The following is a 57,671-nucleotide window of genomic DNA, read 5'->3' as shown; positions in this document are numbered from 1 at the left end:
TGCATTTATCTTGGATGAACGAAATACATAATCTGGAATCAATAAGATAATATACTGCTTTATTTGCCACAACGAAATGATTTCACAAGTTCGTTTTGAGTGAAGCGGTGAGCGGCTACCAAGTTGCCTTTCTTGTTTTTGCCCCATGCGGAAACCAGCACGCGGTTGCAATTGGTAGTGATACTGACTTCGAATTGGACTAAGTTGGCCACATTCAGCTCTACAAATCCTGATGACCCAGCAGCAAGCTTAAGGGTTCTTGTAGCTTTAAGAATCTTCTTACCGTTAAGGGCAAATAGTCGAATCTTTACCGTTGCAGACTTCTTGCCGTTATTGAGTGCCTTTACGAATATGGTTCTGGACGCCCCAGGCACCCCCGCTTGGCCTATTGCATTTTCGACGGGACCTGTTGAATAGTTAATACGAACGCTCATTATGAATCAACTCCTTCGTTTGATAGTTTTATAATATGAAACTTCAAGGAACTGGCTTGTACATAATCCCAGCTACGTAAGCACATTTAATATAAAAAAGGACATGTATTCTACGAGTGTAGAATACATGTCCTTACTACTTCTTCTTCTTCCCTCCACCAATCAATGCGAACCCTCCCGTACGTTCGCAATACAACGGCTGCCGTAATGGTTAGCCGTTTTCTTTTGCCTCAGGATTACTAATTTCACTTTGATTAATAATGGTGATCTTCAAAAAGTCTAATTCTCATTATTTTTTCATGTGAAGCATGTACAATAACATGCATGGTGATGATAAAAGGATTAATAGATGAAAATTCTTCTAGTGTAGTCCCGGCCACTCCACCTGCTCTTACTGTCACAACAGAGTAGGAGAGATAGCTCTCCGAGCAAACTCGGTGACTGATTCGAGTATTTGTGAAACAGAATGTTGTTGGCAATTGTGGAGTGTATAAAAATTTTTAAAAGGAGATAGAAAAATGGAAAATATCAAAACAAATGAAACTAAAAGCATGTTAAACAAAGTTCCCGAGATAACCCTTTATTTCTGGATCATAAAAATCTTATGTACCACAGTCGGTGAGACTGCAGCTGATTTCCTGAACGTCAATCTTGGTTTTGGTCTGACTGGTACCTCCATTGTAATGGGAGCCTTGTTACTAGTTGCGATGTTCCTTCAATTTAAGGCGAAGAAATATATACCGGGCATTTATTGGTTGACAGTATTCTTAATAAGCATCTTTGGAACACTTGTTACAGACAATCTGACAGACAACATGGGTATACCTCTTGAAGTGAGCACTATATTTTTCAGTGTAGTCATGGTGTTGACCTTTGCCTTATGGTTTGCCAAGGAGAAAACGCTCTCTATTCATTCAATATTCACTAAACGTAGGGAAGCCTTTTATTGGTTAACAATCCTTTTCACATTTGCACTTGGTACGGCGTCTGGAGACCTGATGGCAGAGAGCCTTGGCCTTGGTTACCTAGCTACAGGTGTCATAGTTTGTGCGGTAATTGCCTCCATGACAGTCGCTTGGCGACTGGGGCTTGATTCTGTATTAGCATTCTGGATTGCCTATATTATGACGCGTCCTTTGGGTGCTTCGTTGGGGGACCTCCTTTCACAACCGCAAAATAACGGCGGGTTGGGATTAGGTGCAACTGTTACAAGCGCAATATTCATTTTAGCGATTCTGCTGATAGTAATTTTCCTTTCTGTCACCAAGCGGGATTTGATCACCCCATCAAGAAAGGCAGTAACTGATACAAAACGAAATTCCGTTTTCTGGCAAACTGCGGTGGTTGTATTTGTACTGGTGCTCGCAGCCGGAACAGGCTATTTTTGGCGTCATGCTACGCTCCAAGATGCCTTACCACAAGGGAACTCGTCTGGCTCCGTCACACAAGCCTTCCCGCAGGGTGATATATCTAATTTCCGCAAAATTTCGGAAGATACACTAAGTCTAGTGCAAGCAGGGAACTTGTCCGCCGCTAAGTCACGCGTTAGTGATTTGGAAACCGCTTGGGATACCGCTCAGGCTCGGCTCAAACCAATAAACAAGACGAAGTGGACAGCGATTGACAATTCCATAGATAAGGTATTGAGACAACTACGCGCTGCACATCAAGACGCTGAAGCATGTAAAACGGCGCTGGAATCCCTGCTAACCGTACTTAGCTAATTTATTCGATGCTAAAAAAGCTGATTTTGTACTAGCTGGGCGGAAATAATATAGAACTTTAAAGCCGGTAACCCAAATAATATAGGGGATACCGGCTTTTTGTATAGCGCCGCAACAAACCTCTTGTACTGAAAATTGTGTTCAGCAGACCGTGCGAGGCCACCTGCACCTCAGACGGCAAGAGTAGGATCGGCCTTCGTGATATCATGCGCTGAGCAGGGCTGTCCTCTCAGGGATTGGGTGGAGAAGTTTCGAGTCACAGGCGCAATACATGGGAAAATTACTTAATGAAATGAAAGTGTTTAATTTGACCTTTTTATTCGCTCATAAAGCATATCTGGCGTAATATCGGAACTGCCAGCATTAATTCTCGGAATCTCCATTTTATTTATATTTCGTTTAGCCAAAGCTGGTTTAGTTGTAAAACCATAATGAATACCCGATTCGAGCATCATTGGGAACAATGACTTTGCATAGAGACCATAAGGATAGCTTATACTGTCCGGTTTCTTCACTCCCGCTTTTTGCAGACGCTTAACGCAGGCTGCAGTATCCTTATAAATTCGTGTTTTATACACGGTTTTCGCTTGTTTTCCATCAGACTTTTTATTTACATACGTTAATGTGCTTTTGTGACCGACTTTCTGATGTAATTGATGGGTGTGGCATTGAATATCGATGTTTGATGACTCGTTCATCATCTTCTTAACCTGACCATAAGTTAAATGCGATAAATACTGCGGCGGTTTCTCGAAATAACTGGTAATCGAAAAATTAACAGCTGGAATAGATAATTCCTTCAAAATAGGATAAGCCGCCTTGTAAAAACTTTCATAACCATCATCAAATGTAATAAGCACTGCATTATTCGGAACATCGCCACCTTCTAAATAGCGGCGAAAATCATCAAGTCGAATGAAATGGAATCCTTTGCTCCTTAAATAAATAAGCTGGTCTCTAAATAGCATCTTGGATATGGTCGAAGAACTGGAGTCATGATCACTAACATGATGGTACATTAGAACGGCTACTTTATTGTTGTACCCATCAGTTGTACGTTTAGCTGAGACAGAGGAGGAGCTTATAATAATAAGAAAAGTCAAACTAATCATGAACATCATTCGTAGAATGAATTTCATTTTGACTATCTGCTCCTTTCTTTATTCAATCAGCTGCTTCTGAAACGTTAGCCAATCGTTCTACCTGGTCATAGTCATAAGTTCCGCAAACTTCAAGCAATCATACCTGGTAAAAGTAACTCTATACTGATGATGAAGCAGTTTAATACCGCTCCAATGTAAACCTGTTTATACACGCACCAAAAAGAAACAGTCACCCGCATCCTGCATAAGCGGTTTACTGTCCCTTTTAACGTTTAGCTTGATTGGCATGTGGCGATAACCCTTTCATAAATGATGGGTCTATCCCAATGGGCTGACTACTTGTTTCTTGGTAAATAAATACTCATTTCCGTACCGACTCCTTCTTCGCTTTGAACCACTATTTTCCCATTATGTTCTTCTACAATGGTTTTGGCGATAGGCAATCCCAGGCCGGTTCCTCCTGTTTTACGTTGTCTGGAATTATCCACTCTATAAAAGCGTTCGAAGATGAGAGCAATCGACTCCTTCGGAATACCGATGCCATAATCCTTTACTCGAATTTCAATTTCCTTATCCGTAAAGTTTATGATTAGCTCAATTTTCTCTTTACTGTATTTCAAAGCATTATCCAATAAAATAAGGATTAACTGCTTAATTTTCAAGTGATCTACTATTATGATCGGATCCTGTCCACTCGTAACAACGATTATGGAGCGTTTATGCAATTTTTTTAACAGCGATGCGGATTCAGTACAACATTCTACTAGATTAAACGACTCAAGCTCCAGCTTAGACCCGTGCTGCGATGAAGCCAAAAACAAAAGCTGCTCTGTCATTTTTCTCATCCTTTTGGATTCTTCATAAATCGATTCAATGGATTCCCGTTGAATACTCTCATCCTTCGTCCCCCAACGACGAAGCATATTAGCATAACCTTCAACAATAGTGAGTGTCGTATTTAATTCATGGGATGCATCCGATACAAATTGCTGCTGTTTAACAAAGCTTTCTTCAAGGCGAATGATCATACGATTAAAGGTTTCTGACATTTGATTGATTTCATTATTGGAATGCCCTGTTAAAGGTATTCTTTTGAAGCTGAGGCTTCTTTCAATTTCCCGTATCGTAATGATGCAATTGGAAATCGGCTTTACAATGGTTTTGGCTAATAACGAGCTTCCTAGGAAGCTTAGAATAACTGCCCCCCCAGTTGTAAGGAGAAGAATCATAATAAGTAAATCCGTACTTGAATCCAGCGTCTCCATATTTTCAATCATCTCAAATGTGCCAACGATCACATTATTCGATACAATGGGTTCACGAACGATGATAATCTTATGTTCAGCTTCTTCCTTGAGCTGGCCTACTTTCTGTTTACTAAATTGAGCAGGCGGAAGTTCCTGCTTCTCTTCATCGTAAACTTCAGCTACAAGTTCGGAGTTCGAATTAATAATTCTTATTGTTGTATCTTCAGGTAAAAACATCTTTAGCTGATGTGACTGTACATTGTTCATAAGAGCAACAGGACCAATCTTTTCGATCATTTGCTCTGCTTTATTATGGAGTGATTCAATTTCATTTTGTGTAGCAATTTTGATAAATAAGAAATAAACGGTCAAATCTACAGCAATCAAAATGCAAATGACCAAGACAGAAGTTAACAGCGTGATTTTTTTTTTAAGCTTCACGTGTTTTCCTCCCGTATACAATAGCCTACTCCGCGAATGGTTTGAATCAGCTTTACGGGGAAGTCATAATCAATTTTCTTGCGAACATATCTTACATACACATCCACAATATTGGATTCACCATCAAAGTCATATCCCCAGACATGTTCAATAATTTGCTCCCGATCCAGAACGTTGTTTTTATTTTCCATTAAAAATAAAAGAAGCTCATACTCCTTTGGTGTAAGCTCAAGTTGATGGCCAGCCCGTATGACAATCCTGGTTTTCTTATTAAGCGTAAGGTCAGCGATTTGAAATTCTTCTTTTCTTTCGGCACTGCTTGAAGAAGCATCTTCCGCTCTACTGCGCATACATGCTCGCATCCTAGCTAATAATTCTTCAATTTCAAACGGCTTCGTAATGTAATCATTGGCACCTAGATCTAATCCGCTTACTTTGTCCGGAGTTGTATTTCTTGCTGTAAGCATAATAACAGGCGTAGTCATATCTGCATTCCTTATTCTTCTTAATACTTCTATACCTGTCATTTCAGGGAGCATGACGTCCATGAGTATTAGATCCCATGACACAGCTAACGATTTATCGAGTGCCTCCCTGCCATTCATAGCGGTTTCAGTTAAATAACCTTCATGTGTAAGCTCTAATTGTAATAATCTTGCTATTTTCTCTTCGTCTTCTACGATCAGCACGCGTTTTCCCACTAATTGGCACTCCTATTCAACAGAACATATAATCCTTCTTATTATGCACGATAAACGCTAGAGATAAAAAACAATTTATGCTTCATTAAAAAATAAGACCTAAGCAGAGCATGCTTAGGTCTTATTCAAGTATTAGTCGTTTTCAGGAAGGATTGATCCCGTAGCCGCGTCAACATTTAACTCCTGTTTCTTGCCGGATTTATCCTTAACTGTAATGTTGTAAACGAGGCTGCCGTTTTCATTTTCTAATTTAGCTTCTAGAACATCACCTGGAAATTGTTTTTTTGCAATCTCAATGCTTTGATCTTTTGTAATTTTAGCTGCTTCAGCTGTCACATCTTCATCATTGTCGTCTTGACCTTCTTGATCGTCGTTTACTTCCGCGTCATTGTCGTCTTGTCCTTCTAGATCATCGTTTACTTCCGCATCATTATCGTCTTGTCCATTTTGATCGTCGTTTACTTCCGCATCATTGTCATTTTGACCATCCGCTGCTTCAATATCGTTATCAGTCTGAGATTGCGTTGCAATAGCAGCTTGTGAATCCGCATTAGCTGATGGAAGTAGAGCAGCACCTGCCACGCCTCCACCGATCAATGCGGCTGTAAGTGCAAATAACATAATCTTTTTATTCATTATTTGTTCCTCCTAAATGATTTGTTTTGCTTACAAGAACCATTGTAAACGAAACATCTGAGAGTTTAGGGAGATTTAGATTAAAAGTTCATGAGAATGCCGGTCACGATAAAATAGAATATCGGGGAACTTCTTTTCTTAGGAAGAATGATTTTCTCTACTGGGATCATGACATTGTGGATTTTGGAAAGACTAAAAAGAAAAACCACAACCTAAAAGGAGAAAGACTCATGTTGCAGCAGAAGCTTTTATGGTTCATTGCCCATTATGGCTATATAGGCATTTTCGGTGCCTTGGTGGTTGGTATAATAGGCTTGCCAGTGCCGGACGAGATCTTAATGACGTTTTCGGGATACTTAATTTCGAAAGGTAAACTTCATTATTTTCCGACAGTTACTGTTTCGGTATTAGGTAGCTTTATCGGCATGTCCATCAGCTATTTTATTGGACATAAATTCGGGTATCTGCTTTTAGAAAAATACGGGCGTAAAATTCATATCACGAAAGAGAAGTTAGATAAAACACAACACTGGTTTAAGCGGTTTGGTAAATTCGCGCTCACTATCGGATATTTCATTCCGGGAGTTCGTCATTTAACGGCTTACAGCGCCGGGATCAGCAAATGGTCTTATCGAAGCTTTAGTCTGTATGCAGCGCCCGGAGCCATGCTCTGGGCTGTTACATTTATCACTTTAGGTACGTACTTAGGAGAGCATTGGCGTGTCGTTACCGAAACCTTACATCGATGCCTTCTGATTCTTGTCGTTATTTTGATTGTTGTTGGACTAGCTCTATGGTATTTAAGAAAGGCTAGAACTAAGAAAATGTTGGTAAAGTGAGCAATCCATAAACTCCATTTATACCAATTATGAAAATGAACCATTATATTGAAACTGGGAAATTTTTTTGTAATTAAAGGAGAATGCAATTCTATAACAAGAGGTGACGAAATGGAATCATTGTCTCAACCATAAAAGAAAAAGCTTTTCGCCATGAATCCAGTCACTGTAGTTCTAGGGCTTGTTAGTTTATTTACCGATCTTTCCAGTAACATGATTGTTCCCATACTGCCGCTGTATCTAACGACTGTACTACATGTGCTGATAGAATTACACAACTAGCCCCATCCATATATCGCTATATGATATGGGGCTGAAGCGAACCAACATCTCTATAAATTATTTACTAGAAGCAGCTAACCACTCTTTAAACTGTTTCTCATATTCTGCAACAACTTTGTCCAAGCCAGCAGATTTCATCTTCTTAATAGCTTCTGGAAATACTTCATCATAGTCCAACAAACCCAGCTTAATTGGCGACATGCTCGTCTTCAGCTCAGTCATGCAATTCGCATATTCAACCGCAACCGAGCTTGCATCAAAGTTAAAGCCTAATGCAATACTGTTAACGGCATCATCAGCAATCTTCGTTCTCATTTCAACAAACATCGGATGTGTGTCTGTATCCCAACGGCTCATTTCCAAATTGCCCAGCATCCAGGAAACTAACTGATAAGTAGGTGAGCCATTATCATCTTTCTTAAGAATTTCCATACTGTTCTTGCCTTTACCTTTCCAATGCTCTCCCTCAATACCGTACAAGACAAGATCATAGTTCTCTTGACTGCTAAATACCCAATTCAAAAATTGTACTGCTGCTTCAGGATGCTCAGAAGTTGCCGAAACACCATTCGAGTTACGGACACCATACGGTCTAAAAAGCTCTTGTTCATTCAGATAGTAAAGCTCCAATTCTGCACCTGGTACATCTTTAGCTAGCTTCTTCGAGCCAGCAATACCTTCGCCTTCACGATACAGCATGCGGCCTTTCGACTCTTCGCGGGAAGCAACGTCAACAGGCTGTGTCAATATATCCGGATTAATGAGGCCACGTGTATAAGCTTCACGGAAATAATTCGCATCCTTCTTGAACTCGTCTGTTTCCAGCCAGGATTTCACATTGCCCTGCTGATCGATATAGATAAGATTCTGGAATACGGTGAACGGATACGTATCATACGTTGTATGCAAGTATCTAGCTGGTTCATCAGGCAGTACCTTAATGTACACATTTTTATTTACATCCGGCCAATTTTTTTGGATCGTTTCCGCTGCATTCATCAACTCTTCTGCCGACGTGGGCGGAGTTAAATTATTTGCATCTAGCAGATCCTTACGGAATGTAACCATCCCTTCCGAATAAGCGGTATCGAGCCAGAAGTTTGGAACAAACATCGTTTCCCCCTTTACCTTCGCAGAATCCCAGATCCATTCCGGCATACTCTTTTTCAGCTCAGGACCATACTCGTCCAAGTATTGATCGATAGGAATGATTCCGCCGTTACTAGCAAGCACATCTGGCGTCTTCATATCATGCATAATATGAATAAGTTCAAATTCTTCACCTGTGGACATCATAAGATTCGTCTTCTGATCCCAAACGTCCCAAGGAATGTATATCGCTTGATAGGTAAGGGCTAGTCCATCCGCTTCTAGCTTCTTATTAATAGCTTCCTCTACCAGTGCCTGATCCTGTGGTGCTACACCAGGCATTACATAACGAACTAGCTTCTTCTCTTGATTGCTTACAGCATTTCCCGTTTGATCGTCGGCTGCTGCATTACTGTTCTCTTTATTGCTTGAGCATCCCGACAACATGGACATCACCATTACCAGACACGCAATTGCAAGGATAAAAGTTTTTCTTTTGTTCATAACATTTCCTCCCCTTTGTGTGATGTAGCTTGTTTCGGATTCATCATAATCGTTCTAGACCAGAATCGTACACTTTGAATATCAGCAATTTCTATAATCTCCTGCATTAATGCAGTACATAAATACGGTTCTACTTCAATTATTACGAATTAGGCTATTAAAGACAGGCTAGACCAATCTATTTAGAAAGACTCCAATAATCGCTGATTAGACATTTTGTTGGCGGCTAAGTAAGATTTCACTGCGATACTGTGCTGGTGAAATTCCGTATTTCTTCTTAAACAACGTATAGAAATAAGTGGTATTCAATATTCCGACCTGCTCACTAATGTACTGTGTAGAAGCTGTTGTTTCCGCTAACAGCTCCTTCGATTTTTCTAAACGAATATGTTTGAGATAATCGTTAAACGACATGCTGCAGTGCAGCTTAAACAATTTTCCCAAGTATCCAGGAGTCAATTGCACCTGCTGGGCCAATAACTCTAATGAAAGATCATTTTTAGCATAATTAACTTCTACGAAGCTAATCACGGTTTGAATAAGCTGTGCATTGCGATTATTGTTCTTCTCTTCGATCTGATTACAAATAGACTCACAAACCTTATAGAGATCCGTCTTCAATTCTGATATCGTTTCATAGGTAGATAGATCAAAGGCGATCTGTATAAACCGCTCAGACTCTTCCTTTGAGAGATACGACATCTCTTTAAAATACTTAAACAACGACACTAGCAGCTGATTCGTTGTAAATAGCGCTTGATGATAGCTACCTTCATGAATTCGATCGATAAACACTTCGAGCGCTTTCTCTATCTGCTCGCGTTGCGTCGACTGTATACTCTCAATTAACTGCTTCTCAATCGAAACAAGATATTCAAACTCACTATCATCATTGCCGTCTGTCTCACATTCGAAGATACGACCGTTTCCTTCAAAGAAACGATTATAGCTATTTTCTTTCGCAATCAGATACGATTGTCGAATCTGATCGCCCCCTTCAACTACTGGTCCAATACTTATCGTCAAGCTAACATTGAATATTCGTCTATTATTACTCTGTATCTGATCCAATAACACTAATAGCTCTGGTCCATAAAGCGGCTTCTCGATTGAGCTTACTATTGCAAACTCTTCATCTGAAATAACGACCACTTCTGCATCATTAAAGTCCGACATGATTTCTTGAGCAATATTATATATGCCGTATTGGATGATTGATTTATTTTTCACTCCATGCTTTGCTTCAAGCTTCTTTACCTCATCCAGCATCATCACAATTGAAACAAAATAAGGTCCCTTCAGCGACTCCTGGTAGCGTTTGACTAGATCCACTTGACTCCCATTTAGATAGCGAAACAGATGGCTCTTTTTAACAAGCTCTAATGCTGGCTCAAGATGGGAAACTTTATCATTAATCGTGGAATAGATCTGATCCAAAAATCGAAATTCATCTTGCTCCTTTCCTCTAACTTGCTTTGTAATATTCATGCTGCTGATCTTATCAAGCAGATTTTTGATGGGATTATACATCTGATTCGACAGCCAAATGGAAGCGATTACACTGATTGCAATCATAACTCCCGCAATAATTAATGTAATAACTTTAAGTGTACTAACATTACCAATCAAGTCTTCATAACGACTTACACTGACAAATACCCACTTAAGCTGAGGCGATTTAATGTAACTAATCTGACTCTTATGGCCATCCACCTGATCAATAAAACTCTCGCTGCTCGCATCACTATTTAATATTCTATTAATATATGGAACTTCGCTTAATGACTTGTTGAATAGACTACCGCTCGAATCCGCCAGGACACTCCCTTCGCTATCCAGAACCATCATCTGTTGCGAACTCGTATTTTGAAGCGATCCAATCAAATTTCGGATGTACTGACTATCGATATTAATAATAATGGCGCCATTTTGCGGCATTATTGAGGCAACGCCTGGACGAAGCACGAATGTCAGCACTTGATGAGTTGTACCGCTACCTGGATCTATAACTTCCCGTGGAATGTATTGCATATAGCTTGTATCAGGCCCATTTCGAATAGAGTCGATAATCTCCTGGTCATCTGTACGACTAATCCCTTTGTTGTTCATATATCGATCTGTTATGCCATTATAGATTCCAATATAGTAAATAAAGGAATAGGTAGATTGGATATCGCTCAATACCGTCACTGCTTCAAACTCTTTAATACGATTCAATTCCTTACCAAACATAGCCGATCGTACCGCCTTGTTATTAATCAGATGATTACCGATCTCATAGATCTGATCGTTTACAATGTCCGCTGCATAGCTCGTCTGTCTTAGCATCGATTCGGATATTTTGCCGACATCCTTCACCGTATTGTTGGAAAACAATATAAACATGCTAATACACAGCACTATGATCACCGCTCCCGTTAAAAATACCAAGCTTAGAAACATATGAGAATATGCGGAATGTCGAATCAGTCTGCGTTTAATCTTCATATTGCTTGCCACACCCTTCTTAATTATTTTACTTTAGCTATTCATAAGGATTTTCCCCTCAATACTATAGAATATTTTAATAACATAAAAGCTTAATCCAGCACTATTTTCAAAAAGTATAGAGATTCAAAAAAATTGAACAACCACTTTCTGCTTACTTTAAGCGATTTCGATAAAATCAAAGTTTACGCTCCTAACAAACAAACCTATGATTATGACATCAACAAGCAACCATCTATGAAGCATGAGGAAGGGAGTGTGCAACGAATGCAGAAAATATCATCCATATACCGTGAGTTGTGCAAAAATATTCAGTCTTATTCATTGGTATTACCCGCAGTACTGTACACCTTTATTTTTGGTTACCTAACATTGCCGTACATGGTAATCGCATTTCAGAAATTCAATTACAAGAAAGGCCTCTTTGGATCAGATTGGGTTGGATTTGATAACTTCAAGTTTTTCTTTGCCTCCGATCGCGCTTGGCAAGTCACCTTCAATACGATTCAAATCAATCTGCTTTATATTTTTTTCAGTACTGTATGTGCCATCTTTCTTGCCGTGATGTTCAACGAGCTTAGGAGCAAGCTGTTTGCAAAGATTACACAATCAACGATTCTCTTTCCTAACTTTTTGTCTTGGATCGTTATTAGCTATGTTATTTATAGCTTATTTGGTTCGAATGTAGGTATTGTCAATCAAGTATTAGAATGGTTCGGAATTGATGCGATCAATTGGTATTCTTCCCCACAGTATTGGATGCAAATATTAGTCAGTTCTGCGATCTGGAAGGATATCGGTATCTCCCTTGTTATTTATCTAGCAGCTATTACAGGGATCGACAGCACCTTATACGAAGCAGCCCAAATTGATGGCGCTAGCCGCTCGCAGCAAGTTCGTCGGATTACAATTCCACTGTTAATCCCGACAGTCATCATATTAACGCTGTTATCACTCGGAAAAATTATGTACGGTAACTTCGACATGATTTACGCCATTATTAAAGATAATTCGATGCTGTACTCCACTGTCGATATTATTGACACCTACGTATTTCGGACTTTACGTACAGTTGGTAACCCCGCTCAGGCGATGGCCATCGGTCTGTACCAATCCGTTGTAGGCTTTATTCTTGTATTCTCTGTCAACTGGCTCGTGAAGAAATTTAGTCCAGAAAATTCATTATTCTAGAAGGGTGGTGCTCTCGTGCAAAAAAGTAAATGGTTTGATCATGTAAACGTAGCGTTCCTCTCGATTATTTCGATTATGTGTATACTTCCTTTACTGCTCGTATTGATCGTATCTTTCACAGACGAGGTAGCAATCCAAGCCAATGGCTATAGCTTTTTTCCCGATAAATTATCGATTGATGCCTATAAAATGCTATTTGCTGGATCATCACCACTGCTTCAAAGCTATATCGTTTCCATTACAATTACGCTTATCGGTACCTTTACTGCTGTACTCATTACAGCGATGGCGGGCTATACTCTTTCTGTAAAGCATGTGAAATATCGCAACGGATTGTCTATGTTTTTCTTCGTTACTATGGTATTCAGTGCAGGACTTGTCCCTTGGTACATGATGTCCAATGCGTTAGGTCTAAAGGACAATATATGGGCACTTATCATTCCTTCACTCTTGTTTACACCGTTTAATCTCTTCTTGGTACGCAATTATATGAAGCAACTGCCGGATGCATTAGTGGAAGCAGCTAAGATCGATGGAGCAAACGACTATTACATAGCGTTTCGTATCTTTATTCCATTAAGCTTGCCAGTACTTGCGACAGTTACCTTGTTCTATGGAATCGGTTATTGGAACAACTGGTTTAATGCCATCATGCTGGTCAATAATCCAGACCTTTATCCGCTTCAATATATGCTATTTAAGCTGAATTCGGAAATCAACATGCTCCAGTCGCTGCAATCAACGATGGGAAACACCATGAATACAACATTGCCTAGCGAATCTGTGAAGATGGCTACAGCTATTATGACCATTGGACCAATCGTCCTTTTTTACCCGTTTCTGCAACGTTATTTCATACGCGGTTTACTAATTGGCTCGATTAAAGAGTAGTTGGACGATTAGCCCAACTATATTCTAACTACCACGCACCCGAAGAACACAAAAAAGCGATCTCATGAGGTCGCTTTTTTGTGTTCTTCGGGTGATTGTATTCGCTTCTATATGATTTTCATTCGACAATAGTTGCTAATTTATTCGCACAAGATGTGACAAATAATTTCTTCCATTGGGAATATAATACTATTAATATATTATCTCATTAGGAGAGACAACAGATGCCGAATTACTATTTCAAAGAAATATGGTCACCATTAAAATTAATCGGAATTCGTTTTTACCGTGATGACGAAGACCAAGTATGGATCAAAATACGATCTAATCCAAGACGACGTCTTAGAAGAGATTAATCAACTATCCAATCTATGCATGTAAAATACGACACTAAACGGAGCAGATCGGCATCTATGCCATCTCTCCGTTTTTTTGTGAGCTACCCTATTCAACAGTTACTGTCAACATTTATGAATGCTGCCAGTTAGCTTAATAAAAACAAGGAACAGCTGCCGCGGCAAACTGTTCTATATCAACTCAGTGCCTATAAGCGGTAACATGTTCCCATATCCCCTATTTAAATATCCAATATACTAAAGCTAAATCTTTATTATCCCATTTAGCCACCATTCTACATACTTAGTTACTGAAGGCGCGACCCACGTCCGGCTATCATTCTCATGGTTCCATACAAATACATCATCTTGCAAACTCCATTTCTAACCACTGGAAACCCAAATAAATCCCCAATACCACTTTCCGCAAAGAAGATTAGATTTCCATGTCAACCACTTCAAATGTGCTCTAACAGATTCATCATTTCTTCTTCCTGATGCATGAAGATTTTTCTTATATCCTGAAAATCAGGCATGGCCCTGTCTGTGACATCCAGCATGGCCACATGAAGCACTGCCTCATTTTCCTGGTCTATTTGCTCTGAGTCTTTAGCAAGGAAACTTATATCCACTGCATAGTTGATTTGCTCTGGATCAGAAACAATATCAGGATATAGATCTTCTTTTTTCCATAATTTAACTTCAACTTCTGCTCTTGACTCCCAAACACAGAGAAGCTGAACGTTTTCCTTTTTTAATAGCAATACCTTGTCTTCAAGAACCTCACAAGCCACTCCCAGCTCCAGAAACCAACGCTGAATATGCTTTTGCTGCTGACGCATACCACGTTCGATTTTATCCTTTACGATCCAACCCTTTGCTCTTGAAAAAACAACGGTTCGTTGATGACGACAGAACGTATATGCATCATGATACCCCTGAACAAGCATTCCCTTAGGGTTTGTTTCATACCGACTGATACAGACATCCGGACGGTAGACCCCCCATCGGTTTGCATACATCCTGTTGGGCTGGACCGCGGATCCGTGAACCAGCACTGTATTATGCGACTCCATGTTATACATAAAGCCGCGCAGGTCACTGTTCATGCGAATTTTATGGTACAATGCACCGGAATAGGGTTCACCGATAAACTGCTGGCCCCGAAGAATTATGATTAGTGAGAGCATGTCCATGTGGTTGTGACCGCAATCACCACAGTTTTCCTTGATAGACATGATAAAATAGTTGGAATCTCTCTTCCAACTGCTCCTGCTTGAAACAAAGCCAACGGTGTTATCGCAATAATCCAGCGAGGGCAGCTGTTCCTCCTTTACCGACTCCCCCCTCCTGACTGCCAAAACTGCTGCAGGCAATTGATTATCCGTCATTTGCATAGCTGCGAGCAAAAAAGGCTCAATGCTTGTACCCTGATTGTCTCCGATGTTCGGGAAGCGCTCTGTCGGCTGTGCAATTGAAGTCAGAACAGAAATACTTTTATCAAGGGAAGCAAGTGACCCTTCGTCCATGAGTGAGTCATTGTTCAGCCTTGCAATCGTCACTGCACGAAATAACATATCCCCAATGGTTGCACCAGCCCAATAGGAGATTGAATGCTCTCCATAGCCCCCACTAGGATTAAAGTCATCCTTAAAGTGTGCTAGTATAATTTCCCTGCAATGTGGCTTCATTGCTTCAATAACCGGAAACTCCGGCAGCATAACCGCCAATATATATGGCAAAACCCCTCTTTCCCATAAATGATGGTTATGCGGACGATAGGTGTCTGTATCAAACCTACGGTATTGAGACCCAAAAAACCAGATACGCCCGATGATTTTAAAGGCCAGATCATCCGGAAGCGTATACGGAAGCTCCGTGTAGAAAAGCGTCAACAAAACAAGTGTAAGTCCGCCGACACTCATGGCATCCCGGTCATCGGTCAGCATCCAATGTCCCGCATCAGCGTCTTTGTTTTCAATAATCAGCTGGTATGTCTCAAGGAATTTTTCCAGAATCTCTCTGAACTTACTGGCAATCCGGGTGTCTCCATTCTCGTGATACGCGACCGCAAGAGACTCAAAAAACTGTCCCCGTGTGAACATATCGTGAGGGTAGCGATGGCGTATAACATTATCCGTCAGCGCATTATGCAGCAGCATGTTTTCAAAGTGAGCCCCAAGAAAATGTTCTCCTCGCTTACCGGTCGGCAACAGATAAATGTTGTTCATCATCTTTTCTGCCACCTTTAAACAAAGTTCCTTGAGACTCCCTTCTAAGCCATTGGAAGACTGATACGAAAGGGGTGATGCATCCGGATCCATGGGTCGCAGTGGCATTCCACGGTAATCAAACAAAAAAGTTCGGTTTTTACGGTTATGAAAATACTCTACCACCTCATGCTTTGCAAGCTGTTCATCTCCATGCTCAAGTGCCTTCCTGACCTTTTCAAGACCTGGGTAGTTAAGATTCAGAGCTTCAAACACATGCTTATCCGTAATATCCGTCTCTCTGTCCAACAGTGTAATTACATGCGTCATTTGATTTCACCGTTTCTTTCTGCATTAGATTGCCCTTGCTTTCGAGGGTGTTGTACATCATAGTAAACATTTCTTGGGTGTGGAAAAAATCGACATGGATTCCCGTCCTCTTCTTCTCAATCCGGCTTGCTAATCGTCATATCTTTCTCATTAATCACTACTTGGTAGCTGTCGCCGAAACGGAAGTTATAGCGGTTATCGCCCGCGGGTTGAATTTCCATATCTGGCTTTTGATCCCCTTTGTAAGGAACAAGCACCGTCAAATAAGTCACAGTACCGCTGTTCGTGTCCTGGAATCGAACTCTCGTTGAAGCCCTCGCCACATCATTCACATCGGACAGCCTTCCCGGTAGAAACTCTGCTTCTTCCCGCGGATATGTATAGATCGCTAAATTAGCAACATCGCTAGTTGCGATGACGGCATCGCAAGTTTGCTCCACTTCCGTAAAATCCAAATGAAAATACCGCTGGACGCCATGGCCGTCTAAGCCTTCCACCCGATCGGCAACCACAACAAATTGATTGTCTACCAGCGCGATATGACGATGATGGACAACCGGTTCATAATTCAAGTGATACGCACTTGCCAGCTGATAAAAGCCCCGATCCTCCACCAGATAGATTTCACCGATTTTCTGCGGTCCATAATTAAATGAACTTATATATTCGAAATGATCCCTGTCGTCGATCAGAAGTGTGGAATGGTAATTCGAGCTTTTGAATTGCTTCCGGTCCTCGTCGTCTCTATAGCAGAAAATACCCGGATCGCATATCATATTTTTTCCTAATGCCGTAAAATCAAAGCTCATCAAATCGATATGCGCGTGAAAATTTTGAATCGGACTTCTGCAGGTAAACAGAAAGCTCAGCGCCTCCTTGTCCCACCCGCTGCGTATGACCGCTTGATGCAGGGTGCGGTTCCAGAACGTCGTTAATTTATCGCATTCAAATTTCTTCTCTTGAAGAGAGTTTATTCCTTCTACAAATTTCTTCACATCCAAGGCGCGCCATACATGCTTTTCGGCTTCTTGCATCATCGTCTCATAGTCGATCAGGTTAGTTGCGAGTCCGAGCCATGTCAGATCGTCCAGAGCCATATAACCACACACCCCTGCCATAACAGCCAGAGGATTTGCGTATGAGTCCCCGACAGGCACGCATTTCCCAGTTGGCCTTAAGGAGTAAATGGAATAGTCGAGGTTGTTGCGATACCGTTCCATGTACGAATCCGAGAAAGTAAAGCCGAAACGTTCCGCCAGGACGATAGAAAGCCCAAACCAGAACATGCAGCCATTGTGATACATAGGACAACCTTCGATCTGACCTCCGTCTTCGGACAGCTGCGCGCGGCTGCATCGCTCAATTCCATCAATAGCAAACGTCTTCCACTCCTCGGCTTCTTTCAACTCTGGAAAATATAACGCCGTTGTCAGAATGCCCAAACATTCCATCAGGAAGTGGTTATGATCCGCCTTCGGCCAAATGGTAGGCGATACTTGGCGCAATATTTTAATTTGCTTATATACCGCCTCTACATATTGCTCCAGCACTTCTTCCGTAAATAACTCCGTATGTCCCAAATGCTCCAATACTAAAGGCCATGTCTTATAGTTTCGGATGCCAAGCTCAAGCACCCGCAGCGGGTGGCATTCCGAAAAATAACCCAGCGGATAGTCCGTAATATCATCGGGAATATCCACTGTCTTGATCCAATCGAGAAGCTCGTCGATCACTTTGCGTCCATACTTCTCGTCCCGCGTTAAGGAATACGCTTCGAGCAGCTCTTGCCAATGCGTCATCCGGTTGAGCTGCCACAAAAATTCGTTATCGTTATGTCTGCGTTCCAGCCAGCACGGCGGATTCCCTATGAACTCGCGAACGCCGCCCGTCCCCGGGAGTATCATCATTCCGTTATAAGCTTCTTCGGCATTCACAATCGTCTCTTTTACTAGCTCCGGCATGTTTTTGTTAATGTAGTCCGCCTTCACTGTCATCCGCTCTAATCGCGCTCGCAAATTCGCAAGCAGCTCTTGCGTCGATATCGGTTCGTTTAATAAAGCTTGTATACTCATTGAAACTTCCCCCCAGTATGAATTGAAATACCTATAATCTAGGGGCGAATAAGCGCAATGTCAATGAATCCGGCGCTAAAGTCGCAAATGGAATATCGATATCGGATTCGGATTATCGCCATAGTGGCATTCGGACGATGAGCTTATCATATCGAAGATTTCCCAATTAAAAGCAAGCTAATTATACTTAATCGTGTAGTCTTCGTTACATCATCCGAAAAGGGAGGACAACAACTTTATGCTAACACACAAACAGAAAACAGGTTCATCCGCAGCAAGCAAAGCAAGACGCGTACTACTGACTTTCGCTTTGACCGGTGGCCTCATTGCCGGCTGCTCCAATGCAGCTCCGACTCCTACAGGGAATGAAGTTTCCGATGGAACTGGCACTGCCAACAAGCAAATCAGCTTTTCCTATTGGTCGTCTCTGGAGTCGACTGCAGCTGCTACCGTTACTCAGCTTGGCGAAGTCGAATTTTACAAGGAATTAGAAAAAAGAACCAGCGTCAAAATTAAATTCTCGCATCCGCCGCAAGGAAGCGAAGGCGAGCAGTTCAACTTGCTGATCGCCTCCAGAGATCTTCCCAATCTGGTGGAATACGAATGGAACGAATATCCCGGCGGTCCGGAGAAAGCGATTCAGGACAAAGTCATCCTTAAGCTCAATGATTTGGTCGACCAGCATGCACCGAATTTGAAGAAGTATCTCGACGAGAACCCTGAAATCGCCAAGCAGATAAAGACGGACACCGGCTCGCTGTATGTCGTGCCCTCCATCGGAATAGGAACCGTCAACACGTTCAGCGGCCCGCTCGTCCGCAAGGATTGGCTGGACGAACTCGGACTACAAGCTCCGGAGACGATCGAAGAATGGACGACCATGCTTCGCGCCTTCAAAGAGAAGAAAGGCGCAACGGCTCCGTACACCACTCTTGCCAACCGCTTAGAAATGGACTTTATTGTAGGCGCTTTCAGCGTTAACAAGGGATTTTACCTGAATAACGGGAACGTGCAATACGGTCCAATGCAGCCTGCCTTCAAGGATTACCTCGCCTTAATGCACGCTTGGTACAAAGAAGGATTGATCGATCCGGATCTCGGAGCCAACGACAAGAAAACGCTCGACGCGAAGATGACCACCGGCAAATCCGGTGCAACATTCGGCTATGCAGGCAGCAGCATGGGCGTCTATATGAATTCCGGTCCGATACAAGACCCGAAATATAATCTGGTGGCGACGCAATATCCGGTTCTGAACAAAGGCGATGAGCCTAAATTCGTCAATATCGCCACCCGCTACCGCCCGTCGGGCAGCGTAGCCATCACGACATCCAATCCGGATCCGGTTGCCGCGATCAAATGGCTGGACTACCACTTCACGGAAGAAGGCAATTTGCTGAAAAACTTCGGAATTGAAGGCCTGACTTATACGATGGAAAACGGCTATCCGAAATATACGGATCTCATTTTGAATAACCCGGATAAGCTGTCCATCGCAGAGGCTATGAGTAAATATTTTAGAGCAAGCTATCCTTCTCCTGGATTTGTGAACGACGATCGTTACCTGGAGCAATACTATAAGCTTCCTCAGCAGAAGGATTCCATTAAAGTTTGGGGCATATTCGAGAACAATACGAAAGGCCTTATAATGCCGATCGTGAGCCCTACGGCGGAGGAGTCCGAGAAATTCGCCAAAATTATGGCGGAAGTGCAGACGTATTTTGATGAAATGTATATTCGCTTCATTCTCGGAGATGAATCTCTCGATAACTTCGACAAGTATGTAGAGCAAATGAAAAAAATGGGTATTGAAGAAGCTGTTCAGCTGCAGCAAGCTGCCGTGGAACGCTTCAACAAGAGATAGCAGCGAGAGAGGTGAACAACATGCCGCAGTTGCCGTCCAACCGGATAGCTGCGGCTGATATAGAAGCCGTCCGCACAAAAAAACCTTAATTGACCAATGAATTCGGTCATCAAGGTTTTTGATCATATCATGCAGCTAACCTTTGACAGAACCGCCTGTTACCTGCATAAAAGATTTATTGGCAAAAACATATACGATTAGAATCGGCAAAATCGATAAGCAGGCACCCGCCATAATCAAATGGGTTTGCGTTGCTGCAGTCGTACCATATCTTAAATCCGCTAAACCAACCGTCAAGGTTTGTAATTTAGGGTTTGTCATCGTAAAAACAAGTGGCAGGATATATTCATTCCAAGCATTCCGGAAGGCAAACAATGCTGCGACGCCTAAGCCCGGCTTCAATAGCGGAAGAATAATTCGCCAATAAACCGAAAAGAAATTACATCCATCAATGTGCGCCGCTTCATCCAAATCCCGAGGAATTCCTTTGAAGAAACCGATTAGAATAAAAAAGGTAGTGGCATGAGCACTGATTAGAATAAAGATAATCCCCCATAACGAGGTATTCAGATGCAATTTCACCATAAGCTCGAATTGCGGTCGGATTACAACGGCACCAATAGATATAAACATCGTCGCTGCTTGAAGACTAACATAGATGCTCTTTCCGAAAAAACTTCTGCGATCCACAACATAGGCAGCCATCGAGGCCAATAGCAGTGTCCCAATCGTCGTAAACGTACTAATAAATAAACTATTCCAAGTGAACTTAGCAAAGTCTGCTTGTTTCCAAGCATCCAAGTAATTCGAAAAATGCCAAACGCTTGGAAGAATAGTTGCGCCCGCTGTCAGCTCTGCATTCGTTTTGAAAGAGCCAAATAACGTAACGAGCACAGGAAACACCGTAAATATGGCAACAGCCCCGAGGAATACCCAAAGAAATAATCCTGATAATATACGTTTCGCTCGCCTGCTAATTTTAGTTATCTGAGCGGTATTAGTTGCTGGTGCTGTGTTCATTACAGCAAACCCCCTAGGCTAGAAAATACGGTTTAAACGTTTTGATAACCAGAAATAACCTAATGTAATGATTCCGACGATTACGGCAGACATAAAACCTACAGCGCTGCCATAGCCAATCTGTTGTATCATAGTCGAACTAGAGGAAATCGGGAAAAACATTCGATAAACATAAAGATACATAACTTCTGTTCGTCCGATTGGTCCGCCTTCTGTTAAGACCATAATGCTTTCATAACCTTTCAAGGATACGGTAATCGCTAGCATAATAATCATTTGCAGCACTGGTCCCAGCATAGGGATGGTAATGTAGAAGAACTTTTGAGAAGCATTCGCTCCATCTAGTGAAGCGCTCTCATAGACGTCATCTGGAATGCTTTGCAGACCAGCGAGGAAGAGCAGCATATAGTTCCCAATTGCACCCCAGATAGCAACGATGATAGATGTGACCATGGCTAGATCAGGGCCCAGCCAATCAATGCTATTGGAGATGATATGATATTTCAATAGAAACTGGTTTAATATTCCGTTGTAAGAATTAAAAATGTTAAAAAAGACGATAGAAATTACCGCAGTACTTAGCACCGTTGGCATAAAATAAATGGCTCTCAAAAAGTTTTTACCTTTAAGACCTTTATTTAAAATCACCGCTAAAATTAATGATAAAGGAATCGTAATGATGATTTTCCCCATCGCATAGATCGCGGTATTAACAACTGAGTTCCAGTAGGCTTCATCTCTCATCAAACTAGCAAAATTACCAAATCCGATAAATACTTCTTCTCCGTATCCTGGATAATCATAAAACATATATCTAATCGCCCATAAAATCGGATAAATACCTAGTACCGCCGTGAATATTAAACTGGGCAAAATAAATGAGTACGATTCTCCTAATTTGCGTAGACTGGTCATGTTCGATTTCATCTCCTTAATAACAAGGATAGGGCATACGAGATGCTCCTATCCTTTTTTGGCATGATCCATGCATTAGAAGTATTATTTGACTAACATTCCTTGCATGCTCTTCGCATCAAAGTCCGGCATTGCTTCAGTTGTTATATCTCCAGATGCCCTAGCTTTATCAAGTGCAGCATTGTATCGCGTATTTACATCCGTAATCATCTCATCCAAATCTCCGCCGCTAATCGCATATTTAATAAATAGGTTTGGAAAATCCGTTCCTTCTACAGTCACTTTCGGCGAAATAGGCCACAATCCATCATATTGTGTTGGGAGGAATCCCTCAATACCAGGCATATCCGGATTTTTGGACTGAGCTATGATGTCTGGAAGAAGAGATAAGCCATAGCCATCTTCATAATATGTTCTTAACACTTCATCACTGTACATATACTCCAAGAATGTCCAAGCCTCTTTTTTATTTTTAGTCTGACTACTGATGGAAAGCCACGGACCTGTTTTCCAGTAGCCTGCTACTCCTGCAATGTCACCGCTAATCGTCGGAGGCAAAGTAGCTGACCAGTTTACTTTTGTTGGGAACTGCGTTTGATATACATTTGGCTCAGCGGAAATCGATAGGTACATGCCGATCTTGCCTTCAGCAAATTGAGCACGCAGTGGATCAATGTCTAGCGCCTCTACGCCCGGAAGCATACTGCCGTCATCCTTCATTTGCTTAAATGCCTTCATGATTTCTGTAAATCCAGAAAAATCATATTTGCCTGTTTTGAAATCGTAGCCATAACCGCCGATTCCACTCAACTCAGCGATCGATCTTGGAGCCTTTTCAAAAGAATTGTCTGCTCCTTTAAAGTTAATCGCAAAGCCATAGGCACCAATATCCTTGCCTACCTCAGTAATTTTTTTCGCAACCTCAACCATTTCGTTCAATGTTTTTGGAGGACTTGTGATACCGGCTTTTTCAAAAAGATCAACGTTATAAATTAGTCTGCTTGAATATCCGTAGTTGGGAAGGGAAAAAATTTGACCATCCATCATGTTTGATTTATCAACGAGTGCCCCATGGAATTTAGCCTTTAGCCCATCATTCATATAGCTATCCAGTGGTTCCAAATAACCCTTCTTGACAAAAGGAATAAAGTTGCTAGGGGTCGTTCTAATAATGTCAGGAGCTTGCTTGCTAGCGAATGCAATATCAACGGACTGGTTATAGTTCTCAGACAGTCCTTTCAACTCTACCTCAATATTCTCTGTATTGGTCTCGTTAAACTTTTCGACAACTTCTTGAATATAGTTCAAATCATGCCGATCCTCTGTCCAATAGTTGAGCTTAACCTTCTCGGCTTTAGTTGTTCCCTTCACAGCTGCTTCGTTAGACGCCTTTGGTGCCGGTTCATTTGTACCCTTAGCCGAATTCGCAGGATTTCCGTTACCCGAGGAGCATGCGCTCAAACTAAGAGCAAGGATTGCAGCTACAGTAACCATTCGCGTTTTTTTTAACATGACCATTTCAACCCCTTCGTTTTGTTAATACTGGTTATATCAATTATTATAATTAATCGAAGTTAGAGACATAATGGGATAAACCAATTCTCAAGGGGGGTATTCCGACGATCTTTGCTACTATTTGTAATAGGCCTGTTTGAACTCTGATGGTGTCATACCCGTATTTTTCTTGAATACTTCGCTGAAATATCGCCGATCCTCATAACCAATATCAGCTGCAACCTCCTGCACCTGATGGCCTTTCATTAGCATTAATTTGGCTTTCTCAATTCGTTCATTCGTTACAAAATGAAGGAAGGTTTGGCCTGTAACCTTTTTGAATAAATTGCTGAAATAACTGTTGCTCAGATGTACCAGCTTGGCACATTCATTCACAGATAACTCCAAATGAAGATGACTCTTCGCGTATTCAATAGCTTTATGTATAACGCGCTCAGCCTCTGTTGTTCTATGTTTATCTTGTAATACACAGCCATGAATACATAGCTGCTCAAGAGATTTTTGTAATTCCAGTAATGACATCCGATCTGTATTTTTATGCACTTCAATGTCCGCTTTTAACCCTTGCAAATCATCAATATGCAGTTTTTCCTCTAATACCCTTAGAACCATATAAACCAATTCATCATACATCGTAATCAGATATTGCGGATGTGGCAGCGGCTGTATTTTCGCACAGTCCTCATAAATTTGTTGCAGTACTCCAAGAGCCAGTTCCTGATTTCCTGAACGCACAGCAAAGAGAAGCTCCTTCTCCTGATCTAATGAATAGGTACGTAAATGCTGACTCATCTGACCAAAATCGCCATAACGAAACACTCCATTGCCGCCGGTATAAAAATTATAGGTCAATGCGCTTATAGCCTGCTGATATCCGATATAAATTTCTGAAATGAGGTTTATGCTTAAGCCCACCCCGATCGAGACGGTATGACGTGAATATTCCGCACAATTATTACAGCAAACCTCAGCTAAAGATCTAGCATCTATCTGTGTTGTAGAATTATAAATGACGATAAGGCGATTCGTGCTTTCTCTAAATACGACCCCTTGTGTATAGGCGCTAATCGTCTCCTCCAAAATATTTTGCAAAGCATAACGAGTTAGCTCTACTTCACCGATAGGCAGCGTTTGAATGGTTTTCGAGAATTGATCGATCTCGACGACCATAACAACAAAACCCTCTTTATTTAACTTTATTTCAAGAAAATCCCATTTATCTTTCGCGCTTTTCTCACTTGATGAATAGCGGATAAGCAGGTTAAAATATTCCTGCCTTAAGAGCGGCTTGCTTTCTCTTACTCTAGCTTCCATCTCATATATTCTTTTATGTTTGCCCCGTTCAAGTTCAATTTCTTTAGCTGCCTTCAGGACAACCTCTATAATATCCTCCATTGAAAAAGGCTTAGCTACAAAATCAAAGGCCCCATATCGAATCGCCTGCTGAGCGTAACTAAATTCCGTATAGCCGCTCAAAAGAATGACTTTGCATGCTGGGAACTTTTCTATGATTCTACGCGTTAATTCAAGTCCATCCATAACCGGCATCCGAATATCTGTTAATATGATATCAGGCTGAAGCTCCAAAGCCATCTTGAGCCCTTCCTCACCGTCTAAGGCAGTACCAATGATCTCAATTCCATAATCCTCCCAAGGGATTCCAAGAGATATCCCATCTATAACACTCATGATATCGTCCAACACACACATACTAATCCGTTTCTCCATACCCATCTCTTCCCTTCATATTGATTATTAATGTAATAGTGGTTTTCTCATCTGGAACACTTTCGAGGATCATCTCTGAGTCTCCGCAGTAATAAAGCTGCAGTCGGTGATAAATGTTGCGCAGCGCATATCCCGTCTTCTGAGCGGGTACTTGTAAATTTTGCTTGATCTCGTCCACATTCATGCCACTCCCATTATCCTCTACAGTAATAACGAGATGCTCCTCCGTTTTTCTAACCAATATATTAATAATTCCGCCTGATTTACGATTTTTAAAACCATGTAAAATTGAATTTTCAACCAAGGGCTGAAGAATAACTTTGAGGATATTAATATAACTAATGGATTCTTTTTCTATATCCACCACTACATTGTAGTCAAATAAATTTGTATAGCATTTTTTTTGAATGAATAAATATTGTTTCACATGGTCAATTTCTTTCTCTAATGTCGTGTACTCGAATCCATTATTTAAACCAAGCTGGAACATCCGTGATAAGGAAAGAACCATTTCCTTAACATCATCCGATTGATTTAATTGCGCTTTCCAATAAATAGTATTTAATGTGTTATACAAAAAATGAGGATCGATTTGCGCCTGTAATGCTTTAATTTCCGCCTTGCGCTTCTTAATTTCAATTTCTCCAGTTTCCTTGATGGATAGAGCTAATTCTTCTAGCATACTATTGAATTTTCTTCCAACCTGAGAGACCTCATCCTGATATTCGCTTTCAAATCGAACGCTTAAATCATTCGTGTGTTCAACTTTCATCATTAAGTTTCGCAACTTAAGCAACGGCTTCAGTAAAACAGCTGTGAGAATATTGGAATAAATCATGGAAAACAATAGACATCCAATCATAATTAAGATCGTAACCCATTTGATCAAATTGATTTGTTTTAATAGATCTGATTTTGATTGAACACTAAGCAGAATCCAGTCCTCTGCTAAAGATAGGCTTGCATAATTGATTAATAAAGAGTTTTTAGCTCCTTTATATTCAAAACTACCTTTCGTATCCTGATTAATACTTTCAATAAAACCACTCTCATTAAAACAGCTCAAAAAACTGGATTCCGAAGAAAATACCAGGTCCCCCTTATTCGAGACCAGATAAAACCGTTGTCCTGTTTCTTCTACATTTTTCATAAGCATATCAATCAATGCTTGTTCTTTTATATTCACGATAATGTAAATCTCATTATTCTGGTTATCCGTAAGCGGTTGCATAACTAACGTAATAACCTTTTCTTTTCTCCGAAAAAAGGTATCTTCATGTCCTTCTATCCAAATGGCATGCTGATATTCCGAAATGAGCTTGTACATTTCAGTATTAAAAAAAGAGTTTTCTTTCAACCGCACATAATTGGTCGGATAAAACTCACCTATAGTCGTTGTAATAAGAATAGACTGAACGGCTGGCTCCAATGCTTGAATTTGTGAAAATGGCGTTTGAATGGAAGATAACAGCTGATAATAGTTTTGTTTATCACCCGCTGATGCATTTTTAATGATGTCCTTGAATGATTCGCTAATTGTCAGCGTCATGACCGATACGATAATTTGCCTTAGCTTCTCTTCGAATACTTGGGCAGACTTATTCAGGCTATTCTGGCTTAATTCGGAGGCATTCCTCTTAAGGATATTGGCTGCAATAAAATAAGTCATCGTCCCCGTCGTGCTAATCGCTAACGTGATCAAGACTACAAACGAAAGCCAGATCCTCTTCTTATACGATAACTGATACAACCATTGTTTATAGTTCAACGTTGCTCTCCCCCTGTTTAAGCACTAGCTTTATGTGTCGAAATCTATCGTATCATAGATCAGTATAAAAAATACGTCCCGAGCTAAATCAGCATCGAGACGCATTCCAAACTTATTCGATTAATTGTGCAACAGTGGAGAGATCGATAATATCAATTTTCCCATCTGTATTTACATCCGCTGCCTTATAGTCAGCCCAGTCAGGACTTTTGTCTGTCTTACCGAATGCTACGGCAACGATGCCTAGGTCACCAATGGACACTTTGCCATCGCTGTTCAGGTCACCTTTAATGGAACCGATGTTTATACTTGTGGAAGCAGTGGCTAGCGGTGTTTCAACACCTTTTCCATCAGCCAAAATAATATTAGTTAGCTTAACATCAGTAGTAGCTATCTGATTCGATTTTGCTTTAAGCTGTAAGCTTAATAGATCGCCATCCGAATTAATTGCATTCCCTGCCCCTAGGCTCGCAAATATAATTCGTACTTTCCCTGGCGCCTTCACCTCTTTACTGATGACTTCCAAGCCTGTTTTCAATGAAGTTGCATCAACAAAGTCCAATTTGGCCGGATCAAAATTAAGGGTAAGCTCCTGCGCATACACATTTTGAGCTACTTTATTCAGACCAAAGTTCAAGCTAAATGCTTTTCCAGCCGTTACAGAAGTTTCTCCGGTTAGCGTAGCACTAATGTCAGAAGCGTCTGCTGCATAAGATAATCCAAAACCAAATGTATAGTCGTCACCAACTGCATTCGTGTAGGTGTAGTCGAACTTTTCAGCGTAGCCTGGTACGTCAGGTGCGTTGTTCAATACAGCCTCTTGGTTAGCTGGGATCGTGATCGGCAGCTTACCTGTAGGGTTGAAGCGCCCGCGCAGCACGTCGAGCAGCGCTTCAGCCTTGACGTTGTAGGTTGCCACGACAGCTGCAGCGTCTTGCTCAACCTCGTTGATAACCCACGGATTGGTCATGTTAATCACTAGAGCAGTCGGAACGGCCGCCTCGATCTGCTTAACCTTTGCCACGTCGATACCGGTGAGCTGATTCAATTGGATCTCCACCGTGGAAAGGTCAGGGTACTCGTATGCTTTCGGCCGTAAAACCACGAGGGCTGCGTTCGCCTCCTCGAGCGTGCTCACGATGTTTACCGACGGATCCTCCTTAGCGATGAGTGCCTTCATTGAAGCGGTCTGAGCTGCACTATTTGTACCATTGAAAACCTCCACGTACAGCTTCGTAGTGGCGAGTTTTGCATCGGTCAGCGGCAGCAGTCCCTCATTATTGCGCAAGAGGGTAACCGACTTGCGGTGAGCCTCGTCGGCACGTGCCTGGTTTGCAGATGAGTCTGCGATTTCCTGAGCCGCAGCTGGGTCAACATACGGGTTCTCGAACAGTCCAAGATTGAACATCTCCGTAAGCAGAAGTGTCAATGAAGGGGTAAGCTCCTCTTCATCGAGCACACCTGTGTTAACCGCGGAGATGAGTCCGCTCGGGTTGTTGTTGTCAGAGAATATGCTCGTTCCGGCGCGGATCGCCTTGGCGAACTTCTGCTCAATTGTCAGGCTCTCTACACCATAAGCCATGCCGGTCAGCACGCCGCTGTCGCTGTTTACGTAGCCTTTGAAGCCCAACGTGTCCCGCAACAGGTCGGTGATGATGCCCTTGTTGTAGGCGCCTGCCACTTGCTCGAACTGCTCGGTTTCAGAGTACCAAAGCTCTTTCGGGAGCTGATCAGCACTCATCTCGTTGTTAGGAACGTTATAGAAGGACATGATCGAGCTCGTTCCTGCTTCAATTGCAGCCTGGAACGGCGGAAGTTGGTACTCAAATAAGCTTCCAGCCGTCGGGTAGAGCGTATACTTGCCATGCGGCAAGTGCGGGTCCAGACCTCGTAATACTGGTCCGTCACCAGGGAAGTGCTTGATGGTATGGGCTACAGACTCGCTGTTGATCTCCTCCCCTTGGAAGCCTTTGACAAGCTCAGTGGCTATCATCGCGTTTAACTCCGGGCTCTCTCCGAAAGATTCGCTGATACGGCGCCAACGCGGCTCTGTCACGACCTCAACTGTGGAGCCGTAGATCTTGCGGATGCCGGACGCGCGCCACTCTTCGCGGGCGATCTCTGCAAAGTCGCGGTTAAGAGCTTGGTCTTGTGTTGCCGCCATGCCCAAGGCTCCGGGCCAAATGGAGAACTGTCCAGAGGCTTCTTGGAAGCCAAACTGGAGAGATTCTGCAATGTAGTTCCGCGGGTTGGAGGTAAATACGAGCGGGATACCCAGCGGTGTGTCTTCCGCGATCTCCTGATACGTGTTGTTTCGTGTGGCGATATCGAAGGCCGTAGGGTTGTCGCGTAGGATGAAGTAGCGGATGTTACGATTTTTGATGAAATCGTTAACGTTGGCGGCATTAGGATTAGAGGTGATCTGCATAAGGCCAGCTTTCTCCGCCACGCTCATGCGCGGAATAAGGTCGGTCACGCGCTCCGCTGTAGATTTCTCCCAGTTTTCATAAATGTCCAGTTCACCGTTACCATTTAAATCTCTGTATTTCTTGCCATCAATCGTGAGTATAGTCTTCACATGACTAGAGATTACAGGCTGTGATGCGCCCTCAGCCGCACTTACGTTTGATAAACCAGGCGAAGATAACAACAACGAACCGAGTAAAAGCAATGCAACTGGCTTAGATTTTTTCGAGATCGAATTCATATTTATCCCCTCACATTAATCATATTTTATACTGTTTGCGATTCCCTTTTTAGACTTTCATTGTTGAGATTTACTTTACAAGTTCTTTATTAAGCGCTTTCAAAACGAATAGTGAAAATAGTAAACTTTTAATGACCCATACCAAAAATTTTGATAAACTTCGTTTACTTTAGATGGATTTCTCTTATTATCATCACCTCCTTTATACCTAGCAATATTGTAAAATTGAATAATTTTTTAAAATAAAAAGGAGTAAAATTCCTATTTATACAAATTTGTATAAATGTTATACATCAAAACAGCTGCTTGAGCTCTATTCGTTGTTCCTTTTGGATCGATCGCGCCCCGAGTCCCCTGAATAAGCCCCATTTTTACCATTACAGCAACGCTTTGAACAGCATAATCAGCTATTTTCGCATGATCCTTAAATTGGCTCAGTTGTTCCTCATTCGAGTCTGTTGTCATTTGTTTAACTACTCGCAACGTACGCTCTGTTAATACAATCATGTCTTCTCTAGTAATTGGCTCGTGAGGCAGAAACCTATTGTTGCCTACGCCTTCCGTAATGCCGAGGCCTCTGGCGATTCTTACAGCATCATGGTAATAATCACTTTTCTCCACATCCGCAAATTCGCTTCCAGCTCCCTTACTTACGTCAACCTCTAAAGTCCGTACTAACAAGACTAAAAAGTCGGCGCGTGTAACGGACTCATGAGGAGCAAACGCCTTGTCTGAGATACCATTGATAATCCCTTTGGATGCCAAAACCTCAATCTGTTTTTTTGCCCAATTCAAAGCAGCAATATCGTCAAATGTTCTTTGAACAAATGCTATGGCGTACTTACTTAAATGTGTAGTCGAAAAAATGACTGCGCCCGTAGTGGCATCATACCTGCCGTTAGGAACCGGAACCACTTTACCCTCTTCATTTAAATACCATACAACGATATGCTCAGGGCTCTTTAATTCTTCTATGCTCAGTGAATATGGCACGACTACCGTTACAGGGTAATTCGGGTTATTCCAAGAGATTTTTTTGTCACCGGTATACAGGCTTATATCTCTAATAGGTCGATCCCCGATTTGCTTCCCTATAGCTTTGTCTAGCTCACTGGCATCTACTTTTCCGATCCTCAACCTTATGCTATCGGCAGTTATTTCACCGACTTTAAACATTTTATTGGATATTAAAATAGTCCCAAGTGGGGAAGTTACCTTTATTTGAACCAAGCCTTCATTAGCTGTGAAAGCGGATGTCGGTAATTCCAATTCGTAAGCTGTTGCACCTGGTACTTTTTTAATGACAACCTCTATATTTTTTACTCCTTTTTCATTGGCTGCTATCTGTTTGACTGCCTTATCCCAGGCTATCTGGGTTACAATTGCAGTTGCCATTTTCGTTACAGAATTCATCAACACATCCGGGTTTAGTATTCCTAGCGTTGACTGATCAATTGGCGGATTTACAACAGTTCCCGTACCTCCGGAGCCTGAATCTCCTGAATTGCCGCTAGCAATCGAGGCACTCACCTTCGTATCTGGAAGATACATATGTCCGGTCAATTGGCTATCCACCGTTTGAACGGATTTCAGCTCAAGTGTAGCGGTTCCTTGTCGAATCGTTTTGAACGTTATGATCGCTAGATTTAAGGCACCGCTCTCACCCGCTACTTTGTGTAACTTAGTACTTGCAAATCGCAAATGATTACCTTCAAGCACTGGTTTAATTGAGAATCCACCGGATATGCCGCCTTGAACTCCCTTATATTCCAGCATGGTTTGATCAAAATTGAGACTGAATTCATATCCATACACATCCCTCAAATCATTCCCAGTAACGGTAATCTGTAGCTCATTGCCTAACGCCACCTGATTGTAATTCACGTTTAAAGTAAAGGAAGGCGCGGCATCTGCATACGTAACCACAGGAGGCACATATACAAAGCACATTAATAAAACTAAGCTGAGCAAGTACAATTTTTGTCTCACGATGAAGGCTCCTCCCTTATTAGAGACAGGAGGAACGGCTATGCTCTCCCCCTGCTTCTCAGTTACCCATTTAATTACGCCATTGTTGAAAGTCGAAAATATCAATTTTTCCATCTGCAAAAATGACTTTATGATTCAGGTGGACATCTCTGCAATTCACCTCCATCTAATTACTTAGTCAAGTGGTGGCTATGTCTTACTTCTCTGGTTGCAATGCTTTTTCTGTCTTGCAGTAACATGGTGCTATTCCGTTATCCGATACATTAGCCGTCTCTATGTAAGAGATTAGGATAATCATAATAGAACTGTATCTGAAACATAACGGGACAAATCTATTGTGATGGGGGGGATTCCTATGCAATGTATTTAATAGAACTCACAGTGTCAATTTATTGGGAGAATAGAAAAACGAGCTCGACTTTTCCTTTTCACTATCTATAAACAACAAAAAAGCCAAACCGTCTCACTAGACAATTTGGCTCTTTCGTATTTTTATAGTTCTCGCCATTCCGCTAAAAATACGAACGCCTACATCCTTGCGCGAGAGATACAATTCCGCCCGCTGGCGTTGTGTTGAAGAGGTCGAACATCCCCCTAATTAATAAATAAATTTGATTTATTCAACTTCTAAAGTTATTTTATCGGTCTTGTGTTTTCTAACTGTCATGAAATTATTAGGGTTACCGTCTTTAAAAAAACGGTTTACAAAATTCTTCAGTCGGATTATATTAAAGTCACCAAAAGTTTCCTTAGAGCAACAAATTGTCCTTAAGGCTAAAGTTTTACTCTAGGGAAAAATACAGGGAGGGATTCTCAATAAGATGAGCTGAACGTAACGGATTTGGGCTTTAAGACTTATATTGGAGGGATTTTAGATGATGAATTGGTTACAAAGCAGCAAGACGGCGGCCGTATTCTTGACCGTGCTGAGATTGTACGTCGGGTGGAAGTTCCTTACGGCCGGATGGGGAAAATTATCGGGCGGCAAGCCGTTCGACGCTTCCGGATTCATGAAAGGGGCGATTGCCAAGACCACTGGGGAGAGGCCCGCCGTTCAGCAATGGTACGGGGAATTCCTGCAAGGCTTGGCACTGCCGAATGTAGATGTATTTAACTTCCTTGTTCCATGGGGAGAATTTCTCATCGGGCTTGCCTTGATTACGGGCACTCTCACAACGTTCGCGGCATTGATGGGAATCTTCATGAACTTCAACTTTTTGTTCGCCGGAGCAATCAGCTCGAATCCGAACTTGATCCTTATGCAATTTTTCCTCCTGGTAGCCGGTATGAACGCAGGCCGCTTCGGCGGAGATTATTGGGTCGTTCCTTGGATCCGGAATCGCTTGCAGGCTATATTCCGCAGCAAGAAGCCTACCCTAAAATCTCCGGCCGTCTAAACGGGGCAGTACCAGCGAATATGTCACCACCCGCAATGCGCATGTTAATACTTGATGATTGTTAAGCTGCAGATCAAACAAAAGTTCCGATTTAATTCTGGGTATTGGAATACGATCCGTATCAGCAGTAAACTTCATGAAATTCAGCGGATAGAGGTCAATAAGTCGAAGAATAAGTTCCAATTCCAGCAATTAGAGGAGCTTTCTTTGTCCTTACTTTGCGAGCTGTGACAGCTTCGCTGGTATTGGGGCAACTACACGCAATAACTTTTTTTGGTTGCTTAAGATAAGGGCACTGGAAGAAGTCTGGTATTCACTACGTCATTCTTCCAGTTATTTCAATGAAGAAAGCAGCCGATCGTTCTGACCGGCTGCTCTCACGTAATCCATTTAACTATCGTTTCCCGTTAGTTTAACGAAGCTGCCGATAGAAGCTACCGCGTAGCAAGCTCCTCAACTATCGTTGTCCCTTTACTTAACCAAACTGAAAAAGAGCTCATGCAAAGTGAGCTCTTCAACGTTAATCGTTAGTTATTTTTCCTTAGTCAAAGTTTTCTTTACCCAGCCAGGTCTTAACGATTCCGGCAAGCGTTATTTTTGTCGAGCCCTCGTCCGAAGGGTGAATTCCATCTGGAGTAAGCCGGTCGAATTCGGCGGGGTTTTCGTCTAACAGACTTCGCCAGCCCGGGTAATGATCGATAAGCAAAAGTCCGCGCTTGCGAGCCGTATCTCTGTACACCTGATAATATTGCTCGATCAGAGGACGGATTTCCAGGTGTTCCCGAATCGGTGGATTCATGGTCATCAGGATAATTTCACAATTCTTGTTGGCGTCGTGAATTCGATCGATAAGATCATCCAGGTTTTCACCGCATTGCGTAACACTCGTCTGATAAGGCAAATAGGAGTCGTTTATAGCGAATTCCAGAAAAACGGCGTCGGGAGCGAGAGCTATTACCCGTTCCTCTAAATTTTCAAGTCCCCAACCCGACCATTGCGCACTTTTGGCACTGTTGGTCAACTTTACTTGCCCCGGAAACCGGCGATCCAGAGTCTCCTTTAATCCTCCGACCCAAGCGCCGCCTTCGGTTAGACTGGTTCCATAAACGACGATGTGCTGATGAATGCCGTTTTCCAACTTACTGATAGTTGCCGATAGGCTCATATTGCTCATCCTTCCATTTCAAAACTCATTAATAATATTCGCGAATTTATAAACTATCCTGCCCATTCGTATTATGAGGTCACCAGATCTATTTTTTTGTAAGTAAGTTAGCGGTATCCGGGGATCGAACGTTTCTGCCCGTGGGACTTGGATCCCGAAAGCAATTCTGTTCATCCACCCTACTTGTTCAACCATGGTTAGGCTGGCCCAGACATTGATCCCGTATCACATGCGATAGTGTGGAAGACAAGAAGGTTAGGGGTTGCCGTGGCCTTTCGGCCTCTGTCCGATTGCCGTCATCTCCTTTAACAGCTGAGCTTGTCCAGGAAAAAATAAAGGAGACGCCACTCAGGCGCCTCCTTCAAGAGGTTCGATTGCCACCCGTCTCTGTTCGCGCGCGGATGTAAGGCATGCCTCGATTACTTTTATGGTTCGTACGCCGTCCCAAGGGCTGACCGGCTCCGACTCTCCGTGAAGCACCGCTCCCGCGAATCGGTTCAGCAGCAACAACTGCTGGTTGCCGCGATCGAACGGCTCCGTCCGCATCTCGCCGCTCACAGTGACCTGAATGTCGGGGCTCAGATCGCCGCGCAGCGTGAATGCCGACGGCAGCCGGATCGTGCCGTGCGTGCCCCGGATTTCCAGCGTATTGGCGAAGTCCGCCCATAAGCTACACTGGAACGTCATTGCCACGTTACCTGGAAATTCGACGAGGCCGGCGGCCATCATATCAACGCTATCATGCTCCGGTGAAAAAAACGCCTGCACTGTCGTGGCCACCGGCTCCGCCTCCAGTACATAGCGGGCAGCGCTGAGCAAGTAGCAGCCGATGTCGTACAGACTGCCACCACCCATCTCCTGACGGAACCGGATATCGCGCTCCATGGCCGAACGGTCTGACGTAAAAACGCCGTGAACGGCCCTAACCGTACCAATCTCGCCAGAACAGATAATTTCCTTGACCCGATCATAGCGCGGATGGCAGCGGTACATAATGTTCTCCTGAAAGTGAACGCCGAACTGCTCGCAAGCCTCGACCATCTTTACAGCATCGCGCTCCGACACCGACATCGGCTTCTCGACCAGCACGTGTTTGCCTGCCCGAGCGGCGTGGATCGTCCATTCCATGTGCATATGATTTGGCAGAGGCATATAGACCGCATCGACGTTCGGATCGGCAAGCAGCTCCATATAGCTGCCGTAGGCTTTCGGTATGCCGTGAGCGTCCGCAAACGCCCGGGCTCTTGTTTCATTACGGCTTGCAACAGCGACGACCTCCTGAATGTCCGAGACCCGGACAGACGGAACAAACGCCTTTGCGGCAATTTGGGCGCACCCCATAATACCCCAGCGTAGCTTCTTCATCAGCTCTCCTCCATTTTGATTATCACCTGGAATATCCAAATCATCAGCTAACTCACCTAACCATTCGACAACTTTAATCGCTATCCTGCCTGTTAGTTAAACGAAAAAAGCAACCGCTTCTTTGACCAGTTGCTATCGTTTTGCATTCAACTATCGTGTCCCGTTAGTGGAATCGAATCCTAATCGCCATCAACTCGGATTTTTTTCACTTTCTTATATGAAATAACATCCAAGAACTCTGGACTGTTGTTTGGTATTCAGCAGCTTAACTTTCTGAGAAATAAATAACTCGCCCAGCGTTTGTGAGATGCAAATATCGAAACGGAATTAATCGTACACTAAGCAATTATCCGCATGAACCGGGGGCTTTTCTAGTAAAGGAACCCGGTTTTCTAATCGAAACTAGAGGAAAATTGTTCTACTATCGTACCCAGTTACTTTAATGATATTACCCGTTAGTTCAAATAACTACTAATTGTCAAACCAAAATACCATCCAAACATTCTCAGGCTCATCAATTTTACTCAGACGTGAGATAAACTGTGTGAGCGTCCCCATTTTCTTTATCACTTTGTTTCTTTACCTCGTGGCTAACATCGTCAGGCAGTCCCTTTGGCTGCGATATTAGTTGATACTGTGAAGAGCGTGAAGTGCATCCTGTTTATCTTTTAAAAAGAATACCTGCTTGCCGTTGTTACACTCATAAATAAAATCCTTCAAACTCTTGCTGTTATACTCAACGAAATCTCCAACAATAGCGAGCTTTACATTGTAGTTCGCATATTTCTGCAGTACATCACCTGCAAGTTTGGTTTTTAGCTCGAAGAAATCCTTAGTTATGTTCGATTTGTTAATCATTATTTTATAGCATCCATTGTAGTTGTAACTAATAGAAGCCATTAAATCCAATGCATCTTGTACATCGTGTATTACGATGTCAGAGCTATCTACAATAGCGACCTTAGAATTACCATTTTGGTCGATAAATATATTCATTTTTATTCCGCCTTTCGTTGATAAGATGCTTTAATCTAACAATTCTAACACATTATTCACACTGAAAAGCATGCTACAAGAACAATGATTTACACGGTTATCCTAAAATCGTCCTACGATTATTGCTTAAAGGGCTGTCCCAAAGGTCTATATCCTTTTGTGACAGCCCTCACTATTTACTAAGAACACTAATTACTTCTCAAACTTATTTGGACAATCCATAGGCTTTTCTGACGAGTGAGAAATATTCATCAGCCTTAACGATTTGGTATTCTGGCCCAAGAGATTCAGTGATAGCTAAAACATCCGATGGTGTCATACTCCAAGCGTTGATCCCAATTGAAATAAACTTTGAAGATTTGCCATCCCAGTCTTTCTTTGCATCAGTCAATAAATTTTTACCGTCCTGAACAGTTGAGATGCCTCGCATCATAGATACCGGAAGGCTCCCATTCATGATTTTAATATTGTCTTTATCTTCCCCTGCCAAGAAAAGACCTGGTAGTTTATAATTTTCCTCATACGCAGCTGCCGTCGAATCGCTGAGCGGAATGTCTTTTCCAAGTTCCCGATTCAGCACATAAGGATACGACATGTCGGTTTTCTTAAGATACGAATAGGATTGTTTCAGGTATTCCGTAAATGTCTCCTTCGGCCAGACATGCGGATTGAAGTAGCTCGCTCCAGATGGTCCTGCGATAAGCAGATCATTTTTCGTCGCAGTTGAACGGTAATGATTCAGAATGGCAGGAGCAGCATCATACAGCAGCGGGCTTGCGGTCCAGTTAATTGGTACTTTGCCTCGAGCGGGATCATCCCATAAGTTACGCATATGATTCTGGTCATATTGCAAGTTGTCACCTTCGCCAAAGGTATAAGTGATGTAAATTTTATTCTCCAGCTTAGGATCAACTCGTTTTGGTGTCGGTTGTTGTTTTACTTTTGTTCCTGAAAATACGGTCATGTTATGAAACCAGTCAGAAGGTAAAACATAAACACTATGACGAGACGTTAGTTCGAGACCAGCTACCTCCCCTTCGAAATCATTGTCGAACCACCCCAAATAAGGTGTCCCCGGCTTTACATCGGATAGAATCTTCTCGAAAAGCACCTTTTCCTCAGGTACACTTGTTGACAGCCAGAAGACCATCGCTTTGTTTGCTACGGCATAATCTCGTAGATAACCAAAAGGTTCCTTCTCCTCAGACGAGACTGGTTTAATATTGCTTGCAGATACTTTGTATTGGTTCCACATTTCAATAGATACTGTTAATTGCTTCGTATTAGCTGTAGGTTTAAATTCGTATACAAAGTAATTGCCGTGATCTACGAAGCGGTGATCGCTTCCAGGTAAAAATTTGGAGTTATGTCGGTCATAGAGAAAAGATTCTTCTTCGGAGGTACCCGTTTTAAAATCTGAGATGACCTGTCCGTCTGCCTTCACAGTCACTTGATGAACTGCAGGCCCCCAGCCATCCTGAGGAAAGGCATCATCGAAGCGGAGATAGACAGCCTCTTTTCCCAAATATGAAGACAAATCAAATTCATATGTTTTCCGATTACTTCTATCACGAACTTGTTCCTTTTCGATAGCAATCGTTTGGAACAATTCAGAATTTCCTGGCGGGATCGGGATGGATGTGTTCGGACTCAATCCGACCAACATTCTTTGAGTCGTTTGGCTCCAGAGATTCTCATATTGCCAATTGTACGCATCCATACGATTTTTAAATTTGCCTTGTAAGTCTTCAAGTAAAGACAGGTTATACGGTGCAGCAGTTAATTGTTGTGCAAGTTCAGGACTGGCGACAACGGCATCTTTTAGTCCTGCAAGTGTAGTTGCCACATTAATCGAATCCGGTATATTAGGATCATATACAATAATGCCTTTAATCTCTTTTGCATATTTCTTGAAAACATCCATAGCATTGTCATGTTGCTTATAAGGAACCTTTAAATCCTTCAACCAAGGGTCAACTTTATTCTGAAGCACATAAATTCGTGGTTGTTTCCTGTTTATTATTCCTTCAAGGGTTGTCAAAAGCAATTTGATATCCCCTGATGCCTCATATACATTGGCAACATCCAAATGTTTAGCTTTATCGAAGTTTGGAAGCGCTTGATTTTTAGGCCATTTTAAAGAATTCACTTCCGTTGAAGCATCAGTAGCAGCAAATGCGCTGACCGATAACGCTATTGTACAGACTATGGTAATACACAAAACTGCTAACTTACGAATCATAATTTTCATTTCTCCTTTTAATTGTGATGTGATCTAACGGAACAAACAACGTTCTCTTCTTTTTCACTCCCTCCTTCAACAACAAGTAAAATATGACTAATTTGTATATTAAATATGTTGTATATAATTTTCAATACCTTTGACAAACGTTCCTTAAATTCTACATATAATTACAAAATAACGACATTTTTTCGGAAAAACGATTGTTTTGTTGGTTTAAAATTTAATTTCGTTTCATTTTCGAATTCAAAATATGAATCCACTCTATTTTCAGATAATTATATTTAACATGTTTAATTTGGTTCATTTATTACTCTTGCCGTAAGCCTCATGTAGCATGTGAAATAGTAATTCAAAACTCCAGCACTTGGATAAAGAGAGACACTATAGTTATAAAAAAATAAAGAATGCCTGGACCCTTAAAGGATGCAAGCATTCTATTAATAAGACTTGTCAATGGATGATTCGTAACAATGTTTATGAAAATTTTCCCTATTAAAAAATTTGACTAGCGACACATTCAATTTTCTTCCACACTAAAGAAAAAATGGAGTAGCTGCCGAAGGCAAACTACTCCATGGTGCGTTGAACTAACTTTTCCCGTTAAAGCACTTTGGATCATGGCTCATCACTTTATTTGATGGGATTTGAAATTTGACTACCAATTCAGTTCACGATCTGTAATATTCGGCGTGATCTCCCGCCCAGAACAAATACCGCTATGTCCAAGCTCGCGCGGGCTCGGTCCCACAAAACCACTCCGTACGCCTTTCAGCGACAGCCCCTTCGGCTGCAGCGTCACAATTGCGAAGAGCGGATCCTTATACGGTGCGACATATCGGATAGCGTAGTGCTTCTCCGTGATTTCTTCCGAATACCGCTTACATTCGTACCCTTCGCCTAACCATTGATTCGACATGCTGTTCAGCTCCACATAGTGGATGCCATCTTTCGTCTCCGCATGGTCGATATGGTCATGTCCGCTCAGACAGGCGACAACCTTCTGGAATCCTGCATCCCGATTCGCTTCAACGAGGATGGCGTGTATCGCCTCGCGATTTACGATGCCGTCTACTGGATTTTCCAGGCTTTGATGGCTGAATATGACCGTTCTTTTGTCCGTCGCCACCAAATCCTGCTTCAACCATTCGAGCTGCTCATCCGGAATGAACGGTAGCGCGTTCGGAATTTGGCAATAAGAAAAATAATTGCCCCGTTCGAAAGCAACGAACCGACCGTCCTCCGTTTGAAAGTAGTTCGCATCCAGCACGACGAAATGATAGTCTCCGAAGTCATAAGAATAATAGCTGCTTTCTAACCCTGCAAACCGTAGAAATGTCTCCTTATCGCTGATGTCGGTATCGTGATTGCCGACAACATGATATTTCGGTCCCTCGAAGCTTTCCCATATGCGATAAAATGAAGCGTTCTCCGCCTTCGGTTGACACAAATCACCCAGTTGGACGATAAAATCGATCTGTTCTCCATTCATCCGATTTATAAATTGCTGCAACCTTTGTTCGCCGTCATGCATAATATCCTGATGCAAATCGGCAAAAATGCCGAATTGGATCGTTGCTGGCGCGGATTGCGACACTCCCTTATCCTGCATGGCCCTCGTCCTCCTTAGCCGAACGTTACGCTTTGCGGCCTTCCGGCAAATGCTCCGGTTGCTCTAGGACCACATTGCCCTCAAAATCGCGAATCCAAGTATCGAACTTCCGCTCGCCCGCCTTCAGTTGAATAACGCGAGCACCAACGGGCATATGGTCGTTTCTTACCCCATCAATAAAGCTCACATACCGGGTCGATCGTCCGTAACAAAGCTTGATTCCGTGCAGCTCTCCAACGAAGTCATTGGCATGGTCGTGGCCGACGAATGTCCCCATCACATCACCCATTTCCACCATCGCCGTGAAAAAGCCCGAATTGATCTGCGGACTCGCACAATAACCGTCATACCGGTACCCGCGGCAAACGTGGAAATCCCACACCTCGTTATACTCCGGCAGCGGAATATGGAAGAACGCAAGCGCTGGCAAAGGTTTGCCGCCATTGCGCAGCGTCAGCTCGCGCGACTGTTTTGTATACCAATCGATCTGGTCGCGCCTAATCCACGCGTAACCTCCGACTCGGCTGCCATGGGCAGGATAATCTCCGCTATCGAGAAAATAAAGCGCTGCAGCTGGTTTTCCGCTTTCATCCGTGACAGTCAAGACGTAATTGCCTGCTCCGCTTACATCTTCCGGATCTTCAAGCGCAACGTTGTAAGGATGCTTCAACTGCTCTTCATGCATCGCTTTACGCGGCACGACCCCTTCGGAATCGTGATTACCGAACACAGCCGCCCAACTGACGCCAAGTCGTTCTACAACGGATACAGCAACGCGCATCGACTTGATCGGATCCTTCGCCCGATTGCTCGCGATCACATCCCCCGCAAATACGACCAAATCCGGCTGCTCGGCAAGAATGATCACTTCCATCGTACGCAGTGTTGCGGCGTCGTATTCCGGCGTTTCCGGATCATAATCGAATTCATCTAACAGTTCCGTATCGGAAAATTGTACGATTTTGAATGTGCCGTCCTCGCGAAAGGTTAATTTACGCTTCATTGTAGAAATCTCCCGTTTTTTATAATTGAGCTTTTCGACCCACAGGTTCGCGAATCGGACGTTCTCGTTAATTTATATGGATTCAGCTTCGATTTCCGCTACCCGCACGACCAGATTAATCCCGTACGGATACCCCGTTGCGTTGAAGGTAAATGATCCAGCAGTTTCATCCTGCTTGAATGGCAGCTTTTCTCCATTGTCGAGCCAACGAATCGAACTGATTTTGCGCGAGAGTCCCGTGAAGGATTTATCCCCAGCTCCGCCGCCGCCAACGGTTACATTTTCGTGGCCGCTAATTTTCAAATTGTAGATGAATGCATACAGCTTGCCGTCCAACGTTTCCAGAACGAAGTTGCTCCCTTCGCCCTTCACGTCGCTTGGTTTGCCTTCGTAGATCGGCTTCCTGTGGAGTGCAATCCACTCGCCGATCGTCTCCATCAAATGCAGCTGAATTGGCACAATCCCGCCTGTTGCTGTCGGTCCCACGTTCAACAAATAATTCGCACCCACTTTGCGGCAGGCGCACAAGCTCTCAATCAAATACGGCACTGATTTATACGCGAAATCGATGCTGCCGATGCCCCAATGATCGTTGATCGTTTCACACATTTCGGCCGCAACATATTTCGCCATGCCTTCCCGGTTCATCGGCTCAGGATGCCCTTGCTCATAAGTCACGCTATCGATTTCCGGGTGCCCCGTCGCTCCGCGTTGATCCAACCCCGTGTTGTTGATAATGAGTGCGTCTGGCTGAAGTCGGCGAATCATGCTGTACAGCTCGTCAAGCTTCCAGTCTGCGTCCGGTTTGCTCCAGTTGCCGTCAAACCATAATCCACCGATTTTCCCGTAATGGGTACATAAGATTTCAACGGACTTGTATAAGTATTCGAGATAGGTTTCGAAATCGTTCTCGAAGCTTTCCTCATGCCAATCCAGTGTCGTGTGGTACAGCATCGGCAGTAAATCTTCCTCACGGCAGGCCGTTACGAATTCGGCGATCAGGTCGCGACCAGCCGGGCTGTGCGGTGCGTCGTATTCGTTCAGCCCCCGTGTGTCGTACAAGGAGAAGCCGTCGTGATGGCGGGTTGTAAGCGTAATGTAGTTCATGCCGGATCTTTTGGCGATGCGTGCGATTTCTTTGGCATCAAAGTCAGCAGCGGTGAACGTGTCCTGCAGCTTCACATATTCCAGCATCGGGATGTTGCCCAGATGTTGAATCCATTCGCCTTGTCCTAGCTGTGAATATAAGCCCCAATGAATAAACATTCCGAAGCCCAACTGCTCAAAATGTGCGATTCGGGGCTCCGGTATCGGTATATTGTTTTGTGTCATCATCATATTCCTCTCATTTTGGATTAGATATGACTCTATTGTAACCTTCACCCTGAACGATAAACGATGCATAAAACTAACGTTCATTTATACAAAACTAAGTTGTAACCACGCATTTGTGCGGACCCACATCTAGAAGGACAACCATTCTATGACCTGACGATTGTACAAATAAATGATTATTTGCTAAATACTTCTTTGAATGGTTCGGATAAAATAAAAACAATATTTAGCTTACTCTAAGGGGAGTGAGATGCAAGAAAAAATGAATTCAGTGACTTTTAAGGGGGGGACGGATAAACTTGCGCATTTTCCATTGAAAGCGCTATCTCGATGATGAACAAAGATTTGTACGGCTCAATATTGAGCTACACCCGCAACGACTATATGTAGCAGATGGTGATCTCAATAATTGAGCGTATTCATCGCTATCTAACCCTCATCCAATATCCAACCAGGCTCGAAGCAATGAGTACCCACATGAATAATTCGGTTCACCGATTACTAGAAAACTAAGTTAGATCGTTCTAACGGAATCTAGCCCATTTTATCCACATATAAAATCGTGTACGATATATTAAATTTCTTACATGGTTTGGTAAGCGTTTTCATTAAAAAACGTTTGGAGGAATGTCTTTTGGCTGTTCGAATGACTGCCTACTGGAAAAAGAATATTGTCCGGCATTGGCAATTGTATGCCATCGTCGCCGTTCCCGTTGCTTTTCTAATCATTTTCAATTATGTCCCGCTCCTCGGCATCCAACTTGCCTTCAAAGAGTTCAACCCGATTCAAGGCATCTGGGGCAGCCCGTGGGTAGGCGGCAAACAGTTTACTATGTTTTTCGAATCTCCGTTTTTCTGGCCGATCATTAAGAATACGCTGCTGCTTAGCGTCTACTCGCTTTTCATTGGCGCGCCGGCAGCTATTCTTCTTGCTCTGGCTATGAATGAGGTGGGCAATCAACGTTTCAAGAAGGTCGTTCAAATGTTCACCTATGCTCCTTATTTTATTTCCACGGTTGTATTAGTCGGGATCATTAATATCGTGTTGTCGCCATCGACCGGATTGTATGGTCAATTGACGGGTTTGGTGGGCATTACGGATCCAATCGATATTTTAGGCGATCCAAGCGCATTCTCTTCCCTCTTTGTATGGTCAGCTGTTTGGCAGGAAACCGGATACGGAGCGGTTGTCTACTTGGCGGCATTATCGGGCGTCAATCCGGAGCTGTATGAAGCGGCCAGGATCGACGGCGCCACCCGGCTCAAAAAAATATTCCATATCGATTTGCCTGCCATCCGCCCTACCATTATCATTCTGTTTATTATGGCGATCGGCGGTCTACTCAGCGTGGGCTTCGAGAAAGTGTTTCTACTACAAAATATTATGAATCTCAGTACGTCAGAGGTCATATCGACTTATGTTTATAAGATCGGACTCGTAAATATGAATTACAGCTTTGCTGTTGCCGTTGGCTTGTTCAACTCCGTCATTGGGTTTGTGCTGATCTTCATCGCGAACTTCCTAGCTCGCAAATATTCCGATTCGAGTCTGTTTTAATGAAAGGGGCGGCAATGAAAGTGAGAAAGAACACGCTCATCAAAGAGTCTTTGCCCGATCGGATCAGCATGGCCATCATCTATACGATGCTTACGCTCGTGTTGATTGCCGTTGCCTATCCGCTGATCTATATCGTCAGTTCGTCATTCAGCTCTTCGACGGCCGTTATGGAGGGTCGCGTTTGGCTGCTGCCCGTTCAACCGACACTGAACGGGTATCATGCCGTATTTCAATATCCACAAATTTGGAACGGTTATATAAATTCCATTATTTATACCGCATTGGGATCCCTAATAAGCATCAGTCTAACGGTCATGATGGCTTACCCGTTATCACGAACGACATTTGTTGGACGAAAACTGCTCGTTTGGGCGCTGTTGTTCGCTATGTTGTTCAGTGGAGGGCTGATCCCGTTCTATCTAGTTGTGAGATCGCTTCACATGCTGGATACAATATGGGCGATGGTGTTGCCAGGTGCACTTAGCGTCTTCTCGGTCATCGTAGCGAAGACGTTCTTTCAGTCGACCATACCCAACGATCTGTACGAAGCAGCTCAGTTGGATGGATGCAACGATGGCCGTTATCTTATCAGTATTGTATTGCCGCTGTCTAAGCCAGTCCTTGCCGTTCTACTGCTTTGGTCTGCAGTGGGTCAATGGAATTCCTACTTCAACGCGTTGATCCTACTGGATAGTGAGAAGATGTACCCGCTGCAGCTCGTGCTACGCGAAATATTGGTACTCAATTCGGTCTCGCTCGGCTCGATGAGCCTATCGGCAGAGCAACTGAAGCAGTTCGAGGATATGAAAAACTTGCTGAAATATTCCGTGATCGTCGTTGCCAGTGTACCAATTTTAATGCTTTACCCGTTCATCCAAAAATATTTTGTGAAAGGGGTGATGATCGGTTCTATCAAAGCGTGAACCGGTATGCTTCTTTTCATCTGCTTTCAAAAATTTGAAAGATGGAGGGGTCTTATACATGTCTAAAACAAGTAAAATATCAATTACAGCAGCGTTGATTTGCATACTTTTGATTCTGTCTTCCTGCTCGGGAAATAACGGCGGGAACGGAAAGCAGACCGACAAAGTAGTAGATGAGAATAGCGTCGTTGACGTTTCGTTCTTCGCCGTGCCGTCTGGTGATGTCATCGATCTGGAAACGAACTGGTTTACCAAGTATGTCAAGGATACATACAAACTGAACATCAAGTGGGTGACGTCTCCTTCCAGCGACTCGGCCACCAAGCAGTCTTTGCTGCTATCGGGCGGTAACTATCCGGAAGTGTTTTGGTCAGGATCATTCACGCCTTCTGAAATATTAAAGTTATCTAAACAGGGCATACTCCTTCCCTTGAACAGCTATATCGATACATACGCCCCTAATTTGAAATCGGCGATCGATACAGCTCCCGGATTGAAGCAGGCCATCACGGCACCCGACGGTAATATTTATGGGCTCACTGCGTACAACTCCTGTTTACACTGTTATTGGGGCTCGAAGTTCTGGATGAACACCGCCTATCTGGAGAAATTCAACTTAACGATGCCGACTACAACCGAAGAATTCGAGCAAGTGCTACAGGTGTTTAAGGATAATGGGTTGATTCCGCTGTCTGGTACATCGGACGGCTATGATCCAACCGTGTTCCTTATGAATGCGTTCATCTACCACAATAACTCTGATCTTTTTAATGTGGATGATGGAAAGGTTACGTACGCTCCTATGCAGGAAGGATGGAGAAATGGACTCACCTACATCAATAAACTTTATTCGAAGGGCTTGATCGATAAACAGGCATTTAGCCAGAAAAGTGAGGTACTTAAACCACTAGCCGCACAAGATAAAGTTGCTGTCATTCCTTCACTATATAGTGGCGCCTTCCTTGACGCGGGGCACAAGAGCTATCCCGACTGGAGCTCCATGGCGCCGTTGAAAGGTCCGGATGGTACGCAATATGCTTCCTTCAGCGGTAATACGCCAAGGTCGATGTCCGTCGTTGTGACGAAAAAAGCGACCGAGGCTCAAATCATCCGCCTTATAAAGCTGATAGATTTCATCTACACGCCAGAGGGCACACAGATGATGAACTTCGGCGCAGAAGGAAAGTACTGGACGAAAGCCGCTGCAGGAGTAAAGGGGCTTGACGGCGAGCAAGGGCTGTTCGTCACCCAATCCGATAAGTTCTATTCGGCTGGCGCGAAGCAAAATGAAGGCTGGAACCAGATGGGTCCGGTATACCAGAATATGACGTGGCGTAACGGCTTCGTCGAGGCCAAACCGCCATTTTCCGCCGACGGACTGGAGTCGTTGCTGCTGCTGGAGACGATGAAAAACTATACCGGGCATCAGCCGGATCAAGTCTATCCTGGCGCGATCTGGATGGAGCCGGAACAATATCAGAAATATGCGTTGCTCAAGACCAATATAGAGCAATATGTGAATCAATGGAAAGCACAGTTCATCCTGGGCAGCAAATCGCTAGACACTGATTGGGACTCGTATGTGAAAGGTTTTGAAAAGTTGGGCCTTCCCGAGTTTTTGGAAATGGCGCAAAATGCGATGAAAGAACCGTTTGACACAACTGCCTATAAGCCAGATGCCAAAACGATTGAATTTCTATCCTCATTAGAGTAACGTCGTGAAATGATAATTGTGTAAAGGGCCAGTTTCTATTACGGCCGAGGGGGAAGGGCGATAGCCCCTCCTCTTTTTTGCGTTTCGATGGAACGGGGCACACCCATATGACAATTAAAATATATGTGCAACGGTTAGATGCAATGAGCTTCCCGGATCCGACCCTCAAGCGTCGATCATTTCTGGCCTCTTCGATATTGCAAGGGGGTTGTTCCAGTGATTTTCCGGAACAGTCTGGAGAAAAAGTGGATGGATGAAAAATCATGCTTCTCCGCTATTTCCGTGACGGTAAGCTGAGAATTGCTCAAGTCGTATTTTGCTCTGTTGATTCGGAAGTGATTCATGTATTGTAGGGGCGACATTCCCGTCGCATGCTTGAACAGCTCGAAAAAATAGCCTCGCGAGATCTGCAGATCTTCATAATAATGTTCCAGCGGCTCCGGTCGGCCCCGCATCAAATCCTGATCCAAACACTCCAGCAGCTTATCCATACGCGGGTCCGGAAATTGCGCCCCATTCAGTGCGAAGCTTAAAAAATACTCGATAAATGCTTGAAACCGACTTTGCACCTTCAAGCTCCTCAGTATCGTACGTTCAGTTGGATACAAATTGTCCGTGTAGAAGCCTTCGAATAGTTCGGTCCAGATGCGTATTCGTTCAACAATCGAATGCTCCGGAATGGAATAGAGAAAAGCCGGGCCGATCATGTCGGCCTGTACTTGCGGGAAATCGTATACAATCGTTGACGGTGACTTGAATCGCGCTTGCCGGTCTACGAAGTGCCAGTCGAAATAACAGCAAATATGTACCATCGGATCATAATCATCCGCAATCCATTCATGGATCTGCCCTGGAGGGATATAGACCAGCGAGCCGGGCTGGGCTATATGCGTCCGTCCGCATGTATGTATGACACCTTGACCCTCGCTGATCAGATAGAGGGAGCTTCCATAACATATACGCTGCGAGCTGGTCTGTCCTTTGGAGAACGGGTATCGGGTCGCATAATAAACATATGGGTGCAAGGATGTAATATTCATATGGTTATAGTACAAAAAAATGAACTCTCTGTAAATACAAAAACGTTCGGTTGAGGTTATATTTACTTGTAGTTTAAACGTAAAAAAGAGAACTCATTCACATGGTAGATTCCCGTTTCTTGAATATTACGGGCACCCTAAGCAGTATCTCACTACTCCCTGTATTTGAATATTTTGAAGAGCATTATTTGTTTTATTGTACAATGCTAGAAAAAGGGGGCGGCCAATGTTTCCGAGATCGTCTACAACAGGCCGTCATGGAAGGACATGATGTTGGCGTAGAATCTAGTGATCATGAGCTCAAAGAGGTGATGCATTCCCAGTATAGAGCTGCACCTTTTGTAGGTGTTGTGGAATGGTGGATTAAGAATCAAATGCCACTGTCACCGATCGAAATGGCTCGAAATATGCGAGGTTTAATCCAAGAAAATACCCCTTCCAAGTAAATGATACCTTTCAACACCATAGACTTGGAAGGGATCGAACCTAGGGGTACTTACTCTATAATTTTGCTAGCAACAAATACAAGGTCCTCAATATCGATCTTTAAGTCTTTGTTCACGTCCAGATGCTTTACACGTTCCCAATCTGGGCTGACAGAAGTTGTACCGTAGTTCGCCGCGATCATCGCAAGATCTCCGATACTTACCTTGCTGTCATGGTTCACGTCGCCTGGTATACCTGGATTGACGATCTTAGGCTGGATCTGAACAGTAATCGTGGATGGTGATCCTATGATTTCTTTGCCTGTATCATCGCCCATCGTAGCATTCTTGACGGATATCGATGCTGCAGCCGCTTGCTCAACCACAGCTGCTTTGAACTTCAGCTTCAATAGCTGTATTTCGCCCTTCATACCATTCTCTGTTCCGTTACTTGCTAGAATGAAGCGCAATTTGCCAGGCTGATCTTTGACGGTCGAGACAAGACTGATTCCATCTTTGACTGGCTCAGCAGAAATGAATTGAAGCAGCTTCGAGTCATATTCCATAGCCGTATCCAGCGCATAAACGCTTTGGGTTACAGAACGAAGTCCGAATTGCACAGCGAATTCTTTACCGGATTCAACGCTGCTATCAGCGAACAGAGTTGTTCCTGCTTCGGCAGGTGTTCGAAGCACCTGATAGACATTCAGCTCAGCAGCACCTGCAATATTGCCTACTGCCTCGATCGCTTCGAGACGAATATGAGATGCTGCTATTTTGGAAAACTTCACGCTCTTCTCTTTGTCTTCTGCAGCCCATACGCCGCTGACGACGGGTTTGAAGTTAACCCCATCCGTGCTGACAGACAATGCGTATTTGGTAATGGTTCCTTCAGGTGTGTCCTTGCCCGGTGGGAAGTAGCTGATCTGGTTCACATCATACGTACTACCAAGGTCAAGAGTGATTGATGCTGGTAAAAGCGTTGATGATTTGGACTGCCACAGGGTAGCCGAATCGCCGTCTAGCACTCTACTTGGTTCGAAGCCCACTTCGAAGTTTGTAGCTGTAGCCGTCATGCCGGATTGCGCAATTTGTTCATTAGCTTCAAAGACAGGTTCTTTTGTGTAGGCCGTACTGTATCTGAGACTTTCATCGGATCCTTCACTTTGAACCGTGTAATAAATTCTCCCTGCATCTGGCCCGAAATCCAGCGTTTCAAAAGTTATGGTACCGTCTTTGGTTGCCAGTTTCTCAGCTAACACTTCCTTGGTGTCCAATGATTTGTATAATCGAACCTTTTGGCCATTCCGTACACGCTCAAGTACGACTTTATCCTGAGCCCCTTCTTGGTTATCCGCAGTTACGAAGTGCATCAAAACATTTTCTGTTTTCGGCAATGCCCCGCGCTCGAACATCTGCCATTCATAGATCCGAATCCCTCCCCACGGAGATGAACCGCTATTATATACTTGAAGCTTGAATTCACGGGCTGTTACAGGCTGATCCAAGATGATATCTGTCACGGCGCTGTAATTGTCACGAATCCGCTTGGCACTGATCCAATTTCCTGCGTCATCCTTGTACAGCAGCTCGAAATCAATCGTGTTCATATCCTTGGCTTCACCGCCATATTCGGCATGCTCCACGCGCCAACGGCGAATGGTCTTCGTCTCGCCAAGATCAATCGACATGTAGCCGCTCTGCCTATTTGTCGCGCACCATTTACTGTTCCCTGTCGCGGTTCCATCTAGCGCCTTCGCAGCAGGTTCCGCTTCGTTCTCAGCCGATACCCCGGTTACTGTGGCATGCAGTGCGACATTCAGTGAGGACGAATGGTCACTGATTTCGGTCGCTGATGTGTCTACGCCCCACTGGAATGCGATTTCCGCCGCTGCACCGCGTTGATGGTCCGGATTCACAGGCACAATTTGTAGCGTTGTGATATTATCTGGAGAAGCATTCGCAGCCGTTCTAGCAATTTTCGATGCGTAGAAATGACTATTCGGCGTGACGCCTAGGAGTGTTGTAACCCCATCCGAATTCTTCTGATAGACTTCGTAATGGAGCACATTCGCCTTCGGCAACCAGCTCAAGCGAGCTTCCGCATCGTATGCAGTTCGGATCATCTGTTCATCGATCTTAGCCTGATCCGGTGCAGATATCACTGGTGCTACTGCATCATAGACGGAGATCTGGCCTAAATGTATTGCTGCGTTCTCCAGTTTGTCGGTATTACTGACTTGAAGACTTAGCGCATACGCTGTCTTCCCCGATTCTCCGCCCAGATCGATTACGGTCGATTTCCATCCTTCACCCGTCTTCGGCAATGCATAATATTTCATCTGATCCTGCGCGTAATCCGCACTGTAAGCTACACCAAGAGATACCTCCGCTCCCGCCTTGTTCTGATACACGAGACGGACCTTCGTTTTGTCCGTGATTGGAAGCTTAGTGCTGTATAGCATCGTATCGTTGACGGAAGCCGCGTTCAACGGGCCGCTGAATTTGAGCGAGTTCCCGCCATTATAGGCTTTGTCGAAGTCATAGGCTACATTGATTCTGCTGCCTACACTGCGAATCCACCAACGCCACGTTGGCATAATGTCTTGGACGGAGCGGTTATTCCACTCTTGGGGCTTCACGACACGGCCATCCGCAAAGTATTGTTTACCATGACCGCTATTGAAATTGGTCGTGAAAGGCATTTCTTGAATGACCGATGAATCTGTTACAAATCGGGCCATTCCCTTCCAGCTGGATGAATCGTCTGCTAGCGTCGGATCCCCTTGCGGACCTGTCCACAAATATTTCTCTTTCTCATGGAAATCGGCAGGATCTGCGGCTAATCCCATCGTGGAGTTCGGCGTATAGAGCGCAATCGAAACTTTGGGTTGTTTCTGCTCATTGAGGAGTGGTGTGGTATTAATCGTGGTGTTATAGGAATTCTGTTGAATTTCGAAGCCTGCATAGGCATCATAAGGATCCCGGTTATGACCGTTCATCGTCGAGACGGTTGTGTTGATCTGACTCGTTCCCCAGTTATAGTTCAAGAAGAACTCATCCACCGCATACGCCCCATCAGCAGCAGGTTTGACATACATATCATTATTGCTGTTAACTGCATTCTGGTAGGATACGTTACCATTATTGGACTGCGCATCATACCAACTGAATTTCAGATTAGATTTCCGCTTGACGTACCGCATCATTTCATTCATTCGTTCTGCCGTCGTCTTGCTGACGCCATAAGTTTCCTGATTCATGAAATAGCCGTCGAATCCATAGTATTCAGCAACTTCGATCATTTTGTCTGCCACGGGGAACGTGCCATCTGATTTTTGCTGCGTGAATGCCGTAACCTCGGCCAGTGCGCCAGGGGTTCCGGCGCCCCAGGGGAATCCTACGGTTGCATAGATAGGCACACCATTGCGATGCGCAGCATCGACAATATCCGGGGATGGGATGGCGAAGATGCCTTCATTGGTTCCCGCCCAGTAAATATAAGAATCTAGCAATTGCCAGTTATCAAATGCATAGACATTGAACTCATCGCTACCGACGGAGCTTGCTTCATCATGATTCCATGTAGTGATTGCAGCCGAGGTAATGCCTGCCTGTGGATGTGCCAGTGGGTTAGTCTGAGCCCCTTTGAATCGTTTGGTATTCAGGGGAATGCTTGCACGGTTCAGTTCAGCATCTGGATCGATGTTAGGCGACCAACGCAGCAACGTTTCAACTCGGAAAGCCGGGGCTAATGGCTGAAGGCTAGTCCGGTCGGCATAATCCTCATTGATGACATCCGTTCCGTCTCCATTTACTGCGGCATACGCGTCGGGTGCAATCATCCCAACGACAAGAGGGAGTAGTAATACAAAAGATAACAATCGCTTATATCTAGCATTTGTACTTTTCATGTATTCCTCCTAGGATTCAATAATATGCTGCCTTCATATCAAGACGAATGTGCAAACGATTCCTCCCTTCTCTCGTAGATGGCCTGCCAAGTTAATGAAGGATACTTGTAAAAGGCGAGTAGAGTGGTCAATTGCTCCTCCCAGGATTTAATCTCCTTTGGGTATAGCTTCTTCCACTTCTCTTTTATACCCTTGAATACAGCACGTGCCACGACGGTGAAGATCTTTCAACACTTCGCGCCAAAAATTGGATCTCTCCTGTCCCCCAACCTAGAAACCCACCTCCTTAATATTGTTCAAAGATAATTTAGCTGCACATTCTTTCTCGCTTACAACACCGCTAGGAGCGATCAGCCTAAATGTTGGGTGCAAATCATTTTTGTGCTACATACTACAGCTTCATTCAAGTCGAGAATCCCTCTTGATTTCCTTTCCTCCCCAAAAAACAGGGTATTTTTAACACTTTCTCCTTTATGATACAACTAATGGAAGCGATTACAAATGATCTATTATGAAGTGAATATGATCTATTATGAAGTGATTATGATCTATTTTGTTTTAAACTTCAATTGATTTGAATGAAATCATCAGTTGTTTTTCAAAGGCTTACGACAAGCTAACGTATTGATGGCGGTTACCTGACAATGATGCTATCGGTAATGTGGTAAATATCTTGTCAAAGACGGAAATGGGTTAAAGTAATCATACTCGGCTAATGGAGTACCTCAGTTCCTTATGGTTTCTTGTGCATCCTGATGTTGGATGACAAGAATCTGTACCGATACCAATGGTCTTATTTTGATTTTCATGTCGGTTTCCATTGCGTTATTCTTCAATATTTCTGATTACTGTGAAGATACTCCAGGAAATCTAGTTCAAATCGAACATCTGTAATGTTTCTAATGTAGCATTTATTATTTTTATAAACCCTTAAACAAATTTGCTTCCATTTGCATCAATGAAGTAATGATCATTAAAATTACCTCTTAGGAATTTACACTTTATTGGCCTTGAAAGGTTGTATATTTCCTCTAAGGCTCCAAGTAATTGATCTTCTTCCCTCATATCAACGCTAATGTTCATGCCGCCCTCATTACCTTTTTAACCTATTTTAGCACAATATGGTATTAAATTAACCTACCAGTAACTCAACCAGAACAGGGAGCAGCACCACGGCGGTGTTGCTCCCTGTTCTGGTTGGACTCCGTTACCCGTTAGCTCAATGCTACCAGCCCCTCTAATATGAAGCTGGTCGTAAACTGAACAACGTATCGGAGGGCGTACCTTGAAGTAGTCGTAACCCCAGTCTACTCGTCAATTAAGACTACGGAACAGCCCTTACTCCTTATTTCTCTATTTTTCCTCAATGATACCCCTAATACCGGGCCAATCCATCCAAATGTTCGTCATAGGAGGGTACAATTCATGATCTACGCGAGTTAACCGATAAAAACAAGCATAACGGGTATGCGGTGAGACGTTCGGGGCTGCGCCATGAGCAATTTGGTAATGTACCAGAACCACATCCCCCGCTTTTCCGGTAATTTGTACAGGCTCCGGCATATCCACAGGCGGCATTCCTTTGAGAAGCGATTCTGGTCCATGCTCCCTAAAATACTGTTCGTAAATATGGTGAGTCCCCGGCCATACTGTAAAATTCCCCGAATAGGGTTCAGGGGTATCACTTAAGAAAATACCTACTAATGCAGTAAAATTGCCAATCGTACCTTCCTTCACTCCATTTAGCGACGAATACATGCCATCGAGGTGCGGGCTTGGCTTCCTTGGCGGGTCTTGCATACTTGGGAATCGAAGAGCAATCTGCCCACCGGTGATTGGCTTGATTTGTCCTTCGCCAATGACGGACTCCGCTAAATCAGAGATTGGGGTATTGTTGTATAAATCCGTAATCACTGGAGAATTTACGAGTTCGGGACAGTAGGATTGAGACCTGAATATCGGTATATCCGATACGTTCATTCCTTCGCCAACAGAATGATTAATTGCCTGCAAGGCTTTATCAATCATAACCTTTGGAACGACATCTGGAATTTTAACATAACCGTTCTTCAGAATTTCCTTCTTCTGCTCATAACTTAATTTCATGGATTTCTCCTCCCAATCGGAAATGTACTCATAACGTGTCCAGGTATTAATTCGATAAAAATCATCACCCTATGATTTCCGGCAATTTGATGCTATATTGCAATATGTTTATTTCAAGTTCATACCTCCAGTATTCTGCGCATTATAATAAAATCCTTTATATAGACTGCAACTGATTTCGTTTCGATAAGTTATCCTCCGTTAGCTCAGTGACACTTTTCTCACATAACTTATATCTTATGTACTGAAAAAACCAGTCCTTTAAACGGACTGGTTTACGCTGCATTCATTCAACTATAGTTCCCCGTTAACATTCCTGTAGGTGTTAGTAGATTCAATTTGCAGAAAAACGAACGCCCCGCTAGGATGAGTATGTACTGGGTTGGAGCCCTCAGAACTCACCTTAGGAGGCGTTATTATGAAGTCTAGACTAACTAAAGCTCAAAATCAACGTGTAGAACGTGTTTCCACTTCTACGCTTGTCATTGGCATCGACATTGCCAAGGAAAAACATGCTGCTCAAGCTATTAACTTTCGAGGTATTGTCCTCACCAATCGCCCTATTATGTTTTCGAACGACCAAGCAGGATTTGAGCATTTAATAAGTAGTATTCGTAAATTACAGAACAGGCACAACTTAAATGACGTCATTGTGGGAATGGAGAGTACCGGTCACTACTGGTTCAATCTTGCTCATTGGTTGATGAAACAAGGGATTTCTGTTGTTCTTGTTAATCCAATGACGACCAAACGCAATAAGGAAAACAGAGATAACTCTCCATCTAAGAATGACCCAAAGGACGCTTTGGTCATTGCCGATGCAGTAAGCCGCGGGTTTTGTACGCCCTTCTCTCCAAAGGAAGAAGCCTTCCGCCGCTTACGGGTTATTGTCACAAACAGAGAGCATTGGGTGGTTAAATCCGGACGGATTAAGAACAGAATCCACCGCTGGTTGGATATCCGTTTTCCAGAATACTGCAAAGCGTTCGAAGATATTTTTAGTCCTCGTTCATTAGCCACTTTGCGTCGTTTCCCAGCCCCATCTGACGTATTGCAGTTAACTCCGGAGCAGATGGTGCAAACTTGGGGCGTTTACATGGCTAGACCTGGCGGTGTGCGAGGCAGGAACAAGGCTATCCAGCTCCAAACACTCGCTAGACATAGCGTTGGAGATGCTACTGCCCTTGAAGAAGACAAATGGGAACTTAGGCACCTCATCGAAGAATATGAACGAATCTACAACATCATTGATGAAGCGGACGAGATCATTAAAAAGCTATTGCCCGAGATCCCCTGTTCTGATCTCGTTCGATCCGTCAGTGTTTCTGTTCCCGCTATGGCTGCCATATTCGCATTTGGCGGGGACTTACGTAAGCTGTCTCACGGAAATCAGTTATTGCGAAAGGCTGGATTAAACTTAGCGGAACGTAGTTCTGGTAAGTATAAGGGGCACATTAAGTTAACCAAACGAGGAAACTCGTTATTACGGAAGCATTTGTACTTCTCAGTGTTTCACCTCTTATCTCACAATCGTGCATTCCAAGCCGTGAATGCACACAATATTGAAGTAAAAGGAATGACGAAGATGCAATCCATGATGAAGTTGATTGGGAAATTGGCTCGAATGCTTGTAGCCATGTCGCGAGAAGGACAAACTTTCTCCGCGGATAAGGCTCAACCGCTACTAGCAGCTTAACGACTAAATTCGCAACCCAGATACGTAGATTAGCTCGTTCGCAGGATTTCACAAAGAAAGCAAGGAGTACCGAGATTTTTACGCTTTAGGGCATAGACCCGTTCCGTTAACGTTGATCGGACTCCACACCTTGGATAGATAGGACGAAGGAATGTAAGGGCATAGACCCGTTGAGATTTGGGAGAGTGAATCCCAAGGACCTTGTGGAGAGAGGCGTGCAGCAAACCTTTCTCAGGAAGATGTTGTAAATAGACCAACACCTTCTATTCCCGCATGCCCTCAAACGGAACTGCCTAGCCCATTTTATGTAATCATTTAAACTCCTATTTAAATCTATATGTGAAATCCTGCGAATTCGCGAGTATTCGTGAGAAAAACCTTATTCTCCGAGGGAGCGTAATGATTTTTTTGTTCTGACTGAACTCTCACTTGTCACCAAATTTTCCACAAAGGTTTGTTTAATTTCTTAATTTCATTAATATCTAATTCAAAACCATCGAACTTTGTATTCGTATCAACTGCGGAAATCATCAATATATCAGCTAGTTCTTCTAATACTTCATTACTCATTCTGCAAACTGGAGTTATTAGTTCTATTATGTACTTTGAGCCCTCATCTTGTTTGATTATGGTTAACTCAAAATCAGTTTTGAATTGTGCCTCCAATCCTTTTGCTTGTTCATACAAATTAGAAACTAAATACGCCTTAATACGTCCTTTATCTCCTTTTCTTACTCCCTTATCACAAAGAGTCTGCCAAAGTTTTTTTGTAATTTCATGCTGTTTTCGTCTTTCAAGCGGGTCAATTTTCTCGATTCCAACGTAAACACGCACTAAGAATTCCCCCGAGTCTTTAATTATTAAAGAATTATATCCGAACTTAATGATATTCGCGAGAAGACTCAGCTATCCTGCCCGTTAGTTGAATAGCAAATGAATTACAACTCGTTATTTTTCAAGTGATTACATATAACGTTGCTAGATTCACGTTTTGCGAATGCAAGTTGTCAGCAGAAAACTCATCCTCGAAATCTTCATATTGAAATAAATGTTCAGTGAGTTTCAAACTTTCACTGAACATTTACAAAAAAGAGCCAAGACCGGAGTCCTGACTCTTTGATGTTCTCGATAATTAAAATACAGTTACAGAACTTCCAT

40 protein-coding genes and 1 pseudogene are annotated in these 57,671 nt (G+C 43.3%); 12 read left to right on the top strand and 29 right to left on the bottom strand.

Features of this window, described 5'->3' with window-relative positions:
* Positions 1-59: 59 nt before the first annotated feature.
* The gene (locus tag AC0YN6_RS21805; protein WP_475749432.1) at positions 60-434 is read right to left on the bottom strand and encodes a hypothetical protein; all 375 of its coding nucleotides are present in this window, start codon (positions 432-434) and stop codon (positions 60-62) included.
* 518 nt (positions 435-952) lie between these two features.
* Here AC0YN6_RS21805 and AC0YN6_RS21800 point away from each other — a divergent pair.
* Complete coding sequence (locus tag AC0YN6_RS21800) at positions 953-2,158, top strand: COG4705 family protein (protein ID WP_475749431.1); 1,206 nt, start codon at positions 953-955, stop codon at positions 2,156-2,158.
* 302 nt (positions 2,159-2,460) lie between these two features.
* Here the strand turns inward: AC0YN6_RS21800 and AC0YN6_RS21795 are convergent, their stop codons facing one another.
* The 4 genes from AC0YN6_RS21795 to AC0YN6_RS21780 form a co-directional block, all read right to left on the bottom strand.
* The gene (locus AC0YN6_RS21795) at positions 2,461-3,297 is read right to left on the bottom strand and encodes a polysaccharide deacetylase family protein (protein ID WP_475749430.1); all 837 of its coding nucleotides are present in this window, start codon (positions 3,295-3,297) and stop codon (positions 2,461-2,463) included.
* 299 nt (positions 3,298-3,596) lie between these two features.
* Positions 3,597-4,949: a HAMP domain-containing sensor histidine kinase gene (locus AC0YN6_RS21790; RefSeq protein WP_475749429.1), complete on the bottom strand. Its 1,353-nt coding sequence runs from the start codon at positions 4,947-4,949 to the stop codon at positions 3,597-3,599.
* Positions 4,946-5,650, bottom strand: a complete 705-nt coding sequence (locus tag AC0YN6_RS21785; protein WP_475749427.1) for a response regulator transcription factor — start codon at positions 5,648-5,650, stop codon at positions 4,946-4,948. Before AC0YN6_RS21785 ends, AC0YN6_RS21790 begins: the two co-directional genes overlap by 4 nt.
* Positions 5,651-5,782: 132 nt before the next feature.
* Entirely contained in the window at positions 5,783-6,286 is a 504-nt protein-coding gene (locus AC0YN6_RS21780) for a PepSY domain-containing protein (protein ID WP_475749425.1), read from the bottom strand.
* A 230-nt stretch (positions 6,287-6,516) separates the two neighbouring features.
* On the opposite strand from AC0YN6_RS21780, the gene AC0YN6_RS21775 reads away from it, so the two are divergent.
* Positions 6,517-7,125: a DedA family protein gene (locus AC0YN6_RS21775; protein ID WP_475749423.1), complete on the top strand. Its 609-nt coding sequence runs from the start codon at positions 6,517-6,519 to the stop codon at positions 7,123-7,125.
* Between the two features lie 339 nt (positions 7,126-7,464).
* Here AC0YN6_RS21775 and AC0YN6_RS21770 read toward each other — a convergent pair whose 3' ends face one another.
* Both AC0YN6_RS21770 and AC0YN6_RS21765 read right to left on the bottom strand, forming a co-directional pair.
* On the bottom strand, positions 7,465-9,000 hold the full coding sequence (locus AC0YN6_RS21770; protein WP_475749422.1) for a DUF3502 domain-containing protein: 1,536 nt from the start codon (positions 8,998-9,000) through the stop codon (positions 7,465-7,467).
* A gap of 207 nt (positions 9,001-9,207) precedes the next feature.
* Positions 9,208-11,487, bottom strand: a complete 2,280-nt coding sequence (locus AC0YN6_RS21765) for an AraC family transcriptional regulator (protein ID WP_475749421.1) — start codon at positions 11,485-11,487, stop codon at positions 9,208-9,210.
* 267 nt (positions 11,488-11,754) lie between these two features.
* Here AC0YN6_RS21765 and AC0YN6_RS21760 point away from each other — a divergent pair, with 267 nt between their 5' ends.
* From AC0YN6_RS21760 to AC0YN6_RS21750, 3 genes are all read left to right on the top strand, one after another.
* The gene (locus tag AC0YN6_RS21760) at positions 11,755-12,678 is read left to right on the top strand and encodes an ABC transporter permease (protein WP_475749420.1); all 924 of its coding nucleotides are present in this window, start codon (positions 11,755-11,757) and stop codon (positions 12,676-12,678) included.
* A gap of 15 nt (positions 12,679-12,693) precedes the next feature.
* Positions 12,694-13,569 carry a carbohydrate ABC transporter permease gene (locus AC0YN6_RS21755; protein ID WP_475749418.1) on the top strand — a complete coding sequence of 292 codons (876 nt, stop codon included), beginning with the start codon at positions 12,694-12,696 and terminating at the stop codon, positions 13,567-13,569.
* A 224-nt stretch (positions 13,570-13,793) separates the two neighbouring features.
* Positions 13,794-13,925: a hypothetical protein gene (locus AC0YN6_RS21750; RefSeq protein ID WP_475749417.1), complete on the top strand. Its 132-nt coding sequence runs from the start codon at positions 13,794-13,796 to the stop codon at positions 13,923-13,925.
* A gap of 437 nt (positions 13,926-14,362) precedes the next feature.
* Here the strand turns inward: AC0YN6_RS21750 and AC0YN6_RS21745 are convergent, their stop codons facing one another.
* Entirely contained in the window at positions 14,363-16,444 is a 2,082-nt protein-coding gene (locus AC0YN6_RS21745; RefSeq protein ID WP_475749416.1) for a heparinase II/III family protein, read from the bottom strand.
* Positions 16,445-16,560: 116 nt separating this feature from the next.
* Entirely contained in the window at positions 16,561-18,516 is a 1,956-nt protein-coding gene (locus AC0YN6_RS21740; RefSeq protein WP_475749415.1) for an alginate lyase family protein, read from the bottom strand.
* 238 nt (positions 18,517-18,754) lie between these two features.
* On the opposite strand from AC0YN6_RS21740, the gene AC0YN6_RS21735 reads away from it, so the two are divergent.
* The gene (locus AC0YN6_RS21735) at positions 18,755-20,380 is read left to right on the top strand and encodes an extracellular solute-binding protein (RefSeq protein WP_475749414.1); all 1,626 of its coding nucleotides are present in this window, start codon (positions 18,755-18,757) and stop codon (positions 20,378-20,380) included.
* 135 nt (positions 20,381-20,515) lie between these two features.
* On the opposite strand, the gene AC0YN6_RS21730 is transcribed toward AC0YN6_RS21735, so the two are convergent.
* The 7 genes from AC0YN6_RS21730 to AC0YN6_RS21700 form a co-directional block, all read right to left on the bottom strand.
* The gene (locus AC0YN6_RS21730; protein ID WP_475749412.1) at positions 20,516-21,400 is read right to left on the bottom strand and encodes a carbohydrate ABC transporter permease; all 885 of its coding nucleotides are present in this window, start codon (positions 21,398-21,400) and stop codon (positions 20,516-20,518) included.
* 18 nt (positions 21,401-21,418) lie between these two features.
* Positions 21,419-22,315 (bottom strand): carbohydrate ABC transporter permease, encoded by an 897-nt coding sequence (locus AC0YN6_RS21725; RefSeq protein WP_475749410.1) that lies wholly within the window; start codon positions 22,313-22,315, stop codon positions 21,419-21,421.
* Positions 22,316-22,399: 84 nt separating this feature from the next.
* Positions 22,400-23,827: an ABC transporter substrate-binding protein gene (locus AC0YN6_RS21720; RefSeq protein ID WP_475749408.1), complete on the bottom strand. Its 1,428-nt coding sequence runs from the start codon at positions 23,825-23,827 to the stop codon at positions 22,400-22,402.
* Positions 23,828-23,947: 120 nt separating this feature from the next.
* Positions 23,948-25,558, bottom strand: a complete 1,611-nt coding sequence (locus AC0YN6_RS21715; RefSeq protein WP_475749406.1) for a response regulator — start codon at positions 25,556-25,558, stop codon at positions 23,948-23,950.
* Positions 25,542-27,326, bottom strand: coding sequence for a sensor histidine kinase (locus AC0YN6_RS21710; RefSeq protein ID WP_475749404.1), 1,785 nt, complete (start codon positions 27,324-27,326; stop codon positions 25,542-25,544). Before AC0YN6_RS21710 ends, AC0YN6_RS21715 begins: the two co-directional genes overlap by 17 nt.
* 112 nt (positions 27,327-27,438) lie before the next feature.
* Positions 27,439-29,754, bottom strand: coding sequence for a glycoside hydrolase family 3 N-terminal domain-containing protein (locus tag AC0YN6_RS21705; protein WP_475749554.1), 2,316 nt, complete (start codon positions 29,752-29,754; stop codon positions 27,439-27,441).
* A 540-nt stretch (positions 29,755-30,294) separates the two neighbouring features.
* On the bottom strand, positions 30,295-32,022 hold the full coding sequence (locus AC0YN6_RS21700) for an S-layer homology domain-containing protein (protein ID WP_475749403.1): 1,728 nt from the start codon (positions 32,020-32,022) through the stop codon (positions 30,295-30,297).
* A gap of 875 nt (positions 32,023-32,897) precedes the next feature.
* On the opposite strand from AC0YN6_RS21700, the gene AC0YN6_RS21695 reads away from it, so the two are divergent.
* Positions 32,898-33,419 carry a DoxX family protein gene (locus AC0YN6_RS21695; protein ID WP_475749402.1) on the top strand — a complete coding sequence of 174 codons (522 nt, stop codon included), beginning with the start codon at positions 32,898-32,900 and terminating at the stop codon, positions 33,417-33,419.
* A 541-nt stretch (positions 33,420-33,960) separates the two neighbouring features.
* Here the strand turns inward: AC0YN6_RS21695 and AC0YN6_RS21690 are convergent.
* From AC0YN6_RS21690 to AC0YN6_RS21660, 7 genes are all read right to left on the bottom strand, one after another.
* On the bottom strand, positions 33,961-34,584 hold the full coding sequence (locus AC0YN6_RS21690; protein WP_475749401.1) for an SGNH/GDSL hydrolase family protein: 624 nt from the start codon (positions 34,582-34,584) through the stop codon (positions 33,961-33,963).
* A gap of 348 nt (positions 34,585-34,932) precedes the next feature.
* Positions 34,933-35,949: a Gfo/Idh/MocA family protein gene (locus AC0YN6_RS21685; protein WP_475749400.1), complete on the bottom strand. Its 1,017-nt coding sequence runs from the start codon at positions 35,947-35,949 to the stop codon at positions 34,933-34,935.
* Positions 35,950-36,573: 624 nt separating this feature from the next.
* Entirely contained in the window at positions 36,574-36,945 is a 372-nt protein-coding gene (locus AC0YN6_RS21680) for a DUF4180 domain-containing protein (RefSeq protein ID WP_475749399.1), read from the bottom strand.
* Positions 36,946-37,150: 205 nt separating this feature from the next.
* The gene (locus AC0YN6_RS21675) at positions 37,151-39,187 is read right to left on the bottom strand and encodes a GxGYxYP domain-containing protein (protein WP_475749398.1); all 2,037 of its coding nucleotides are present in this window, start codon (positions 39,185-39,187) and stop codon (positions 37,151-37,153) included.
* A 658-nt stretch (positions 39,188-39,845) separates the two neighbouring features.
* On the bottom strand, positions 39,846-40,799 hold the full coding sequence (locus AC0YN6_RS21670; protein WP_475749396.1) for a metallophosphoesterase family protein: 954 nt from the start codon (positions 40,797-40,799) through the stop codon (positions 39,846-39,848).
* A gap of 25 nt (positions 40,800-40,824) precedes the next feature.
* The gene (locus AC0YN6_RS21665) at positions 40,825-41,802 is read right to left on the bottom strand and encodes a metallophosphoesterase family protein (protein ID WP_475749395.1); all 978 of its coding nucleotides are present in this window, start codon (positions 41,800-41,802) and stop codon (positions 40,825-40,827) included.
* Positions 41,803-41,874: 72 nt separating this feature from the next.
* Positions 41,875-43,140 (bottom strand): alpha-L-fucosidase, encoded by a 1,266-nt coding sequence (locus tag AC0YN6_RS21660; RefSeq protein WP_475749394.1) that lies wholly within the window; start codon positions 43,138-43,140, stop codon positions 41,875-41,877.
* Positions 43,141-43,771: 631 nt separating this feature from the next.
* Here AC0YN6_RS21660 and AC0YN6_RS21655 point away from each other — a divergent pair.
* From AC0YN6_RS21655 to AC0YN6_RS21645, 3 genes are read left to right on the top strand one after another with little or no spacing between them, the layout of a single operon-like run.
* Complete coding sequence (locus AC0YN6_RS21655; RefSeq protein WP_475749393.1) at positions 43,772-44,695, top strand: ABC transporter permease; 924 nt, start codon at positions 43,772-43,774, stop codon at positions 44,693-44,695.
* Between the two features lie 14 nt (positions 44,696-44,709).
* Complete coding sequence (locus AC0YN6_RS21650) at positions 44,710-45,618, top strand: carbohydrate ABC transporter permease (protein ID WP_475749392.1); 909 nt, start codon at positions 44,710-44,712, stop codon at positions 45,616-45,618.
* A gap of 58 nt (positions 45,619-45,676) precedes the next feature.
* Positions 45,677-47,332 carry a type 2 periplasmic-binding domain-containing protein gene (locus AC0YN6_RS21645; protein WP_475749391.1) on the top strand — a complete coding sequence of 552 codons (1,656 nt, stop codon included), beginning with the start codon at positions 45,677-45,679 and terminating at the stop codon, positions 47,330-47,332.
* A gap of 176 nt (positions 47,333-47,508) precedes the next feature.
* Here AC0YN6_RS21645 and AC0YN6_RS21640 read toward each other — a convergent pair whose 3' ends face one another.
* Positions 47,509-48,387, bottom strand: coding sequence for a helix-turn-helix domain-containing protein (locus tag AC0YN6_RS21640; protein WP_475749389.1), 879 nt, complete (start codon positions 48,385-48,387; stop codon positions 47,509-47,511).
* Between the two features lie 86 nt (positions 48,388-48,473).
* Between AC0YN6_RS21640 and AC0YN6_RS21635 the strand changes: the two genes are divergently transcribed.
* Complete coding sequence (locus tag AC0YN6_RS21635; protein ID WP_475749388.1) at positions 48,474-48,818, top strand: TetR-like C-terminal domain-containing protein; 345 nt, start codon at positions 48,474-48,476, stop codon at positions 48,816-48,818.
* A gap of 50 nt (positions 48,819-48,868) precedes the next feature.
* On the opposite strand, the gene AC0YN6_RS21630 is transcribed toward AC0YN6_RS21635, so the two are convergent.
* The 4 genes and pseudogenes from AC0YN6_RS21630 to AC0YN6_RS21615 form a co-directional block, all read right to left on the bottom strand.
* Complete coding sequence (locus AC0YN6_RS21630) at positions 48,869-52,711, bottom strand: endo-beta-N-acetylglucosaminidase (protein WP_475749387.1); 3,843 nt, start codon at positions 52,709-52,711, stop codon at positions 48,869-48,871.
* Positions 52,712-52,785: 74 nt separating this feature from the next.
* Positions 52,786-52,923: pseudogene (locus AC0YN6_RS21625) on the bottom strand (transposase); the annotation flags it as partial.
* A gap of 718 nt (positions 52,924-53,641) precedes the next feature.
* On the bottom strand, positions 53,642-53,794 hold the full coding sequence (locus tag AC0YN6_RS21620; protein WP_475749385.1) for a hypothetical protein: 153 nt from the start codon (positions 53,792-53,794) through the stop codon (positions 53,642-53,644).
* Between the two features lie 270 nt (positions 53,795-54,064).
* Positions 54,065-54,817 carry a phytanoyl-CoA dioxygenase family protein gene (locus AC0YN6_RS21615; RefSeq protein WP_475749384.1) on the bottom strand — a complete coding sequence of 251 codons (753 nt, stop codon included), beginning with the start codon at positions 54,815-54,817 and terminating at the stop codon, positions 54,065-54,067.
* A gap of 418 nt (positions 54,818-55,235) precedes the next feature.
* Here AC0YN6_RS21615 and AC0YN6_RS21610 point away from each other — a divergent pair, with 418 nt between their 5' ends.
* Positions 55,236-56,513 (top strand): IS110 family RNA-guided transposase, encoded by a 1,278-nt coding sequence (locus AC0YN6_RS21610; RefSeq protein WP_475749382.1) that lies wholly within the window; start codon positions 55,236-55,238, stop codon positions 56,511-56,513.
* Positions 56,514-56,945: 432 nt separating this feature from the next.
* On the opposite strand, the gene AC0YN6_RS21605 is transcribed toward AC0YN6_RS21610, so the two are convergent.
* On the bottom strand, positions 56,946-57,347 hold the full coding sequence (locus AC0YN6_RS21605; RefSeq protein WP_475749381.1) for a hypothetical protein: 402 nt from the start codon (positions 57,345-57,347) through the stop codon (positions 56,946-56,948).
* Positions 57,348-57,671: the final 324 nt, after the last annotated feature.

It is taken from the genome of Paenibacillus sp. J22P15, assembly GCF_056269345.1.
The sequence above is the reverse complement of the archived record's forward strand: the minus strand, read 5'-3'. Positions and strand labels throughout refer to the sequence as shown.

Excerpts from the sequence above, each read along its gene's own strand:
- AC0YN6_RS21805 (WP_475749432.1), bottom strand. The coding sequence starts at position 434 with ATGAGCGTTCGTATTAACTATTCAACAGGTCCCGTCGAAAATGCAATA.
- AC0YN6_RS21800 (WP_475749431.1), top strand. The coding sequence starts at position 953 with ATGGAAAATATCAAAACAAATGAAACTAAAAGCATGTTAAACAAAGTT.
- AC0YN6_RS21795 (WP_475749430.1), bottom strand. The coding sequence starts at position 3,297 with ATGAAATTCATTCTACGAATGATGTTCATGATTAGTTTGACTTTTCTT.
- AC0YN6_RS21780 (WP_475749425.1), bottom strand. The coding sequence starts at position 6,286 with ATGAATAAAAAGATTATGTTATTTGCACTTACAGCCGCATTGATCGGT.
- AC0YN6_RS21775 (WP_475749423.1), top strand. The coding sequence starts at position 6,517 with ATGTTGCAGCAGAAGCTTTTATGGTTCATTGCCCATTATGGCTATATA.
- AC0YN6_RS21770 (WP_475749422.1), bottom strand. The coding sequence starts at position 9,000 with ATGAACAAAAGAAAAACTTTTATCCTTGCAATTGCGTGTCTGGTAATG.
- AC0YN6_RS21765 (WP_475749421.1), bottom strand. The coding sequence starts at position 11,487 with ATGAAGATTAAACGCAGACTGATTCGACATTCCGCATATTCTCATATG.
- AC0YN6_RS21760 (WP_475749420.1), top strand. The coding sequence starts at position 11,755 with ATGCAGAAAATATCATCCATATACCGTGAGTTGTGCAAAAATATTCAG.
- AC0YN6_RS21750 (WP_475749417.1), top strand. The coding sequence starts at position 13,794 with ATGCCGAATTACTATTTCAAAGAAATATGGTCACCATTAAAATTAATC.
- AC0YN6_RS21745 (WP_475749416.1), bottom strand. The coding sequence starts at position 16,444 with ATGACGCATGTAATTACACTGTTGGACAGAGAGACGGATATTACGGAT.
- AC0YN6_RS21740 (WP_475749415.1), bottom strand. The coding sequence starts at position 18,516 with ATGAGTATACAAGCTTTATTAAACGAACCGATATCGACGCAAGAGCTG.
- AC0YN6_RS21735 (WP_475749414.1), top strand. The coding sequence starts at position 18,755 with ATGCTAACACACAAACAGAAAACAGGTTCATCCGCAGCAAGCAAAGCA.
- AC0YN6_RS21730 (WP_475749412.1), bottom strand. The coding sequence starts at position 21,400 with ATGAACACAGCACCAGCAACTAATACCGCTCAGATAACTAAAATTAGC.
- AC0YN6_RS21725 (WP_475749410.1), bottom strand. The coding sequence starts at position 22,315 with ATGACCAGTCTACGCAAATTAGGAGAATCGTACTCATTTATTTTGCCC.
- AC0YN6_RS21720 (WP_475749408.1), bottom strand. The coding sequence starts at position 23,827 with ATGTTAAAAAAAACGCGAATGGTTACTGTAGCTGCAATCCTTGCTCTT.
- AC0YN6_RS21715 (WP_475749406.1), bottom strand. The coding sequence starts at position 25,558 with ATGGAGAAACGGATTAGTATGTGTGTGTTGGACGATATCATGAGTGTT.
- AC0YN6_RS21705 (WP_475749554.1), bottom strand. The coding sequence starts at position 29,754 with ATGCAGATCACCTCTAATCCTAATGCCGCCAACGTTAACGATTTCATC.
- AC0YN6_RS21695 (WP_475749402.1), top strand. The coding sequence starts at position 32,898 with ATGATGAATTGGTTACAAAGCAGCAAGACGGCGGCCGTATTCTTGACC.
- AC0YN6_RS21690 (WP_475749401.1), bottom strand. The coding sequence starts at position 34,584 with ATGAGCCTATCGGCAACTATCAGTAAGTTGGAAAACGGCATTCATCAG.
- AC0YN6_RS21685 (WP_475749400.1), bottom strand. The coding sequence starts at position 35,949 with ATGAAGAAGCTACGCTGGGGTATTATGGGGTGCGCCCAAATTGCCGCA.
- AC0YN6_RS21680 (WP_475749399.1), bottom strand. The coding sequence starts at position 36,945 with ATGAATATATTTATCGACCAAAATGGTAATTCTAAGGTCGCTATTGTA.
- AC0YN6_RS21675 (WP_475749398.1), bottom strand. The coding sequence starts at position 39,187 with ATGATTCGTAAGTTAGCAGTTTTGTGTATTACCATAGTCTGTACAATA.
- AC0YN6_RS21670 (WP_475749396.1), bottom strand. The coding sequence starts at position 40,799 with ATGCAGGATAAGGGAGTGTCGCAATCCGCGCCAGCAACGATCCAATTC.
- AC0YN6_RS21665 (WP_475749395.1), bottom strand. The coding sequence starts at position 41,802 with ATGAAGCGTAAATTAACCTTTCGCGAGGACGGCACATTCAAAATCGTA.
- AC0YN6_RS21660 (WP_475749394.1), bottom strand. The coding sequence starts at position 43,140 with ATGATGATGACACAAAACAATATACCGATACCGGAGCCCCGAATCGCA.
- AC0YN6_RS21650 (WP_475749392.1), top strand. The coding sequence starts at position 44,710 with ATGAAAGTGAGAAAGAACACGCTCATCAAAGAGTCTTTGCCCGATCGG.
- AC0YN6_RS21645 (WP_475749391.1), top strand. The coding sequence starts at position 45,677 with ATGTCTAAAACAAGTAAAATATCAATTACAGCAGCGTTGATTTGCATA.
- AC0YN6_RS21635 (WP_475749388.1), top strand. The coding sequence starts at position 48,474 with ATGGTAGATTCCCGTTTCTTGAATATTACGGGCACCCTAAGCAGTATC.
- AC0YN6_RS21630 (WP_475749387.1), bottom strand. The coding sequence starts at position 52,711 with ATGAAAAGTACAAATGCTAGATATAAGCGATTGTTATCTTTTGTATTA.
- AC0YN6_RS21620 (WP_475749385.1), bottom strand. The coding sequence starts at position 53,794 with ATGAACATTAGCGTTGATATGAGGGAAGAAGATCAATTACTTGGAGCC.
- AC0YN6_RS21615 (WP_475749384.1), bottom strand. The coding sequence starts at position 54,817 with ATGAAATTAAGTTATGAGCAGAAGAAGGAAATTCTGAAGAACGGTTAT.
- AC0YN6_RS21610 (WP_475749382.1), top strand. The coding sequence starts at position 55,236 with ATGAAGTCTAGACTAACTAAAGCTCAAAATCAACGTGTAGAACGTGTT.